The 57,073-nt window shown below is 29.0% G+C and carries 63 protein-coding genes and 2 pseudogenes; 20 read left to right on the top strand and 45 right to left on the bottom strand.

The features are described from left to right. Positions 1 to 1,257 (top strand): autotransporter outer membrane beta-barrel domain-containing protein (locus L8W64_RS06370; protein ID WP_263673215.1); only part of this gene is annotated, 1,257 nt, incomplete at its 5' end. A 24-nt stretch (positions 1,258 to 1,281) separates the two neighbouring features. Next, on the top strand, positions 1,282 to 2,175 hold the full coding sequence (sppA, locus tag L8W64_RS06365; RefSeq protein ID WP_263673213.1) for a signal peptide peptidase SppA: 894 nt from the start codon (positions 1,282 to 1,284) through the stop codon (positions 2,173 to 2,175). On the opposite strand, the gene ribD is transcribed toward sppA, so the two are convergent. Beyond that, complete coding sequence (ribD, locus tag L8W64_RS06360; RefSeq protein ID WP_263673211.1) at positions 2,172 to 3,164, bottom strand: bifunctional diaminohydroxyphosphoribosylaminopyrimidine deaminase/5-amino-6-(5-phosphoribosylamino)uracil reductase RibD; 993 nt, start codon at positions 3,162 to 3,164, stop codon at positions 2,172 to 2,174. The genes sppA and ribD overlap by 4 nt on opposite strands. Positions 3,165 to 3,267: 103 nt before the next feature. On the opposite strand from ribD, the gene L8W64_RS06355 reads away from it, so the two are divergent. Then, the gene (locus L8W64_RS06355) at positions 3,268 to 3,933 is read left to right on the top strand and encodes a BspA family leucine-rich repeat surface protein (protein ID WP_181800989.1); all 666 of its coding nucleotides are present in this window, start codon (positions 3,268 to 3,270) and stop codon (positions 3,931 to 3,933) included. Positions 3,934 to 4,027: 94 nt separating this feature from the next. On the opposite strand, the pseudogene L8W64_RS06350 reads toward L8W64_RS06355, so the two are convergent. The 12 genes and pseudogenes from L8W64_RS06350 to L8W64_RS06295 form a co-directional block, all read right to left on the bottom strand. Further along, positions 4,028 to 5,258: pseudogene (locus L8W64_RS06350) on the bottom strand (McrC family protein); the annotation flags it as partial. Further along, entirely contained in the window at positions 5,258 to 7,258 is a 2,001-nt protein-coding gene (locus tag L8W64_RS06345; protein WP_263662865.1) for an McrB family protein, read from the bottom strand. The pseudogene L8W64_RS06350 and the gene L8W64_RS06345, both read right to left, overlap by 1 nt. 11 nt (positions 7,259 to 7,269) lie before the next feature. Then, positions 7,270 to 7,557 (bottom strand): hypothetical protein, encoded by a 288-nt coding sequence (locus L8W64_RS06340; RefSeq protein WP_263660738.1) that lies wholly within the window; start codon positions 7,555 to 7,557, stop codon positions 7,270 to 7,272. A 72-nt stretch (positions 7,558 to 7,629) separates the two neighbouring features. Beyond that, positions 7,630 to 8,052, bottom strand: a complete 423-nt coding sequence (rimP, locus tag L8W64_RS06335) for a ribosome maturation factor RimP (protein WP_263673204.1) — start codon at positions 8,050 to 8,052, stop codon at positions 7,630 to 7,632. Next, positions 8,042 to 8,404 carry a 30S ribosome-binding factor RbfA gene (gene rbfA / locus L8W64_RS06330; protein WP_039617407.1) on the bottom strand — a complete coding sequence of 121 codons (363 nt, stop codon included), beginning with the start codon at positions 8,402 to 8,404 and terminating at the stop codon, positions 8,042 to 8,044. The genes rimP and rbfA overlap by 11 nt, the downstream gene beginning before the upstream one ends. Then, complete coding sequence (infB, locus tag L8W64_RS06325; RefSeq protein ID WP_263673203.1) at positions 8,401 to 11,034, bottom strand: translation initiation factor IF-2; 2,634 nt, start codon at positions 11,032 to 11,034, stop codon at positions 8,401 to 8,403. The genes rbfA and infB overlap by 4 nt, the downstream gene beginning before the upstream one ends. Further along, entirely contained in the window at positions 11,015 to 11,281 is a 267-nt protein-coding gene (locus L8W64_RS06320; RefSeq protein ID WP_133319640.1) for a DUF448 domain-containing protein, read from the bottom strand. The genes infB and L8W64_RS06320 overlap by 20 nt, the downstream gene beginning before the upstream one ends. Before the next feature lie 24 nt (positions 11,282 to 11,305). Beyond that, a complete protein-coding gene (gene thrB, locus L8W64_RS06315) occupies positions 11,306 to 12,184 on the bottom strand; it encodes a homoserine kinase (protein ID WP_263659729.1) in 879 nt (292 codons plus the stop codon). Positions 12,185 to 12,192: 8 nt separating this feature from the next. Continuing rightward, positions 12,193 to 12,600, bottom strand: coding sequence for a tRNA threonylcarbamoyladenosine biosynthesis protein TsaB (locus L8W64_RS06310; RefSeq protein WP_263661653.1), 408 nt, complete (start codon positions 12,598 to 12,600; stop codon positions 12,193 to 12,195). Positions 12,601 to 12,641: 41 nt separating this feature from the next. Beyond that, positions 12,642 to 13,526, bottom strand: a complete 885-nt coding sequence (lpxC, locus tag L8W64_RS06305; RefSeq protein ID WP_263660735.1) for a UDP-3-O-acyl-N-acetylglucosamine deacetylase — start codon at positions 13,524 to 13,526, stop codon at positions 12,642 to 12,644. Positions 13,527 to 13,528: 2 nt separating this feature from the next. After that, a complete protein-coding gene (locus L8W64_RS06300; RefSeq protein ID WP_263728886.1) occupies positions 13,529 to 14,908 on the bottom strand; it encodes a M23 family metallopeptidase in 1,380 nt (459 codons plus the stop codon). A gap of 76 nt (positions 14,909 to 14,984) precedes the next feature. Further along, positions 14,985 to 15,812 carry a prephenate dehydrogenase gene (locus tag L8W64_RS06295; protein ID WP_263659726.1) on the bottom strand — a complete coding sequence of 276 codons (828 nt, stop codon included), beginning with the start codon at positions 15,810 to 15,812 and terminating at the stop codon, positions 14,985 to 14,987. Positions 15,813 to 15,889: 77 nt separating this feature from the next. Between L8W64_RS06295 and bamA the strand changes: the two genes are divergently transcribed. The 7 genes from bamA to L8W64_RS06260 all read left to right on the top strand — a co-directional run bounded on the left by bamA (position 15,890) and on the right by L8W64_RS06260 (position 22,107). Further along, positions 15,890 to 18,106, top strand: a complete 2,217-nt coding sequence (gene bamA, locus L8W64_RS06290) for an outer membrane protein assembly factor BamA (protein WP_263673201.1) — start codon at positions 15,890 to 15,892, stop codon at positions 18,104 to 18,106. Between the two features lie 50 nt (positions 18,107 to 18,156). After that, complete coding sequence (accD, locus tag L8W64_RS06285) at positions 18,157 to 18,999, top strand: acetyl-CoA carboxylase, carboxyltransferase subunit beta (protein ID WP_263673200.1); 843 nt, start codon at positions 18,157 to 18,159, stop codon at positions 18,997 to 18,999. Between the two features lie 2 nt (positions 19,000 to 19,001). Further along, positions 19,002 to 19,457 (top strand): 23S rRNA (pseudouridine(1915)-N(3))-methyltransferase RlmH, encoded by a 456-nt coding sequence (locus tag L8W64_RS06280; RefSeq protein WP_220566494.1) that lies wholly within the window; start codon positions 19,002 to 19,004, stop codon positions 19,455 to 19,457. Positions 19,458 to 19,465: 8 nt separating this feature from the next. Continuing rightward, a complete protein-coding gene (gene dksA / locus L8W64_RS06275) occupies positions 19,466 to 19,822 on the top strand; it encodes an RNA polymerase-binding protein DksA (RefSeq protein WP_133319649.1) in 357 nt (118 codons plus the stop codon). Continuing rightward, positions 19,819 to 20,802 carry a hypothetical protein gene (locus L8W64_RS06270; RefSeq protein ID WP_220566495.1) on the top strand — a complete coding sequence of 328 codons (984 nt, stop codon included), beginning with the start codon at positions 19,819 to 19,821 and terminating at the stop codon, positions 20,800 to 20,802. Before dksA ends, L8W64_RS06270 begins: the two co-directional genes overlap by 4 nt. After that, positions 20,799 to 21,725: a tRNA dihydrouridine synthase gene (locus tag L8W64_RS06265; protein ID WP_263673199.1), complete on the top strand. Its 927-nt coding sequence runs from the start codon at positions 20,799 to 20,801 to the stop codon at positions 21,723 to 21,725. Before L8W64_RS06270 ends, L8W64_RS06265 begins: the two co-directional genes overlap by 4 nt. A gap of 61 nt (positions 21,726 to 21,786) precedes the next feature. Further along, positions 21,787 to 22,107: a hypothetical protein gene (locus L8W64_RS06260; RefSeq protein ID WP_039617382.1), complete on the top strand. Its 321-nt coding sequence runs from the start codon at positions 21,787 to 21,789 to the stop codon at positions 22,105 to 22,107. Here the strand turns inward: L8W64_RS06260 and recO are convergent. The 28 genes from recO to L8W64_RS06120 form a co-directional block, all read right to left on the bottom strand. After that, positions 22,091 to 22,705 carry a recombination protein RecO gene (gene recO, locus L8W64_RS06255; RefSeq protein ID WP_133319653.1) on the bottom strand — a complete coding sequence of 205 codons (615 nt, stop codon included), beginning with the start codon at positions 22,703 to 22,705 and terminating at the stop codon, positions 22,091 to 22,093. The genes L8W64_RS06260 and recO overlap by 17 nt on opposite strands. Then, on the bottom strand, positions 22,706 to 23,218 hold the full coding sequence (locus tag L8W64_RS06250) for a cysteine hydrolase family protein (protein ID WP_220566498.1): 513 nt from the start codon (positions 23,216 to 23,218) through the stop codon (positions 22,706 to 22,708). Continuing rightward, positions 23,211 to 23,972 (bottom strand): ATP-binding protein, encoded by a 762-nt coding sequence (locus L8W64_RS06245; protein WP_263669750.1) that lies wholly within the window; start codon positions 23,970 to 23,972, stop codon positions 23,211 to 23,213. Before L8W64_RS06245 ends, L8W64_RS06250 begins: the two co-directional genes overlap by 8 nt. Further along, on the bottom strand, positions 23,969 to 24,655 hold the full coding sequence (locus L8W64_RS06240) for a 5'-methylthioadenosine/adenosylhomocysteine nucleosidase (RefSeq protein ID WP_133319656.1): 687 nt from the start codon (positions 24,653 to 24,655) through the stop codon (positions 23,969 to 23,971). The genes L8W64_RS06245 and L8W64_RS06240 overlap by 4 nt, the downstream gene beginning before the upstream one ends. Next, positions 24,652 to 25,572 carry an ACP S-malonyltransferase gene (gene fabD / locus L8W64_RS06235; protein WP_263661642.1) on the bottom strand — a complete coding sequence of 307 codons (921 nt, stop codon included), beginning with the start codon at positions 25,570 to 25,572 and terminating at the stop codon, positions 24,652 to 24,654. Before fabD ends, L8W64_RS06240 begins: the two co-directional genes overlap by 4 nt. Further along, the gene (locus L8W64_RS06230) at positions 25,572 to 26,156 is read right to left on the bottom strand and encodes an FKBP-type peptidyl-prolyl cis-trans isomerase (protein WP_263660726.1); all 585 of its coding nucleotides are present in this window, start codon (positions 26,154 to 26,156) and stop codon (positions 25,572 to 25,574) included. The genes fabD and L8W64_RS06230 overlap by 1 nt, the downstream gene beginning before the upstream one ends. Before the next feature lie 14 nt (positions 26,157 to 26,170). Beyond that, a complete protein-coding gene (locus L8W64_RS06225; RefSeq protein WP_263661934.1) occupies positions 26,171 to 27,163 on the bottom strand; it encodes a tetratricopeptide repeat protein in 993 nt (330 codons plus the stop codon). Positions 27,164 to 27,174: 11 nt separating this feature from the next. Beyond that, complete coding sequence (gene pal / locus L8W64_RS06220; protein WP_133319660.1) at positions 27,175 to 27,660, bottom strand: peptidoglycan-associated lipoprotein Pal; 486 nt, start codon at positions 27,658 to 27,660, stop codon at positions 27,175 to 27,177. 66 nt (positions 27,661 to 27,726) lie between these two features. Then, positions 27,727 to 28,926, bottom strand: a complete 1,200-nt coding sequence (gene tolB / locus L8W64_RS06215; RefSeq protein WP_133319661.1) for a Tol-Pal system protein TolB — start codon at positions 28,924 to 28,926, stop codon at positions 27,727 to 27,729. Next, positions 28,926 to 29,702: a TonB C-terminal domain-containing protein gene (locus L8W64_RS06210; RefSeq protein WP_133319662.1), complete on the bottom strand. Its 777-nt coding sequence runs from the start codon at positions 29,700 to 29,702 to the stop codon at positions 28,926 to 28,928. Before L8W64_RS06210 ends, tolB begins: the two co-directional genes overlap by 1 nt. Before the next feature lie 3 nt (positions 29,703 to 29,705). Continuing rightward, positions 29,706 to 30,095: an ExbD/TolR family protein gene (locus L8W64_RS06205; protein WP_133319663.1), complete on the bottom strand. Its 390-nt coding sequence runs from the start codon at positions 30,093 to 30,095 to the stop codon at positions 29,706 to 29,708. After that, positions 30,096 to 30,656, bottom strand: coding sequence for a MotA/TolQ/ExbB proton channel family protein (locus L8W64_RS06200; RefSeq protein WP_133319664.1), 561 nt, complete (start codon positions 30,654 to 30,656; stop codon positions 30,096 to 30,098). Continuing rightward, a complete protein-coding gene (atpC, locus tag L8W64_RS06195; protein ID WP_133319665.1) occupies positions 30,656 to 31,048 on the bottom strand; it encodes an ATP synthase F1 subunit epsilon in 393 nt (130 codons plus the stop codon). The genes L8W64_RS06200 and atpC overlap by 1 nt, the downstream gene beginning before the upstream one ends. 2 nt (positions 31,049 to 31,050) lie before the next feature. Continuing rightward, positions 31,051 to 32,448 carry a F0F1 ATP synthase subunit beta gene (gene atpD / locus L8W64_RS06190; RefSeq protein ID WP_133319666.1) on the bottom strand — a complete coding sequence of 466 codons (1,398 nt, stop codon included), beginning with the start codon at positions 32,446 to 32,448 and terminating at the stop codon, positions 31,051 to 31,053. A 14-nt stretch (positions 32,449 to 32,462) separates the two neighbouring features. Then, positions 32,463 to 33,347, bottom strand: coding sequence for an ATP synthase F1 subunit gamma (atpG, locus tag L8W64_RS06185; RefSeq protein ID WP_133319667.1), 885 nt, complete (start codon positions 33,345 to 33,347; stop codon positions 32,463 to 32,465). 9 nt (positions 33,348 to 33,356) lie between these two features. After that, on the bottom strand, positions 33,357 to 34,862 hold the full coding sequence (gene atpA / locus L8W64_RS06180; RefSeq protein ID WP_133319668.1) for a F0F1 ATP synthase subunit alpha: 1,506 nt from the start codon (positions 34,860 to 34,862) through the stop codon (positions 33,357 to 33,359). Between the two features lie 9 nt (positions 34,863 to 34,871). Beyond that, positions 34,872 to 35,393: a F0F1 ATP synthase subunit delta gene (locus L8W64_RS06175; protein WP_133319669.1), complete on the bottom strand. Its 522-nt coding sequence runs from the start codon at positions 35,391 to 35,393 to the stop codon at positions 34,872 to 34,874. Next, positions 35,393 to 35,905 (bottom strand): F0F1 ATP synthase subunit B, encoded by a 513-nt coding sequence (locus L8W64_RS06170; protein WP_133319670.1) that lies wholly within the window; start codon positions 35,903 to 35,905, stop codon positions 35,393 to 35,395. The genes L8W64_RS06175 and L8W64_RS06170 overlap by 1 nt, the downstream gene beginning before the upstream one ends. Positions 35,906 to 35,914: 9 nt before the next feature. Beyond that, positions 35,915 to 36,340 carry a FoF1 ATP synthase subunit B' gene (locus tag L8W64_RS06165; protein WP_133319671.1) on the bottom strand — a complete coding sequence of 142 codons (426 nt, stop codon included), beginning with the start codon at positions 36,338 to 36,340 and terminating at the stop codon, positions 35,915 to 35,917. A gap of 63 nt (positions 36,341 to 36,403) precedes the next feature. Further along, positions 36,404 to 37,255 (bottom strand): ParB/RepB/Spo0J family partition protein, encoded by an 852-nt coding sequence (locus L8W64_RS06160; RefSeq protein WP_263659714.1) that lies wholly within the window; start codon positions 37,253 to 37,255, stop codon positions 36,404 to 36,406. A 3-nt stretch (positions 37,256 to 37,258) separates the two neighbouring features. Next, the gene (locus L8W64_RS06155) at positions 37,259 to 38,041 is read right to left on the bottom strand and encodes a ParA family protein (RefSeq protein WP_012660935.1); all 783 of its coding nucleotides are present in this window, start codon (positions 38,039 to 38,041) and stop codon (positions 37,259 to 37,261) included. Continuing rightward, the gene (locus L8W64_RS06150; RefSeq protein WP_263673198.1) at positions 38,038 to 38,673 is read right to left on the bottom strand and encodes a biotin--[acetyl-CoA-carboxylase] ligase; all 636 of its coding nucleotides are present in this window, start codon (positions 38,671 to 38,673) and stop codon (positions 38,038 to 38,040) included. The genes L8W64_RS06155 and L8W64_RS06150 overlap by 4 nt, the downstream gene beginning before the upstream one ends. Next, a complete protein-coding gene (gene fmt, locus L8W64_RS06145; protein WP_263673197.1) occupies positions 38,654 to 39,565 on the bottom strand; it encodes a methionyl-tRNA formyltransferase in 912 nt (303 codons plus the stop codon). Before fmt ends, L8W64_RS06150 begins: the two co-directional genes overlap by 20 nt. A gap of 7 nt (positions 39,566 to 39,572) precedes the next feature. After that, positions 39,573 to 40,028 (bottom strand): DUF6194 family protein, encoded by a 456-nt coding sequence (locus L8W64_RS06140; protein ID WP_263673196.1) that lies wholly within the window; start codon positions 40,026 to 40,028, stop codon positions 39,573 to 39,575. Next, on the bottom strand, positions 40,028 to 41,071 hold the full coding sequence (obgE, locus tag L8W64_RS06135) for a GTPase ObgE (protein ID WP_263673194.1): 1,044 nt from the start codon (positions 41,069 to 41,071) through the stop codon (positions 40,028 to 40,030). Before obgE ends, L8W64_RS06140 begins: the two co-directional genes overlap by 1 nt. Positions 41,072 to 41,166: 95 nt before the next feature. Next, complete coding sequence (gene rpmA / locus L8W64_RS06130; RefSeq protein WP_039649045.1) at positions 41,167 to 41,421, bottom strand: 50S ribosomal protein L27; 255 nt, start codon at positions 41,419 to 41,421, stop codon at positions 41,167 to 41,169. A gap of 10 nt (positions 41,422 to 41,431) precedes the next feature. Next, positions 41,432 to 41,740 (bottom strand): 50S ribosomal protein L21, encoded by a 309-nt coding sequence (rplU, locus tag L8W64_RS06125; protein WP_263659711.1) that lies wholly within the window; start codon positions 41,738 to 41,740, stop codon positions 41,432 to 41,434. A gap of 151 nt (positions 41,741 to 41,891) precedes the next feature. Then, the gene (locus tag L8W64_RS06120) at positions 41,892 to 42,926 is read right to left on the bottom strand and encodes a cytochrome-c peroxidase (RefSeq protein WP_133319678.1); all 1,035 of its coding nucleotides are present in this window, start codon (positions 42,924 to 42,926) and stop codon (positions 41,892 to 41,894) included. A gap of 198 nt (positions 42,927 to 43,124) precedes the next feature. Here L8W64_RS06120 and plsY point away from each other — a divergent pair, with 198 nt between their 5' ends. The 5 genes from plsY to L8W64_RS06095 all read left to right on the top strand — a co-directional run bounded on the left by plsY (position 43,125) and on the right by L8W64_RS06095 (position 46,651). After that, complete coding sequence (plsY, locus tag L8W64_RS06115; RefSeq protein ID WP_263673192.1) at positions 43,125 to 43,736, top strand: glycerol-3-phosphate 1-O-acyltransferase PlsY; 612 nt, start codon at positions 43,125 to 43,127, stop codon at positions 43,734 to 43,736. After that, a complete protein-coding gene (locus L8W64_RS06110; protein ID WP_133319680.1) occupies positions 43,721 to 44,038 on the top strand; it encodes a dihydroneopterin aldolase in 318 nt (105 codons plus the stop codon). Before plsY ends, L8W64_RS06110 begins: the two co-directional genes overlap by 16 nt. A 77-nt stretch (positions 44,039 to 44,115) precedes the next feature. Next, positions 44,116 to 44,790, top strand: coding sequence for a homeostatic response regulator transcription factor HsrA (gene hsrA, locus L8W64_RS06105; RefSeq protein WP_133319681.1), 675 nt, complete (start codon positions 44,116 to 44,118; stop codon positions 44,788 to 44,790). Between the two features lie 119 nt (positions 44,791 to 44,909). Beyond that, positions 44,910 to 45,155: a YfhL family 4Fe-4S dicluster ferredoxin gene (locus tag L8W64_RS06100; protein WP_012660922.1), complete on the top strand. Its 246-nt coding sequence runs from the start codon at positions 44,910 to 44,912 to the stop codon at positions 45,153 to 45,155. Beyond that, positions 45,155 to 46,651 (top strand): Ppx/GppA phosphatase family protein, encoded by a 1,497-nt coding sequence (locus tag L8W64_RS06095; RefSeq protein ID WP_263671103.1) that lies wholly within the window; start codon positions 45,155 to 45,157, stop codon positions 46,649 to 46,651. The genes L8W64_RS06100 and L8W64_RS06095 overlap by 1 nt, the downstream gene beginning before the upstream one ends. On the opposite strand, the gene L8W64_RS06090 is transcribed toward L8W64_RS06095, so the two are convergent. From L8W64_RS06090 to L8W64_RS06080, 3 genes are read right to left on the bottom strand one after another with little or no spacing between them, the layout of a single operon-like run. After that, the gene (locus L8W64_RS06090; RefSeq protein WP_263659706.1) at positions 46,648 to 47,406 is read right to left on the bottom strand and encodes a hypothetical protein; all 759 of its coding nucleotides are present in this window, start codon (positions 47,404 to 47,406) and stop codon (positions 46,648 to 46,650) included. The genes L8W64_RS06095 and L8W64_RS06090 overlap by 4 nt on opposite strands. Next, the gene (fliN, locus tag L8W64_RS06085; protein WP_133319684.1) at positions 47,403 to 47,699 is read right to left on the bottom strand and encodes a flagellar motor switch protein FliN; all 297 of its coding nucleotides are present in this window, start codon (positions 47,697 to 47,699) and stop codon (positions 47,403 to 47,405) included. Before fliN ends, L8W64_RS06090 begins: the two co-directional genes overlap by 4 nt. Beyond that, positions 47,696 to 48,118 carry a chemotaxis protein CheX gene (locus tag L8W64_RS06080; protein WP_133319685.1) on the bottom strand — a complete coding sequence of 141 codons (423 nt, stop codon included), beginning with the start codon at positions 48,116 to 48,118 and terminating at the stop codon, positions 47,696 to 47,698. Before L8W64_RS06080 ends, fliN begins: the two co-directional genes overlap by 4 nt. 119 nt (positions 48,119 to 48,237) lie before the next feature. Between L8W64_RS06080 and pseI the strand changes: the two genes are divergently transcribed. From pseI to L8W64_RS06055, 5 genes and pseudogenes are all read left to right on the top strand, one after another. Continuing rightward, the gene (gene pseI / locus L8W64_RS06075) at positions 48,238 to 49,272 is read left to right on the top strand and encodes a pseudaminic acid synthase (RefSeq protein ID WP_263673191.1); all 1,035 of its coding nucleotides are present in this window, start codon (positions 48,238 to 48,240) and stop codon (positions 49,270 to 49,272) included. Between the two features lie 2 nt (positions 49,273 to 49,274). After that, a pseudogene (locus tag L8W64_RS06070) lies at positions 49,275 to 51,177 on the top strand (motility associated factor glycosyltransferase family protein). Positions 51,178 to 51,233: 56 nt separating this feature from the next. Beyond that, positions 51,234 to 52,970 (top strand): motility associated factor glycosyltransferase family protein, encoded by a 1,737-nt coding sequence (locus L8W64_RS06065; protein WP_263665827.1) that lies wholly within the window; start codon positions 51,234 to 51,236, stop codon positions 52,968 to 52,970. Positions 52,971 to 52,972: 2 nt separating this feature from the next. Beyond that, positions 52,973 to 54,820: a motility associated factor glycosyltransferase family protein gene (locus L8W64_RS06060; protein WP_263673189.1), complete on the top strand. Its 1,848-nt coding sequence runs from the start codon at positions 52,973 to 52,975 to the stop codon at positions 54,818 to 54,820. 32 nt (positions 54,821 to 54,852) lie between these two features. Next, the gene (locus tag L8W64_RS06055; RefSeq protein WP_263673188.1) at positions 54,853 to 56,733 is read left to right on the top strand and encodes a motility associated factor glycosyltransferase family protein; all 1,881 of its coding nucleotides are present in this window, start codon (positions 54,853 to 54,855) and stop codon (positions 56,731 to 56,733) included. A gap of 27 nt (positions 56,734 to 56,760) precedes the next feature. On the opposite strand, the gene L8W64_RS06050 is transcribed toward L8W64_RS06055, so the two are convergent. After that, positions 56,761 to 57,073, bottom strand: a 313-nt coding sequence (locus L8W64_RS06050) for a flagellin (RefSeq protein ID WP_263673186.1), incomplete at its 5' end; no start/stop codon positions are given.

The raw sequence follows: 57,073 nt of genomic DNA, 5'->3' as shown, positions 1-57,073 counted from the left end.
GAACCAAAACCTGAACCAAAACCTGAACCAAAACCTGAACCAAAACCTGAACCAAAACCTGAGCCAAAACCTGAGCATGATAACTCTCAAATAATAGTCAAGCCTATTATAAAAAACAATGCATATAATACTCAAAATAGCACCATAGGACAAGTATTAAGAAGCATTAGAATGATGGATAACTTAAATGAAAACTATAAAAATTATTTTATTTTACTAGATAATGCAGATAAAAAAATCGTTCAAAGTAGTCTAAAAAGCTTGGAATCAAATGATTATTTATCCAATTCAATCCAATTATTAAACACCTACAGTAATTTCGGACAAAATAACATGCTCTCGACTCTTAATCCAACTTTCATAAATACACCTATGGAGGATATTAGATTAGCTAGTAATACTTATCCGACAAATTTATTATATCAAAGTGATGTAGCTAATTTTAATTTTTATGATAATCAAACATATATCTTCCAAATGGGACCTAGTTTTAAAAAAATATATGGTAATGATTTTCATGGAAGCTCCTATGGACTCAATCTTAGCGTAGGAAAAGAAATTAATTCTTCAATGTTCGCAACGCATTTAAGTACTTCATATTCTAATGTTGATTTTTCAACATCTAATATCAAAACAAAAAACGCAAATTTATCAAGCAATTATATTTTGAATTTAGAAAATTTTAAAATTTTAAGCGGTATTGGCATAGGATTATACTCAAGCAACATGCAAAGATATATACTAAATTCAGATACTTTAAAAGGAACATATAATGGATTGATAACTTCTACCCAATTAGGTGTAGCAAAAGAATTTAGTTATAATAAAAATTTAAATTTAACTCCTTTGGTATATTTTAATTACAATTATTTTCAACAAAATGCATTTAGTGAAAGCGGTGGAATTTTTTCAAAATCTTACGATAGCATAAAACACAACAGCACATCTTTAGTTTTAGGGATTACTTCTTCTTATGTATTACCAAATTTAGATGAAAATAAAAATACTATAACAGGTTCTATATTGTATGAAAAAAGATTAACAGGAAAAAAGATAAGCAATAATGCAAATTTTATTGATTTTAAAAATCAAAAATTTAAACAATACTATGATTTAGATACTAACTTACTCAACATTAACCTTGGACTAAATTTCAAACCAAATAAAACATTCTTTTTTGATATAAAATTATTAAATGAAATTTATAAAAATCAGTATAATGTTAATTTGGTGTCAAATTTTGGATTTAATTTTTGATTAAACAACTTAAAAAGGAAAAGAATGCAGATTATAAAATCATTTTTTAAAGGAATTGGAAAAACCATTTCTTATATCAACACTTATTTTAAAACCTTTGTGTTTTTGTTTATCGTGTTTTTGATCCTTACTCCAAGCGGGGATAATGCCAAACTTTCTAATGCAAACCTAGCTCAAATTAATCTTAAAGGTGAAATTAGCGATGCGAGCAATCTTTTAGAACAAATTTACAAAGTCAAAGATGATAAAGCTATAAAAGGGGTTTTGCTTTTTATAGATAGTCCTGGTGGAGCTTTTGCACCAAGCATGGAAATAGCTTTAGCTATACAAGATCTTAAAGCTAAAAAACCTGTGGTAGTCTATGCAGGTGGAACTATAGCAAGTGGAAGCTACCTAAGCGCAGTAGGAGCTGATATGATCATCGCTAATCCTGCTAGCTTTGTAGGATCTATTGGGGTAATTATGCAAGGCTTTGAAGTAAGTGAGCTTGCACAAAAACTTGGTATAAATGAGCAAACCATCAAAGCAGGAAGCTATAAAGAAACAGGAACTTTCATGCGTAAATGGAGCAAAGATGAAAAAGACTTTTTGCAAAATTTAGCTAATCAAAGCTATGAGCTTTTCACACAATTTGTCGCTAAAAATCGCAAGCTAGATTTAAATCAAACAAGCTCATGGGCTGATGCGAAAGTATTTTTAGCAAATGAGGCTTTAAAATTAAAACTCATTGATAAAATAGGCAATTACGAGCAAGCCAAAAAAGAGTTAGAAAAACTAGCCAAAGTGCAAAACCCTATCTGGCAAAAAGAAGATGCTATAGATAAGTTTTTAAAACGATTAGAAGAGCAAAGTGCTAGCTTTTTTGCTAACACTTTAGCGCAATTTTTCACACAAGTAAGCTCACAAAAAATCTACTAAGATTTAATAATCTCATAAAATCCATAAGTATCATTTTCTAAAAAGCCTTTGTATAAAGGCTTTAGCTTTAAATCTAACTTAACATTTTCAAAGGTATTTAAATTCGAGCTTGAAAAAATCAAAAGCATATCTAACTCATCTTTAAAGGCTTTTAAAAAATTCTCCCCGCCCTCATACATGATGAGCTTTGCTTCACTAGGAATGCTTGTAAAAATTTCTCTTTCAGCTACGCTAAATAAAGGAATGTTTAAATCAAAACTTTCTAAATTTTGACGGCTTAGTATGCATAAATTTGGTGCTTTAGCTTGAGCTAGCCTTGCATCTAAAATAGGCCTATCATGCCTTATAGTTTCTCCACCTACTACTAGCAAATCAAGCTTTGAGCGTAATGCGTGAGCATAGGTTCTACTTGCTTTAGAACTTACGATTTTGCCATAAGCAGAGCCATTTAAAGAAAGAGCTAGTTTAAAAAATTTAAAACTTGATTTTTGCCATTTTAAAAAAGGTTTTAAAAGCTCTTTGGCTCTTTGCTCGCAAATTCCCATATGAACTTTTATACCCTGATCTTTTAAAAACTCTGCCCCACCGCTTGCAAGCTTATGCTCATCTTTAGTAGCGATAAAAACTTCACTAAAACCAAGCGTGCTAAAAAGTTTCGCACAAGGTGGGGTTTTACCCTGATGATTGCAAGGTTCTAAACTCACATAAGCACTAGCGCCTTTTAACAACCCCTGATGATTTTGACAAATAAACTCATGCAAATCGTTTGCATTTTGTGGTAAATCTAAATTTGGATTAAGTGCTTTTAAGGCTTTACTCACTGCTTCAAGTTCTGCATGAGCCTTGCCTGCTTCTTTGTGTGCTTCTATGCTTAAAATTTTGCCATTTTTGTCTAAGATCACACAACCTACGGCTGGATTGGGGTAGGTTAAAAGCTGATATTTCCAAGCTTCATCTATGACTAAATTCATATAAAATTCGTGATTCATATTGCCTTCTATAATTTTATTTTTAAAAATATAGCAAAATATATTAATCACTTATCAATAAATAATCAATATAATAAAATTAATATAATTAATTAGGAATAATATGATTTGGACTATCGTAGGAATAATGATATTTATACTTTTACTCTTAGCTTTTTGGAAATTATGGCTAGGTTTAGCTTTATTTATATTAATCCCAACACTCATAATTGGAGCAATCGTAGGAATAGGGCTTTTAATATACTATAATATCGATGTTGTTATGCTTGTCTTCTCTTTCATAATTGGTGCTATATTAATAATCGGAGCAATTCTTATAGGTATAGTATTTTTATATTATATTTACACGAAAATTTTATCTTTAAAAAATTATCACCCAAAAACAAAAGATGAGTTAAAAGAGTTGATTGAAGATGAAATTAATTTAAAAGATATAGACACCCGCTTTATCACAGATATGAGCGAATTATTTAAAAATTCTACAAGAAGTGATTTTAAAGGATTAAAATATTGGGATGTTTCAAATGTAAAAAACATGGCTTCAATGTTTGAAGGTTGTGAAAATTTTAATCAGGATTTATCGAGTTGGGATATTTCTAAAGTAAAAAATATGGATTTTATGTTTGAAAATTGCGTTAATTTTAATCAAGACTTATCTAATTGGGATACAAGTAAAGTTGATTATATGCATAAAATGTTTAGAAACTGCCATAAACTTGACAAAAGCATTGCGCAAAAATGGAAACTAGATCAAGATTACTTGTTTTAAAAAGGTAAAGGTGCAAAAAATACCTTAAGCTTTACATGTTCATCGCAAGCTTTTAAAAAACCTTGTGCTAAAAACTTAATATCTTTAGTTTTTAATTTCTCTCTTAAGTCAAAAGTTCTCTCGCATAGAGGATAAATAAGATAAATTTCCTTTATCTCGTATTTATTTGCATAAGCAAACATTTGGTATAAATCACTTTGCGATATGCCATGCTTTTTCTCATCTTCGTTATCATCTGGAATTTTCCATTTGGTATCTAATATCATTTTATTTTCTATATATAAATCAGGCTTTAACATAAAACATTTTTCATCATTTTTTGAAATTAGATACTTTCCATGACTTTGGGCTTTTATATTTTTACTAGGATTAGCAAGTTTAAACATATAAGCCACGTAGTTTTCAAAAAGTTTTTCCATAGGAAAAAGTAAAGCAAAGGCTTCGTTTTTACCTTTATATGGAGCAAAGCTTTGATTTTGTAAAAATATCTTACACCAAGAAAGTATATTTTCATAATAATCAAAATGTCTTGAAATTTTAAAACTAAAATCTTTTTCATAATTTGTAGAAAATTCTACCTCATCAAGCATTTGCATAGCTTTGATGATTTTAAATTTATTCAAGCTTGTTTTGGATTTTAAAAAATTTAATGTTGATTTTATCAAACGATTTGGTGCTATGTCTAAAACAAATTCATCGCTACTTGTGAAAAATCTTTCTTTGTGTATTAAATTTGATTTTATATGCTCATTGAATAGTAATTTTCCTTTTAAGAAAGCTCTGTTTTCTTCGCTACTTACATAAGATCTCATCAAACCTTTTTTATGCACACTATCAAATTCATCTAAAAACATCGTGATAAATACTTCAAACAAAGGCATTTTAGCAATTTGCAAAGATGAAATTTGAGACTTTTTAAAGGGAGAATTTTTTAAGGTTTTTAGCATGTTGATTAAAAGAATACTAGGATTAATCTCACAATCTTTTTTATAAAAATCATCATTTTTAGAGATATTTTCTAATTCGTAGTATTTTTTTAATTTTTCTTTATCATAATTTGAGGATTTATCTTCTTTTTTATAGCTATCCAAATTTGTACATTTTGGTAAGATCTCTAAAACACCGCTTTTAGTCTGTATAATGCCGATATAATTTTTAGCTTTTAAGGTATTTTTGTTTTTAAAGCCTAGAAGACTTTCATTATTTTTTGCAAAGTCTTCTAGCTCTTTATAAAATATTTCAGCTTTTTCTTTGAAAATTTCTTTTAAATCTTCTTTAGAAAAATCTTGGTATTCGATGATAGAAAAGGTGTTAATTGTTTTCATTATTCATATATTTTTTTAAAAGTAGCTTCATCCCATTTTTGACTATCACTAAACTTATAAATAACCTTATCACTTTCTATAAATTCTGTCATATTTTTTAAATAATCTTTATTTTCAACAATAACATTTTCCAACATACCATTTTTATTTAAAACTGCGTCAATCAAAGCATAATCATTATAAAAATACTCTTGCAATAATGGGATGATTTTATTTTGAAAAACATTTTTTAATTTCTCTAAATTCTCAATGCCTATAAAAAATGCATGTCCTATAGTCTTTTCTCTATCTAGCAAGTATTCTATGCGAGTATTAATAGCTTTTAATAATTCTTGCAAATTAACACCTTCGCAATTATCTGACAAAACATTAGGTTTAGGTATCATCTCGATAAATTCAAAGCGTCTTCGCAAAGCTGTATCAAGTGAAGTTATACTTCTATCAGCTGTATTCATAGTGCCTATGATATAAACATTTTTAGGCACTCCAAATTCATCTTTACTATAAGGCAAAGTTACCTTTAACTCTTCTTCTTTACCTATTCTTTTGCTAGGTTCTATTAAAGTGATAAGCTCACCAAAAATCTTACTTACATTACCACGATTAATCTCATCTATGATTATTATATAAGGTTTTAAAGAATTATCGTTGTTTTTCTTATTTTCATTCTTTGCAGTTGATTGTTTTTCATATGCTTTAAATTTTTTCACTAAATTAAAATAATAAGTATGAGTTCTATCGGCATAATCTCTATCAAATACTTTTTTAAACATTTCAGCGGCATTATTAAATTCATCTTTGTGTTTTAATAATTCCATAAATATAGATATACTTAAATTAAAATTTCCATCAAATCTCTCTACTCCTTCACTATAAATCATAACCGTTTTATCATTGATATCAACAACAAAGAAATTTCCACCCTTTGTTTTACCAATAGGCTCATTTGTTTCCAAAAGCCAATTTAAAAAATTTTCAACTTTTTCCTTTAATTCTATTTTTTTATTTAACTCATCTATATTTAAGATACTATTCTCATAATTATCCAAAGCTTTTTTACAAAGTTCTTTAAAAATTCCGTCTTTTATTTCGTATTCTACTTCCTTAGAATTTTCTTTGCTATCTATATGAGGCTTTATACCTTCTACAAATTCTTCATATCCATAGCTTTGATGAAAAGTAGTAAAAACTATTTGCCTATTTTTTACATATTCATCAAATTTTGCTTTTTTCTCATCTCTATCTTTATTTGCTAAATTTTCACCCAATATCTCCAAAGCTTTATCTATAGTATGATAAGTTTTTCCTGTCCCTGGAGGTCCATAAAGAATTTGATTTAAAGGTGGATTTTGATTTTCATTTGGTGTTTTTTTCATTTTCAAAAAATGCTCTTTGTAAAATTTTTCATTTTCACTTTGCTTAACTACACTAAGATTTGAGCTACTTAATATATCTCCAAATAATGGTTTAGCATATAAATCATCTTCATTTTTACTTAAAACACTATATTCTAAAAACCTATTTAAAGAATATAGCCCAACAGCATCAGCACTCGTTATAACTTTTATCTTTTGATTTTTTATTTCTACTTTAAATTCTTTCTCGCCGCCTCTTGTTTTCAAATACTTAACCATATCTTTTGAAACATAATTTTTATAAGCATTGACATATTTTACAAATTCCAAATAGTGAGAATTAATGCAAGCATGCGGACAACCTTTTCCGCTCTTAAAATTATATTCTTGTAATAATCCATCTTTCAGTTCAAATGACAAATTTATTAAAACTTCCATAGAGTTTATTTGAAATGTATCAAAATCATCTCTATTAACAATATTTAATCTTTTGCATTCTTTAATTGCATATTTTGCTGTATTGATATATTGATTAACAGTCTTTAATCTTTTTTCCAAAAATATTCTAAAAATTTTTTCGTTTGAGTTTTCTATTTGTGCTTGTATTTTATTTCCATTTGAAAAGTGAAATTCAACAACATTCATACTATTTTCCTTTAATCCACAATTGCAAAAAATTTACAATTTTTATAATATCTATAAAAATATTCACTATCTTTATGCATAGTTTTTAAATAATTAAAAACAGGCGAAGTCCATTTATAACCTTGACTTTTTGTATGAAATTCATCTATTAATTTATCATCTTGATAAACATATACACTCATGCCGCCATTTTTTACAACTGCTTCTTTAAATTCATCTTCATCTTTTGGAAAATGATAATACACATTGCCATTTTTATCTTTTTTGCTTATATTATAATCATATTTATTTTCAAGCATTATACGCCTTTTTGTTTTTGTATTTAAATTTAATTATACAAAAGATAAGTAAAAATTTAGATTTCTAAATTTTTACCATTGTATGAAAGTTTTAGCTTTTCTTATATCGCTAAAATTTATAGTAGTTTTTTCTTGAGTTTCTAAATTTTCTAAAGTGATATTTTCATCATCTACGGCGATGATTTTTGCTTCGATTTTTTCTTTTTCACTAGTTGTGATTTTTACAAGTTCGTTAATGCTTTTTGCAAAATGCTCTATTTTACTAAGTTTTCTCTCAAGCCCACAGCTTGATACTTCTAAAAAATACTCCCCACTCACAGGTGGCTCTACATCAAAAATAGGCGATAAAATCTCACTAAGCTTAGCACAATCATCAAGATTTACTCCACCTTCTTTTTGCACATAAATTCTATAAATCTTTCTACCATTTTCACTTACTAGCTCATCATCATAAAAGCTAAGCCCTGCTTCTTTACAAAGTGCTTCAAGATTCATTTTGTTCCTTTTTGATTTTTTCAAATAAAGCATCCATATGATTTTGATACTCTAATCTATCATCAAATTTAAAGTGAAAATTCGGACATCTATACCACCCTTGCTCGCTCATGCAGTAATTTTGCAAAGCACGGGCGGCTTTTTTGAGTTGGTTGAGTATGATTTCTTGCTCTTGGGTATTAAAAAACATTTTATCTAAATACACAAAAGCATCGTATCTGCCTTTTTTACACTCTACATCCACTACGCACAAATTTTTTAAAGCTTCGTTGTCTAAATTTGCTAAAGCTTCTGGTATAAGTTCTTTTAAAATGCTTTCTGTGCGTAGCTTTTTGATTTCGGCTGGGTTCATAGGCTTACTTGTTCCTCAACTTCTTTGTAACTTTCTATATAATCCCCCACTCTCATATCATTACAACCTTCTATGCCTACACCGCATTCATAGCCTTTTGCAACTTCTCTTACATCATCTTTAAAGCGTTTGAGCGAGCTTACATTACCTTCAAATACCACAACCCCATCTCTAATGAGCCTGATTTTCGCGCCACGATTGATCGTGCCTTCTGTCACCATACAACCTGCGATTTGGCCTAATTTTGGCACATTGATCACTTGGCGAATTTCAGCTTGACCAAGTTGCTCTTCGGAGATAATAGGACTCATCATACCGCCTAGTAAGGCTTTTACATCATCAAGCAAATTGTAAATAACATTATAAGTTTTTATCTCTACGCCTTTATCTTTGGCACGCTCTTTAATCTCACCAGTTGGGCGTATATTAAAGCCTAAAACGATAGAGTTTTCACTCGCACTTGCAAGCTCTATATCACTTTGAGTAATCCCACCTACTCCACTATGGATGATATTAACCTTAATCTCATCGTTTTTAAGTTTTTCTAAACTAGCCTTAATCGCTTCAAGTGAACCTTGCACATCTGCTTTTAAGATCACAGGAAGGGCTTTTAAATTACCTTCTTTGATTTTTGCACCAAGCTCATCTATACTTACTTTAGTGGATTTGCTTAGTTCTTTTTGACGATTGTATTCATGGCGTTTATTAGCATATTCTCTTGCTTGCTTATCGCTATCTACAGCTATTAAAGTTTCTCCTGCATCGGCTACTTCACTAAGACCTATGATCACCCCGCACTCACCTGGACCTATTTCTTTTAAAGCTTTGCCTTGATCATCACTCATAGCACGCACTTTACCATAAGCTTCCCCTGCTACGACTGTATTTCCTACCCTTAAAGTACCATTTTGCACGATGATAGTAGCCACAGGACCTCTACCTTTTTGCACTGAAGATTCTATAATACTTGCTTTAGCATGGGCTTTTGGATTTGCTTTAAGCTCTAAAATATCAGCTTGTAATAATACAATTTCAAGTAAATCCTCTATACCATCACCTTTTTTAGCTGAAACTGGCACAAATTCATGGCTTCCACCCCATTCTACTGGCATGATGTCCATTTCTGCTAGTTGGGTTTTTACCATGTCAGGATTTGCGTTTTCTTTATCCATTTTATTAATAGCAATGATGATAGGCACATTAGCTGCTTTTGCATGATTGATCGCCTCTTTAGTTTGTGGTTTTACCCCATCATCTGCAGCTACTACGATAATAACAATATCCGTTATACTAGCTCCCCTTGCACGCATAGCAGTAAATGCCTCATGGCCTGGAGTATCGATAAAAGTGATTTTTCTACCATTTTTTTCCACCATATAAGCGCCCACATGCTGAGTAATCCCACCTGCTTCGCCACTTGCAATGCGTGATTTTCTTATATAATCAAGCAAAGAAGTCTTACCATGATCAACATGCCCCATAATAGTAATAACCGGAGCTCTTTGGCTTAAATTTTCTTCTGTTTGATTTTCATCATAATCTTTTACATAATCAAACTCATCAGCCTCATCAATGATATTAATCTCCACTCCAAATTCAGCAGCAAGAATTTCTATAGCATCCTCATCTAAAAAGTCATTTTTAGTTGTCATCATACCAAGCATGAAAAGTTTAGAGATAACTTCTCCGGTGTTTTTACCAAGTTTTTCAGCAAATTCATACACACGAATTTCTTTAGGTATGCTTACACTTGTTATAGCTTCACTTTCTTTTTTCTCTACCTTTTTAGGTGGTTTTTTACGACTTCTTCTTTGTATACCACCCTCGCCAAATGGGTTGATAGAGTTATTTAAAGATTGCTTTAAAATATTTGGTTGTTTTTTGTTTGATGGTTGTGCTGGTTTGTTTTCTTTTACACTAAAATCAGGTAAAACTACCATATCGTCATCTTCTAAAGAAATATCAGCAAAGTCTTTATCTCCTAAAAGATCCATTTTAGTAGTGTTTTCTTTTTTACTTGTCGCAGGATGATTTTTCTTTTCTTTTTTCTTTCTTTTTAAATTCTCATCTGAATTTGAAAAAATCATACTAAGGCTCAAGCCTTGAGTATTTTGTATATTAGATTTTTCTCCATTGTTTGTTTGGTTTTCTTTGCTTTCTTCTTTTTTCTTTTTAACGATAACTAAACCTCTTCTTTTAGCTAAATTTAAATTAGAGCCTAGTTTTTCATCGAATTTAATTTCTTCTTTTTTTTCCTCTAATGCTTCATTTTTAATAGGATTTTCAGGTTGCTTTTCTTCTTTTTTACTTTCTTCTTTCTTTTCATTTGTTGTTTTAACAGGAGTTTTTGTTTCTTTTTTAGTAGTTTTTTTCTCTTCTTTTTTGTTTTCTTCTTTTTTAGTAGTAGTTTTGTTAGTCGCACTTTCTTTTTTAGGCTTTGCCACTTTTTTTACCACATCTAGTATTTCACCTGATTGTACATATTGATAAATCGCTTCTGCGATTTCAGAAGATACTTTTTTGTTAGGGGATTTTATATCCTCTAAGCCTATTTCATTGGCTTTTTCTATAATTTCTTTACTAGTATATCCTAACTCTTGAGCGATTTCGCTAATCTTTACATCTGTCATTAAAAAATATCTCCTTTAAATCCTGCTGATTTATACTGCCATAAAAATTGCCTTTGCAAGCTCTCATAAAAGCCTTTTGCAATGTTTTTTCATCTTTTTCAAAACATGGATTACAAATATATAAACTCCTACCAAATTCCACTTTAGTGATAATTTGAGAATTTTTTATTTGAAATTGATGCAAACTTTGCTTTTCATAACGACCTTTGCAAACAATGCACATTCTAATGGGTATATGGTTTTTCAAAATTATATCTTTTTTTTGGAATTTTTAGCAAATTTTAAAGCCCTCATCATCAAATTCTAAAAGCTCAACTCTAAATTTAGCAAATTTATTTTTGATTTTTTCTTTGATTTGTTTAGCATCATCTTTATAAGCTAGAGTGAAAAAACTCGAACCTGAGCCTGAAAGCGTGCTCATGAGAGCATTATTATCTAAAGCTAATTTTTGTACTTCAAAAAGCTCAGGTAAAAGTTTCATTCTTTGATTTTGATGAAGTTTGTCTAAACTTGCATATTTCAACATGTCATATTTTTTTTCTAAAAAACAAGCTGTTAAAAATGAAGCATGACAAAGATTAAAAACAGCATCTTCTAGATTAATTTTTTTAGCTAAAACTGTTCTTGATTTTTGAGTATTCATCGCTACATTTGGTATAGTTATAACAGCTTGTAAGTCTTTATCTACTTCTTTTTTTATAGCTAAGACTTTTTGATTGTGATTTAATGCACACACAAAACCTCCAAGAGCTGCTGGAGCTATGTTATCTGGATGATTTTCATATTTTAAAGCTTCATTTAAAATGATATTTTTATCTGCTTTAAATCCGCTTAATTCATAAGCACAAGCAATAGCTCCAATTATTACAGCAGAAGAACTTCCCATACCTCTTGCTAAAGGGATATTATTTTGAAAAACAAAACGAAAATTATCTTTTTTACCGCTAAGTCTTTGATAAATTTCATAAAAAATATTAACAAAAGTATTATTTTTTTTAAGATAGATATTATTTTCACCTTCTCCATGTATGTTAATACTAAAAAATTTAGATTTTTCAACTATAGTTTGATTAAAATGTTTTAAACTCAAGCCCAAACAATCAAAACCAGGACCTAAATTTGCACTTGTCGCAGGAACTAAAATTTTCATTTTTTACCTTAATTAATTGCATCTAAAACATAAAAAGGTGTATTTTCTTTGCTTAAATTTAAACCTTTTAAACTTTGAGGCATAAAAAAACTTCCTGCTTGTGTCTTCTCTAAAATAATTTCACCATTGTCTTTTTTTACAAAACATAAATGTTTGTTTGCAGGTATAGGAGTGTTGTTATTTAACTCAAAAGCACCGATTGCTTTTAAAGGAATGTTTTTGACTATGGCTAATGTCTCAAAAGAAACATAAGAAATCTTTATACCCATGTAAGAACCTGGCCCATGTACATAAATAAGCTTTTCAAACTCATATTGTGAAAGTAATTCTTGCAATATTTTTGGTAAAACCTCGCTAACTTTTAAATCACTTTCAATGGTATTTAACAATAAATCATTTTCATAAATACCAAGCATTAAAGGTTTTGCTATGGCATTTAAAAGCAAAGTAACCTTTTTTATGCAAAAACCTTTTCGTAAACCTTATGTGTGCTTTTTTCTAAGCTTACCACTTCATAGGTACTAGGATCTTTTAAAAGTTCTTTAGTTAAAAGATGATTAAGCTTGTGTGAACCTGCATAAGAAGTATAATCTCCAAAAACTCTACATCCAAGCAAGGTTAAATCCCCAATAGCGTCTAAAATTTTATGACGCACAAATTCATCCTTAAAGCGCAAACCTTCAGGATTTAAAATACGATTATCATCAATCACAACAGCATTTTCTAGGCTTCCACCAAGACCTAAATTCATAGCTCTTAAAGCTTGAACATCTTTTAAAAATCCAAAAGTTCTTGCTCTTGCTATTTGCTCTATGTAGTTTTGTTTGCTAAATTCAAAACAATAATTTTGTTTGCCTATAATAGGATTATCAAATTCGATTGTATAGTTTATAATAGGCATATCCGTAGGACTTAAACGCACAAATTTATTGCCTTCTTTTACTTCTACACTTTTTTTAATCACTAAAATTTTTTTTGCCGCATCAAGCTCTTTTATACCTGCTTCTTCAAGCATCATACAAAAACCTATACTGCTACCATCCATTACAGGAGCTTCGTTTGCGTCTAAAACTATACGCACATTATCAATACCATAAGCATTAATTGCGCTCATTAAATGTTCTATAGTAGAAACATAACCCCTATGATCGCCTATTACAGTAGCCATTTGTGTATCGATGACATTTTCAGGCTTTGCTTCATAAGAAATTCCCAAATCACTTCTATAAAACACTATACCACTACCAGCTTCTAATGGCTCTAATTTTATACTAATAGGCTCACCCTTGTGCAAACCTATACCAACACCTTTAACTTCTTTTGCTATTGTTGTTTGATTCATTTTTATTCACTCAAAATTCTTTTTTTGCTTGATTCTAATACATTATAGATATTTTCTTTTATCCATTTTGCATCTTGCCATTGCTCAGGACGCACTTCAACACCTTGCACCAAAACACCAAAATGCACATGATCTCCAAGCGCTAAGCCTGTAGTACCTGTAGTGCCTATAACATCACCTGCTCTAACTCTATCGCCCACATTTACATCCACATTAGTGCAATGTCCATAAAGAGTATAAATCCCAAAACCATGATAAATAATAATATTTAGTCCATAAATTCCATTTTCTTGTACAAATACCACTTCACCATCATTATTGCTAATGATAGGCGCTTCTTTTACACTTGCTAAATCAAGCCCCATGTGATAAGAGCTACTAAATGCTTGATTATTATAAGAATAAAACCTATGATCAGCATAATCAGCTACTTTTTGGCCATTTTTTAAAGGCTTGAAAAGATTGACTTTAAAATTATTAATCATAGTATCAGGAACTTTACTCGTAATATCATGAATGATAACTTCATTAGAAGCTCTTAAGTCCTCATTAACAAATTTAAATTTTTCTAGCCTGCTTAACTCTCTGTCTTTTGGAGCATATTTTTGTGCTAAAAATTCAATCTTTCCATCTAAAAATCTATCACTTACTTTTATATTTGATACACGGTATTTTTTATTGGTAAAATAATATCTAATTCTTTGTTTGTTTACATTACCTGCTTTATCTACTGCTACTACATAAGCTCTAAAATGCTCATCGGTTGCCTCCCAAGGAATCAAAGCAGCATAATATCCTTCTTTCACATAAGGAGTTGCTTTAAAAATTTTGTCTTTATCAGTTGTGACATAAACTTCTTGTAAATTCTCATCACTTGCTTTAAATACCACACTACCTACTCCACCTTGTTCGATTTGATAAGAATTGTCTAAAATTTCTACAAATGGTTTTTTGGTATCAATGATAACTTTCACTTCTTTAAGCGCTTGATTTCCTAAAAAGAAATTCCAAAAACTACTATCACTTGCTTCTATTACAAGCTTATAAGAATCAACATTTTCTTTATAAGCTGGTTTTGGTAGTTTTAAATCAAAATGGACACTTTTTTTATTACCTTTAACATGTTCATTAACAAGCATTTCACCATTTAATTCATTTGCTTTAAATAGTGTGACTTTAACATCTTTTAAAACGCTTTCATCGCTTATTTCTATAGATATAGGATCTGTTAAATTGCTATAAATAATATCTGATTTTGTTTGGATTAATGGAGGATTTTTTTCAAACAGCTTTGTATTTAACACAAAAACCCCAAAGGCTAAAAGTATTAAAAAAACTAGAAAAATCCATTTTTTATTTGATCTTTTACGCGTAAAAACCATATTCTCCACTTTCATTGTATAATTTTTGTAAAAATATATTATGCTTTAGCAAATTAAGAGTAAATTATAAAAAATTTTATAGAATTTCTCTTAACTTATTTGCACTTTTAATCCAAGCTTCAAGTTCATTTATATCACATTTTTCTATCATTTTTTTACACTCTTGTAATTCTTTTTGAAATAAATCAATAGAATTTAATAAATTTTGTTTGTTTTGTTCAAAAATACCGCTCCACATTTGAGGGTTTGATTTTGCAATTCTACACATATCTTTAAAAGAAGGACCTCCTAGGTGGGCTATATTTTTTTTATTTTCTTCTTTCATCACAAAATTTGCCAAGGAAAAACTAATCACATGCGGTAAGTGTGAAATGATAGAAGCATGATGATCATGCGCGATACTATCCATAAATACAAGCTTCATTCCTAAATCTGAAAAAATTTCTATAGCCCTTTTTTGATGAATATGATCAGCATTTTGCACATCACATAAAACACAAACTGCATTTTTATATAAGTCTTTTATAGCTGCATTTGGACCGCTATTTTCTGTTCCTGCCATAGGATGAGCTGCGATAAATTGACTTTGTAAATCAGATGGTAAATTTTTAATAATTTCTTCTTTTGTACTTCCAAGCTCAATGATAGTGCAATCTTTAGAAATATCTTGAAATTCTTTTAAAATTTTTACAATAGCTCTTACAGGGATAGCTAAAAAAATTACATCACATTTTTTTAACTCTTCAAATGAAACAATTTTATCTATTAATTTTCGCTCTAGCGCGATTTGTTCAAATTCTTTGTTTATATCATATCCGCAAACTAAATCTATTAATTTATTCTCTCTCAAGCTAAGGCCCAAAGATCCACCTATTAAGCCAAGTCCGATTATACCTACTTTCATAAATTTTCCTTAAAAAGCATTAGTTAAAAATATTTTGGTATTATAACGATTTTGTATATAAAAATTTAGGTAAAATGATGAAAAAATGGTTTGTTTTCTTTGCACTCTCAAGTTCTTTATGTGCAGCTACGATTAAAGATATAAAATTTGAAGGCTTATCGCAACTTTCTAAAGAAAGTGCTATTGCGATTTCTAAATTAAAAATAGGACAAAAAATCGATCCTGCTAGTATAGATACAGCAATTAAAAACCTTTTTGATAGAAATTATTTTAAAGATATAGTAGTAGAAGAAAAAAATGGGGTGCTAATTTTTAAAGTAATAGAAAAACCTTCCATTGGAAAAATAGACATTCAAGGTATAGCAAGTAATGATAGAAAACAAATAGAAAGTCTTGTTGGTTTAAAACCTGGAATTTTATATGATGAAAATTCAGCTAAAGACGCAGCTGAAAAAATCAAACTTTTTTATCAAGCCAAAGGTTTTTATGATACTGTTGTAGAAATCAAAGATGAAAAATTAAGTAATTCAAGCTCATTAAAACTTACTTTTGTTGTAAATCGTGGGGAAAATATCATCATAGAAAAAGTACATTTAAGTGGTGCAAAAAATTTAAGTTATTCAGATATTGAACCTGCGGTAGCAAATAAACAAAGAGAAGCCCTAGGCTGGATGTGGGGCTTTAATGATGGTAAGCTTAAAATCTTTGATCTTGCAAATGATAGCTCAAGAATTTCAGATGTATATTTAAAAGAAGGTTATCTTGATGTGAGCGTATCTCCTGCTTTTTTAAATACTTATACAGATACTTATCAAGCTGATTTAACTTATTTTATCAACGAGGGTGAGGTTTATAAAGTTAAAGGGATTAAAATTTTTAATCCTATTTTTAGTGATGAAGAAAATGAAGCTTTAGCAAATGATTTAAAATTAAGTGTTGGAAAAATAGTTAATATAGAAAAACTAAGAGAAGATATAAAAACTATAGAAACAAAGACAGCTGATTTGGGTTATGCTTTTGTACAGGTTATACCTGATATACAAAAAGATAAAGAAAACCATGAAGCTATGATTATTTTTAAAGTCATACCTAATGAAAAAGTATATGTTAGAAATGTTGAAATTTCAGGTAATACTAAAACAGTTGATAGGGTTATTCGTAGAGAGCTTTATCTAACCGAAGGCAATCTTTATAATAGAACTGATTTAATAGACTCAAGAAATGCTCTAAGAAGAACTGCATATTTTGAAAATGTAGATATTAAAGAACAAAGAGTAGATGATACACATATTGATTTGATAGTAGAAGTCAAAGAAGCTTCAACTGGAGCTATTTCAGGTGGTATTGGTTATGGAACTAGTGATGGAATTTTACTTAGTGCTTCATTATCTGATGCAAATATCTTAGGCTCTGGCATGAAGGGAAGTGTAAGTATAGACAAAGGCGATGATACACTTTCAGGTAGAATATCTTTAAGAAATCCTAGAGTAAATGATAGTGATTATTCTCTTGGAGGATCATTATATTCAGATCGTTTAGAATGGGATAGTTATGATGAGAGAAACTATGGTTTTGATATAAGTGTTGGTAAAACTTTGGGAAGATATACAAGTATAGATTTAACTTACAATCTTGAGCAAAGTGATATTTATCATTTGAGTGATCGCTTAATCGCTCAAGGATATAAACTTGGTAAAACTTACAAAAGCTCTATCACTCCTTCAATAGTATTTAACAATACAGATGATTATTATCTACCAAGATCAGGTTTTATCGCTTCAACCTCACTTGAATATGCAGGCTTAGGTGGAGATCAAGAATTTATAAGCTCTACTACTAAATTTAATTATTATCAAGGCTTAGAAGAATTTATAGGTTGGGATTTGATTTATCGCTATAAAGCAAGTTTTTATAAGGTATGGGATCAAGGTTATTTACCTATCAATGAAAAATTATACCTTGGAGGCATAGGAACTATTAGAGGTTTTGATAGAAGAAGCGTGAGTCCTAAAAACAAATGGGGTGATGAAACAGGTGGTACAGTGGCTTTTGCAAATTCTGTAGAGCTTAGTTTTCCAATCTTTGATAGAATCAAACTAAGAGGAAGTGTGTTTTTTGACTATGGTGCCATAGGTGAGAGTTCTTTAAGTCAAATTCAAAGATGGAGCACAGGTGTTGGCTTTGAGTGGCTAACCCCACTAGGTGCTTTAAATTTAGTTTTTGCTAAACCATTTAACACCAATTCAAAAGACGACTTAAGCAAATTCGAGTTTATGTTGGGTGCAAGATTTTAAAAATACTAAAATCTTGCTATAATTTTGAAATTTTATTTTAGGTAGAGATAATGAATTTTTTAGATATTTTTTCTAGCATAAGACGCAAACAAGCCGCTCCAAGCGAAGCTCCAAATCACTGGGTAAAATGTAATTCTTGTCATGCGTTAATGTATTATAAAGAAATAGAAACTTGTTATAATGTTTGTCCTAAATGTAATTTTCATATGAGATTAAATCCTTTAAAACGCATCGAGCTACTTAGTGATGAAGATACTTTTGTAGAAATGGATAAAGATTTACATGCGATTGATCCGCTTAAATTTGTTGATAGTAAATCATATAAAAAAAGATTGGCAGAAAATGAAGAAAAAACAGGAAGAAAAAGCGCTATAATAAGTGGCGAGTGCAATATAGATGGCATTAAAACTCAATTAGTTGTTTTTGATTTTTCTTTCATGGGTGGAAGTTTGGGCTCAGTAGAAGGTGAAAAAATTCTTAGAGCTATTGAAAGGGCAATTGAGAAAAAAACTCCTGTTGTTATAGTGAGCGCAAGTGGTGGAGCTAGAATGCAAGAAAGCACTTATTCTTTAATGCAAATGAGCAAAACAAGTGCAGCATTAAAGCTATTATCAGAAGAAAAGCTTCCCTATATTTCTGTCTTAACTGATCCAACTATGGGTGGGGTGAGTGCATCGTTTGCTTGGCTTGGAGATATCATTATGGCTGAACCTGGTGCCCTAGTAGGCTTTGCAGGAGCTAGAGTTATCAAACAAACTATAGGTGCTGATTTACCAGAAGGCTTTCAAAAGGCCGAATTTTTACTTGAACATGGATTGATTGATGCTATTGTAGAAAGAAATGAACATAAAAAATTTATAGCAGATTTTTTAAGATTTTTTTCTAAAAATTAAAAATGCATATTAATCTTTTAAGCATTCAAAAAAACAATAATAATGAATTTAGTAAAATAGATGAGCACTACACCAAGCTCATCAAAAAATTTTGCAATTTTAATGATATTTGTATTTTTAACAATAAAATTAATTTAGCACAAAATACCAATACCATAGAAGCAAAAAAATCTTATACAAACGCGCTAAATCCTTATAAAAAAGGTTTTTGCATAGCTTTAGATGAAAAGGGTAGAGAGCTTACAAGTGTAGAATTTGCTAAATTATTACAAGATAAAAATGAAATTTCTTTTTTTATAGGTGGCGCTTATGGCCTTGAAAAAGAATTCATCGCACAAATGCATACAAGCATAGCTCTTAGCAAAATGACTTTAGTGCATAAATTTGCTAAAACTATGCTTTTAGAACAAATTTATCGTGCATTTTGCATTAATACAAATCATCCATACCACAAATAGGAGCATTTATGCAAGAGTTAAATCTTGAAGAATTTAAAAATATATTACTTCAAAGACAAAAAGAAATTTTACAAGAACTTCAAGGTAATATAGACAATATCCATGATCTGCAAGATAGTGAACCAAGAGATGAAGTTGATTTACAGCAAATTGACAACAGCTCACATATTGACTTAAAAATCAATGAAAATTTAAAAACAGAATTAGAAGAAATTAAACATTCATTAAGCAAAATAGATAACAATACTTATGGAATTTGTGAGTATTGTGATGAAGATATACATCCTGAAAGACTCAAAGTAAAACCTCACGCAAAATATTGTATAAATTGTCGTGAAAACTTAGAAAAAAGGAAAGAATTATGAAAGTAAAATTATTTTTCTTTGCAAGTTTAGTTTATCTTTTAATCGTAGCAGCCTTAGTTTATAATCTAAATTTGGGAAATTACACTTTCACAATTTCTACTTTTGAGCTAAATTTACCTATCAGCTTGTGGGTAATTTTACCTGCATTTATTTTGATGGTTTTAGCTTTATTGCATATGAGTTTTTATGGCTTTTTAAAACATTTACAATACAAAAATCTTATTAAAGATAGCAAAAATTATGAAAATTTTTTAATTGATGTATTTTTGAAAAAAATAAGTAAAATTAAATTTAAAACTCAAGAATTTCAAGATATAGCCAAAAACACTCAAGCTCTTTATTTTAAAGAAAAAAATCAAAATACAAAAATAGATGATATTATAAATATTTTAGAGCAGTTAGACAAAAAGGAATTTGTGGAATTAAAAAAATACAAACTCGATCCACATAATGAAATTTTCATTTTAAATGAAAAAAATCATTTCCAAAAAGATAGCGACTATGCTTTTTCTTTTATTAAAAACAAAGAAACTCTGACAAATGAATTAGAAAATTTTGCTTATAAAATGGTATTAGATAATGCACCTTATAGCCAAATTAAAACACTAAAAATACAAAAAAATCAAGATGATATTTTATTACTTTTGGATAGATTTGAAAAAGAAAATTTGGAATTAAATCATGCTGAAATCGAAGTTTTGCTTAGCATGAATACCTTAGATGATAAATCATATTTACAATGCACAAAAATACTTTGTAAAAAAATAGAGCCTCAAATATTAATTGCTTTATTTAAAAAGTTAAAAGATAGTCATTCTCAAGCTTTAAGAGCTTATCTTTATACTTTAGCAGAATTTGGTATGTATGATGAATTGCTTAATGAATTAGGAAATGATCAAAACGAACATAAGGATTTTAGACTCTTGCTCTTTTTAAGAGAACATAATAAAAAAATAGAACTTGAAAAATTTATACAATGATAGATTTTAGTAAAAAACCTTTGTTTTTAGCTCCTATGGCAGGTTTTTCAGACTTGCCTTTGAGAAATTTAGTTAAGCAATTTGGGGCTGATGTAACAATTAGTGAGATGATAAGTTCTAATGCTTTAGTGTATGAAAGCTCAAAAACTCTTAAAATGTTGGAAAAAGCTGAACTTGAGAATCCTTATATAGTTCAAATTGCAGGCTCGGATGAAAGTGTGATTCAAAGAGCGGTAGAAATATTAAATCGTTTTGATTTTATAGATGGGATTGATTTTAATTGCGGCTGTCCTGTAAGTAAAGTTATAAAACAATGTGCAGGTAGTGCTCTTTTGCAAGATCTTGATAAATTGCAAAGAATTTTAGAACTTATCAAAAAAACAAGCAATAAAAAGCTAACTAGTGTCAAAGTAAGATTAGGGTTTGAAAAAAAAGATCCTATTACCATTGCTAAAGCATGTGAAAATGCTGGGGTAGATTTTATCAGTATGCATGGTCGCACTAGAAAACAAATGTATAGTGGAAATTCTGATTATGAAGCTATAGCTTTAGCTAAAGAAAATATCAAAATTCCTTTAGTTGCAAATGGCGATATTAGCACAGAAAATGCTAAAGAAGTTTTTAAAATAACAAATTGTGATGCATTGATGATAGGGCGTGCAAGCATAGGAAAACCTTGGATATTTCACGAGGTAAAAACTGGCAAAAAAATCGATAAAACTTTAAAAAACAAAATCATCTTTACGCATTTTGAAGAAATGCTAAAACATTACAAAGAACAAGGTATAAGCATATTTAGAAAGCACTTACATGAATATTCTAAAGGCTATGAAGATGCTTCAAATTTTAGAGATTGTGTTAATCGCATTAATGATGCAGAAATTATGCGAAAATATATGCAAGAATTTTTCAATAAGGAATGATTTTTGCTTGTAAATTTCTAAGCAATATGAATGAAGAGATACCATAAAACAAGGAAGGTTCATGGCAGCTCATATCAATTCAAAAGGGATTTACAAAGCATTAGGTGGCATTAGAACAAGTGCAAATAATCTAGCAGCACATGCTTCAAAGCTTAACAATCAAAGTTTAAATTTCGAGCAAGTTTTACAACAAACACAACCAAAATGTATAAGCACTTGCTTACAAAGCTCCCAAAAACAACTTGGAAATTTGCTTGAAGATATTAAAAATAGCAAGGAAGCTATTATAAAAAATACACATATTGATAGTGCAAATATCATCGCAAAATTAAGACAAGAGGCTATTATGATGTATGATATTACTCTTAAAAACCCTCTTTAATGATTTTATATAAATTATCAATATATTCATCGCTAAAATGCGATGAATTAAAATTTTCATAAAACCTCACAAGATCTTTAGCTTTAAACTCATAGCCAAAAGCACATTTTTTATGCGCAGGCAAAAAAGCCCTTATCAATACAACATCTTCTTTTATACACTCATCACATAAAAAGCAAATAAAATCCTTATGCAAGCGTCCTTCAAAGCTTAGAATCTTTAAATAAGCATCCACAATCACACGCTTGCAATCTTGTTTTTCAAAACGCTTAGCACAATCTTCTAAAAGCTCAAAATAAAAACTATCAATCTCCTCAACATCTTTTAAATGCCAATAAAAAAGCCTGATAAATTCTTGCCAAAAAAACATTTTTTCTCTATCTAAAACCCAAGAAAATCCAATATGTAAAACATCTTTTAAGCGCGGTAAAAATCTAGAACTTTCTTCAAGTTCAAAATCAATCTTATATCCATTTAGAATATTAGAATGTCTCATTCCGTAAAATCTATAACTTTTAATAACTTTTTTGGCACTTAAAAGATAAACAATCAAATCCTCATCTTTTACGCTCTGAGTGTGCAAAATAAAGCCTTGCATCTATAAAAGCTCTATGCCATAAGCTTGTAAAATTTCATAAGCACTATTTTCTAAAGATTCATTAAAACTTGCAGTAGCATTTTTATGTAAAATAATTTTAGAATTAGGCGTGGCGCTTTGAGCTAAAATAATATTACTAAATACACAAATATGCGAAACTAAGCCACAAAATTCTATACTTTCATAATGATTTTGTTTTAAAAAATTAGCCAATTCTAAACTACCAAAAGCATTCTTATAAAAGATTTTTTTTGCATTTTTTAAATACACATCAAAATCGCTTGGCATTTGCCAACCAAAAGTATCTTTAATACAATGATAAATAGGCAGTTTTTTTCCTTCTTGGGTTTTTAAATAATTCTCATCATGCGTATCAAAAGTAAAAACAACATCACCTTGATGATTTTTTAAAAGAGTAAGAATATTATCTTTTATCTTGGTAGCTTTTTCAAAACCTAAGCTACCATCGATAAAATCATTTTGATAATCAACTATAATTAAAAGTTTAGTCATTATCCTTAACCATGAAAAAACTATCCGTGTGGATATTTTCAAATGCAGTTTTTAAGCTCGTAAATAATTTTGGATTTTCTTTTTCTAAATTTGCTAAAAGCTGTTTAGCTTCTTCTCTAGCATGAGGAAATTTTACATTTTTTTCACTTAATTTCATACCAGGACAAAATTCATTACCAATTACTTCTAATTCATTATTAATAGCATTTTCCCTTAATTGTCTTTCTCTTACAAAAATCAAAGGACGGATGACTTCTATATCTCTTTTACTTTTATATTTTGGCGCTAAACTTCTAAGAGCACCATTATAAATGAAATTCATAAAAAAACTCTCTACTGCATCATCTAAATGATGAGCTATGGCTAATTTATTAAAACCATTTTCTAAGGCGTAAGTATATAAAGCACCACGTCTCATTCTTGAAAAATAGCTACAAAAGCTTGAATTTTTTCTAATGGTATCACCTGAAATTTCATAAATATTAGAATCAATAACCTCATGGTCAATACCATGTTCTTTACAGTGATTATGAAGTTTGGTGTAATCTTCACCCATGCCATAACTTAAAGTTACTGCTTTAAGTTCAAATTTAAAAGGTGCATGTGCTTGCATACGCTTTAAAAGATGAGCTAGAGCTAGAGAGTCTTTCCCGCCACTAAGTCCTAATAAAACTTTATCATTATCTCCTATTAAGGAAAACTTAGCATTTGCTTTTGCAACTTCTCTGATTAGTCTTTTGCTAAGATTTATCATAATTTCTCACAAATTTTTAAAACAAAATTAGCTGAAATTTTAGCGGATTTTTCTACAAACTCATCAAAGTCAAATTCAGCTTTTTCACCTGCCTTATCACTCATTGATCTTAAAACCAAACATGGAATTTTTAAAGCATCACATACCAAAGCCACACTAGCTCCTTCCATTTCACAAGCATCTGCATTAAAAATTTCTCTAATTTTTGCTTTTTTATTCTCATCACAAATAAATTCATCACCCGTAGCGATAATACCTGATTGTAATTTAACACCAAGTTCTTTAGCAACCTCTATGGCAAGATTATTAAGCTTATCGTCTGTTTTTATAAAAATTTCATTACCAGGAACATAACCAAGCGGATGTCCAAAAGCTGTAATATCTAAATCATATTGAGCTAATTTTGTAGCATAGATTAAATCCCCTATTTCCAAACTAGGATTAAAAGCACCAGCCACTCCTGTAAAAAGCATAAGTTCAGCTTTAAATTTTTCTATCATAATAGTCGCGCTAAGAGTGGAATTTACTTTCCCTATCTTAGAATAAGCGATGATTAATTCATGATTTTTGTATTTTGCAATATAATAAGTATTATTTGCATATTCAATTGTTTGATATTCTTTTAATGTTTCGAGTAAAGGAGTAACCTCTTCGGGCATAGCTCCTAAAATAGCTATTTTCATTTAATCACCTTTAGAATTTCATCAATATCTTCTATTTTACTTAAAGCATAAGTTTCTTTTTGAGTGATTTTTTTATTTAAGCCCTTTAACACGCTCGCACCAAATTCTATATAAAAATCCACTTCATTGTCTATTGTTTTAATGCTTTGTTTATAAAGAACAGGCTTTATAAGTTGCTCACTTAAAAGTGTTAAAGCTTGAGTTTTATCACTATATATTTTTGCATTTACATTTGAAACTACACTTTTAAAATCATCTTTTAACACAAGCTCTAGTTCTTTTGTAAGTTTTAAAGACGCATTTTTTAATAATGGACAATGGCTTGCAACACTCATATTCAAAAGCATAGCTCTTTTGGCTCCTGCATTCTTAAACTCACTCTCATAAGAAGCTAAATCAGGCTTTAAGCCCGCTACTACAATCTGTCCTTCACAATTATAATTAGCTGCAAAAATACTTTTTTGCTCACTTAATGCCTTTTGACAAAGTTCTTCTACTGCTTTATCTTCAAGTCCTAAAACCACCATCATACCAGCTTCGATTTTAGAGCAATCCTCCTGCATAAATTGGCCACGCTTGTTAACAAGTGCTATAACACCTAAAAAGTCAAATGCACCTTGAGTCGCTAAAGCACTAAATTCTCCTAGTGAATGGCCTAAACTATACTTAGCTTCTATACTAGCTTGCTCTTTTAAAGCTTCATAAGCCATTAGTGAGTTTAACACTATGGCCATTTGTGTAAATTCACTTTTATTTAAATTTTCATTTTCCTTAAAAAGCAAATTTTTAAAATCAATTTTACAATAATCACTTGCACAATCTAATAATTCTCTTGCTTTAAGTGAATTCTCATAAAAACTAAGCCCCATACCAACACTTTGAGAGCCTTGGCCTGGGAAAATAAATGCACTATTCATTAGTGTCCACCGCAGCAACCGCCACCACCATGTCCGTGGCCACCACAACATCCACCACCACCATGTCCGTGATGATGATCATGATGATGTCCTCCACCACCACATCCACAACTTCTGCTACCTGCAATAATTCCTGTTAAAATTTCATCTTCACTTGCAGCTCTAACATCTACAATATTAATTGAAAATAACAAGTCTTTTCCTGCGTAAGCATGATTATAATCAATAGTAACTTCATTCTCAGTAATTTCTCTAACAATTACTCTTACTGTATTACCATCTTCGCCTTCGCCAAAAAGCTCCATACCAACTTGCAAATCAATCCCTGCAAATTGTTCTTTTGGTAAAGTTTGCAATGCATTTGCATCATATTCACCCAAAGCATTTTCTTTTTTTATCACAATATCAGCATTACATGGGGCATCAAGTTTTTGAATTTCCTCTTCTAGTCCTTCTAAAATTTGACCCTTACCTAAAATAAAAGAAATAGGTTCAGCATAAATATTTGATTCTAAAACTTCATTTGTGTTTGCATCTTTTAACTCATAAAACATTGAAACTACACTATTTTTTTCTATAGCCATTTTATCTCCTTTTTTTATTTTCTATCTGGCGAAACTTTTGCTTCAGGACTATCAGGATAAGCTGTCTTTAAAGCTTTGTAAAATTTATTAGCACTTTTTGGATCCCCAACTTTATCTAAGCTAATAGCCGTATGATAAAGTAATTTTGGCACATAATCACCCTTGGTGCTTATAGCAGAACTTTTTTTGTAAAATCCCAAAGCGCCTGCATAATCTTTTTGTTTATATCTTATCTCTCCAAGCCAAAAAGTAGATCTAGCAGGTTTATAATGGATACTAATTAAATGCTCAAATTTTTCTTTTGCATCATCAAATTGATTTTTATTGGTTTCATCAATAGCTTTTTTTAAAATTTCGCTAGATTGCAGTTTTTTCCAACTATCATCTTTCGCTTGAACAATTTCTTTTTCCAAAGTCGTATTTGTTTCTTTAATGACTTCTTGTGTTTTATTGCTTTCGCTAGCAATAGGAACAACTTGGATATTATTTGTTTGATTTTGCACTCTAGCTATTTCCGATTGAAAAAAAGTTATGGTTTGGTTCATATCTTCTTTAGAAACATAATCATCATTAATTTTATTGATCAAAGTTGTTATTTCGCTCAATACTTTTTGAATTTCTTGGTGATTTTTTTCTTGAATTTGCCTATTTTCTTCTACATAAGCTCTTAAATTTTGAATTTCTTTTGTGATATTTGCATCAAAATTTTGATAGTTTTCTTCTAGTGAAAGTAATTTTGTATTTGCTTTAGAATATTGAGCATTTAAACCCTCGGTTACACTTTGTAAACCTTCTATATTTTCTACAGCAGTATTTATCTTACTAGTCAAATTAGTATAATATTCATTTAAAGCTTTTAAGCGTTCTTGATTTTCGTATTGTAATTTTTCATTTTGAGTTAAGCCATAAGGTGTTTTTGTATCTACTTTTCCTGCATCAAATGCTGAAATTTCAGCGTATAAAAAAGTAGCTCCTAAAAGAGCTACTGATAATAATTTGATTTTCATTTATTTAAAACTTATTTTGATAATTTAAATTCTGCACGACGATTTTGCGCATCACAAGCTTTTGTTCTTTCAGTACATACAGGATTAGTTTCTCCATAACTTTTTACGCTTATTCTATCTGCGCTAACACCTTGAGCTACTAAAGATTCTTTAACAGCTTTAGCTCTTTTTAAACCTAGAGCTTGATTATATTCATCAGTTCCCCATTCATCGCAGTTTCCCTCAACTACAATTGCAGCATTCGCGGCTTCTTTGTTGAAAATTTCAGCATTATCTGCAACAACTTTTTGCATATCTTTTCTAACATTAAATTTATCAAAATCAAAATACACATTTGCAATAGAATTTAAAGATTCAAGATTTTCAAATCTATCAGAACCACCACTACCTTTTGATCCATCTACACTACTTGAACTGCTTACACTAGTATTTTTTGTAGCACAACCACTTACAATAACAGCAAACGCAGTAATTGAAGCAAAAATGATTTTTTTCATTGCTTTTCCCCTTTTTTATTTAAAAATCATGTTTAATTATAACAAAAAAAATACAATTTTGATATTTTACCAATCAATTGATTGAATTTTACCCACCTTTAAACCATAATGAAAAGCCCTATTTGCATTAATTCTAATGACTCCTAAGGCACTTTGTGAACCTAAATATTTAATAAATACTACACTTTCTCCATCACTTGAAAATCTTGGAAAAAGATTTTTACCATTTGCAGTGAGTTGTCTTATATAATCACTCTGGGTTGACATTAAATAAAGATTAAAAACCCCACTTTGATTTACCTCCCTGCTAGAATAAACCATATAATGTTTATAGGTAGAAACTGAAGAATTATTTTTACCATGAAAAACTACCTGTTCTGTTAAATTAGAATCTAAATTTTGCATAAAAATATTTGGATAACCTAAACGATCTGATACAAATACGATTTTTTTATCATCATCTACAAAGTTGCCATTAACATCAATACCCGTATAATTTGTAATCTGTTTTAAATCTTTTGTATCTGTATCATACAAATACACATCTGGCTGATCTTTTGGCGCCATAGTAAGTAAAATTTTTTTACCATCATCGCTAACATCAGAAGCAACCATCATACCCTTACTAGCAATGATTTTTGTGATGTTTTTATTTTTCATATTATATTTATAAAGTGTTGGAATTTCATCTTCATAAGCAGTGAAATAAAATGCATCTTGTTCTTTATTTGCCCATTTGGGAAATAAATTTAAACCTTTTGATATTAATATCTTTTGATAAGTTAAAGTATAATCTGCCAACAAAATATCACTTTGCTTATTACCTTGAGTCCTAGCTATTAAAATTTTATGATCCATCCAATCAACCGGTGCAAAACCTAATTTTCTATTCATTTGAGCGACACTTCTATGTGCTAAAAATGGATATTCTTCAATGGAAAGAATTTGCTCATAAAATCTCGTTTTTGTTTCATTTGCAGCTAAAATTTCAACATCAATATCCAAAAGCTTACCATTTTTATTTAAAACATAAGAAAAAATATAATCACCTTGTTTTTCATCTTGAGTTAATTCAAAATTTGAACTCACTTTTATATCATTAACAAGCATATTATAAAAGCTTTTTTTAAGATCTAAATCATTCAATCTTGATTGATCTTTAATATAAATTTTAGGTAATTGCATACCTTTATTTACAACAGATATTGTCGCATCTTGCCCAAATAATACTGAACAAAAAAATAAAAACGCTAATATTTTTCTCATCACTTCTCCGTTTTAAACTCAATTATATCACTAAGTTTCATTTTAATTTTTCTTATTTTACCATTTGGAGGTAAAGTTATGTATTTTCCTTCTAAATTTTGTAAAAATTCTTTTGCCTTTTTATCAAAATTATCACTATGTGCACTAGTGGTACTTAACAAATAAAAATATCCGTTATTATCAATTACAAATTCTACTTCTATACTTAAATTACCACTAGGATTGTATATTCTCCATCTATCTTCAAGATGTTTTCTAACAGCACCTAAAAATTGATCATAAACTCCTATTTTTTGTTCTATAACAGATTGTCCTAATTCTTGATTAATTTGTAGATTTTCATTTAATTGCTTAGAAAAATCATTGATTTTTTCTCTTTGAGTAAAAGTAGGTTTTTTCGATGGCATTGAAGATTGTACTTTTGTAGTTTTTTCTTCTTGATAGTCTTCTATTTTGCCAAATAACTCATTGAAAACACTAGCTTGTTGTTCTACATTTTGAGTATTAACATTTTTATTTGTAGTGTATTTTTGCAAAAGATTCTCTTCAAATAAACTTTGCAAATTTTCCTTTTGTAGCTCTTGTATCATATTTACTTGATTTTGATTTATACTATCTCCAAGTTCTATATTAATAAAACTATTGGGATCATTAGTATATTCAATAGCTTTTGGCTTATATTCGACTAACTTAAAAAATACTAAAAAAACAACAAAAAAATAAACTAAAATCGCATAAGTAAAAGCTTTAAAATTATATGTAGAATTTTCTTCCATTTTTTACTCAGTTTGCAAAGCAACTTTTTGAAAACCCAAATGCTTCATTGTTCTTAAAACACTCATTACATCATCATATTTTAAATTCTTATCCGCTCTAATGAAAACTGTTTCTTGAGTATTATATTGCACTTTTAATGCATTCATATTATCCGCAAAACTTAAAAAATTAAATTTATCTTTTCCTATAAAAATTTCTTTTTTTGCATTAATTGTTATAATTAAACTTTTGATATTTGGAGCACTTGAAGTTTTTTGTGAACCTTGAGGAAGTTGAACTTTTTCTTCATATGTAATACTTGGTGCTGTTACCATTAAAATAGCAAGCAATACAAGCATAATATCCACTAAAGGTGTAATATTTAGTTCGGGTTTTTCTTCTAAAAACATCAATTAAACCTTTGCTGAACTTACTAATACTTTTATCTCACTATCTAAAATATTAATTAGTTCATAAGCTTTGCGTTTGATAATCAAATGAAAACTATATGCAGGAATTGCCACTAAAATTCCACAACCTGTAGCTACCAAAGCTTCACTAATTTTTGGCGCAATAATACTCAAAGAATTTTGCATTTCTAAACCACCAAAAGTTTCAAGTATAGAAATAACTGTACCAAAAAGACCTATAAAAGGAGAGGTTGAAGCAATAATACTAAGCCAAGTTAATCCAATTGTGGCTTTTTTCTCAACAGAATTTTTATAAATATTCATCTTAGTTTCATCAATCTCAATACATTTTTTTAAAATTGATGCACTTTGGCTTAAATCCCTCTCTCCTCTCATCAAAGCTTCTAAAGCCTGACTTTCATCTTGCATCCATTTATTAATAAGCATTAATCTTGAAAATAAAATACTAAAACTAAGTATAAAATACACCGAAAGCCAAACCAATACAATATAAGTAATTAAGCTTGTATTTTCAAAAAAATGAAAAATTGATTGAAAATCCACTATTTTTGCCTTACATTATTATCCATCTTAGCAAAAGTAGAAGCTAAAGCAACACTATCACTACTCATAGATTTGATTAAATCTTTTGCATCTGCTAATCTTTTTGCTATTTCACTATCACTATTTCCTCCAACCCACACAGCACCTTTTGCTAAAACGCTTACTTTCGTTTCAGAAACTTTTGCATGACCTGAATCAATAGCAACTAACTCATGGGTAGAATCTGATTTTTCAATATCTATAATCCCTGCCCTTAAAGAAGAAATTAAAGATGCATGTCCTTTTAAAACACCAAATTCACCTTCACTTCCAGGAAGAACAATAGATTTTACATTATCATTGTAAATCATACCAAGAGGCGTTACCACCTCTATATGTATTAAATTATCCATTATTAAGCCTTAAGTTTTTCTGCTTTTTCAATAACTTCATCAATTCCACCTACCATATAGAAAGCATTTTCAGGTAAATGGTCATATTTTCCTTCTAAAATACCTTTAAAACCTGCTATTGTATCTTCTAAACTAATATATTTACCAGGACTTCCTGTAAATACTTCAGCAACGAAGAATGGTTGAGATAGGAATTTTTCAATTTTTCTTGCTCTTTCAACGATCAATTTATCTTCTTCACTCAATTCATCCATACCTAAAATAGCAATAATATCTTGCAAATCTTTGTATTTTTGAAGTACTGATTGTACTCCACGAGCTACTTTATAATGCTCTTCACCAATAATTTGTGGATCAAGCATTCTTGAAGTAGAATCAAGCGGATCAACAGCTGGATAAATACCTTTTTCAGCAATTGATCTATTTAAAACCGTAGTTGCATCTAAATGCGCAAAAACAGTTGCAGGAGCAGGGTCTGTTAAATCATCTGCTGGCACATAAACTGCTTGAACTGAAGTAATAGAACCTTTTTTAGTTGAAGTAATTCTTTCTTGGAATTTACCCATTTCGCTAGCTAAAGTTGGTTGATAGCCAACAGCTGAAGGAATTCTTCCTAAAAGTGCTGACATTTCAGAACCTGATTGTGAAAATCTAAAGATATTATCAATAAACATCAACACATCAAGTCCCATTTCATCTCTAAAATACTCAGCCATAGTAAGACCTGTTAAAGCAATACGATTTCTTGCTCCTGGTGGTTCATTCATTTGACCATAACATAATGCAACTTTATCTAAAACATTACTTTCTTTCATTTCATTGTAAAGATCATTACCCTCGCGAGTTCTTTCACCAACACCTGCAAAAACAGAATAACCGCTATGTTTAAATGCAACATTGTGGATTAACTCCATAATAATAACGGTTTTACCAACACCTGCACCACCAAAAAGTCCTACTTTGCCACCTTTTGCATAAGGAGCTAACAAATCAACTACCTTAATGCCTGTTTCAAAAATTTCACTTTTTGTACTTTGCTCTTCAAATGGAGGTGGATCTCTATGGATTGACCAATGTTTATCAAAATTGATCTCTTCGCCCTCATCAATCAAATCACCTGTTACATTGAAAATTCTTCCAAGTACTTTTTCACCCACTGGAACGCTAATTGGGTTTCCAGTCGCAACAGCCGTTAAACCCCTAACAAGACCATCAGTCATATCCATAGCGATAGTTCTTACTTTATTATCACCCAAATGCGCAGCTACTTCAAGCACTAGCTTGCATTCTTTTCCTTCTAATTCATAATTTACAATTATAGCTTCGTTAATTTGCGGAAGATATTCTTTAAATTCAACATCAACCACTGGTCCTAAAACTTGAGAAATAAAACCTTGCATCATCACTCCTAAATTTATTTCATTGACTCAACACCACTGATAATTTCTATCAATTCGGTGGTAATAGATTCTTGTCTTGCTTTATTATAAGCTAAATTGAGTTGTTTAACTCTAGCTTTTGCATTATTGGTTGCATTATCCATAGCTTGCATTCTTGCACTATGCTCAGCCGCCAAAGAATCAACTAAAGAAAAATACATATTATATTCAAAATAAGTTTTTAATAAATCATTTAAAATTTCTTCATCTTCAGGTTCTAAATCCATTAAAGATTGAGACTCTTGTTCTTCTTTGCTCGCAATAGCTTGCACTGGTAATAATTCATTAATACGAATTTCTTGCGAAATCATATTTTTATAGCCATTGTGTACAATTACAACCTTATCTGTAACTTCATTTATAAAATCATCAACTGCATTTTCAATAATAGCACAAGCTTTTTCATAATCAGGGCTAGAGCTTGTGTCTAAATATTTTTCTAAAATTTCAATATTTTGAAAATTAAAATACTCAATACCTGTTTTACCAATAGCTCTTAATCTTACCTTGATTTTTTTTGCTTTACAATCTTCGAGCATTTCATTTACTGTTTTAATAGTTTTAATGTTAAAACCGCCACACAAGCCTTTATCAGCAGTAATGAAAATAATATCCATTTTTTCAATATTGTCTTTTTTTCTAAAAAATGGAAGTTTATCATCAAGACCTTCGTATTGATTAATCTTGAAAGCAATTTCAGATAAAACTTCATCAATTTTTTGAGCAAAAATCTTTGACTTTTTAGCTGCCTCTTCTGCCTTTCTTAATTTGGCAGTAGAAACAAGCTTCATTGCATTAGTTGTTTTTTGTGTATTATGGACACTTTTTATTTTTCTTTTTATTTCTTTTAAATTAGACATTTAAAAACCTTATATATGGTTTGCTTTAAACTCACTCAACGCTTTAGCTAATTTTTCTTCCAAATCTTTATCTAAAGCTTTTTTAGTTCTAATTTGCTCAAAAATTTCTGGATATTTAGCTTCAATAAATGGATATAAGGCTGCTTCAAATTCTCCTATTTTTGAAACTGCAATATCATCTAAATATCCTTTAGTTCCTGCATAAATCATCACAACTTGATTCTCTGCTGAAAGCGGAGAATATGGAGGCTGCTTTAGAACTTCAACCATTCTTTGTCCACGCTCAAGTTGTTTTCTACTTGCTTCATCTAAATCACTTGCAAATTGTGCAAAAGCTTGCAATTCTCTATATTGAGCTAAGTCAAGTCTTAAGGTACCTGAAACTTGTTTTGTTGCTTTAATTTGTGCAGCACCACCAACACGAGACACAGATAAACCAACATTAATCGCAGGACGAATACCTGAGTTAAACAAATCTGTCTCTAAGAAAATTTGACCATCGGTAATTGAAATAACATTGGTTGGAATGTAAGCTGAAACATCTCCTGCTTGAGTTTCAATAATAGGTAATGCTGTTAAGCTTCCTGCGCCAAGCTCATCACTTAATTTACTTGCTCTTTCAAGCAATCTTGAATGTAAATAAAATACATCCCCTGGATAAGCTTCACGACCCGGAGGACGACGCAAAATCAAAGACATTTCACGATAGGCAACAGCATGCTTACTCAAATCATCATAAACAATCAACGCATGTCTTGAGTTATCTCTAAAATACTCACCCATAGTTACACCTGTATATGGAGCAAGATATTGCAATGCAGCAGGATCTGAAGCACCTGCATTTACCACTATACTATAATCCATTGCACCGTATTCTTCAAGCTTTTTAACTACTTGAGCCACTGTGCTTTGTTTTTGACCAATTGCCACATAAATACAAATAACATCTTTACCTTTTTGACTAATAATTGTATCTATTGCAACAGTAGTTTTACCCGTTTGTCTATCACCAATAATTAACTCTCTTTGTCCTCTACCAATTGGAACTAAAGCATCAATAGCTTTAATACCCGTATGTAATGGTTCATGAACACTTTTTCTAGCCATAATACCTTTTGCTTTTTCTTCCACAAAGCGATATTCACTTGTTTCAATCGCTCCCTTAGCATCAATTGGCTCACCTAAAGCATTTACAACACGGCCTATCAACGCATCACCAACTGGAACCTTTAGAAGTTTTTTTAATCTTTTTACAGAACTTCCTTCTTTTAAGCCAAGTCCCTTTCCTAAAATAACAATACCAACACTTGATTCTTCAAGGTTAAGCACCATTCCCTTTTCGCCATTTTCAAATTCAACCATCTCACCGGCCATAGCATTTTTAAGACCATAAACCTTAGCAACACCATCAGCAACTGAAATAATCTTACCGGTTTCTTCTATTTCAAGATTAAAATCAAATTTTTCAATTCTTTCTTTTATAATAGAACTAATTTCATCTGCTTTAAATTTCATCAAGTCTCCTTAAATTGCTTTTAATATATATTCATTCATTTTAGCTTTTAAGCTTTGCATTGAAAATGAAATTTCATAACCAAGTCCATCTAAGCTAATTTTTACACTGTCATTATCACTTATTTTACTATCTAATCTAATCTTTGCGTTGAATTTAAGACTAAGTTTTTCTTCTAAATTTTTAATTTCTTCTTCACTTAATTTTTCTTTTGAATAAACTTGCCCTAAAAATTCATTTTCTTTTAATGCTTTTTGTTCACTCAATTCTTTAGTAATGCTTGGAATTAACATCTCTCTATTGTTGCCAACAACTAAGCTCATAAAATTTTTAAAAGCATCACTTGGATTATCTAATAAAGAAAGTATAAAATCTAATTTTTTTTCTTGTTTAAGCTCATAAGCATTTAAAATACTTACAAATTTATCAGAAGCAAAAGCTGAACTAAGTTGTAATAAATTTGAATAAAAATTTTCAAAATCTTTTCTTTCTAATATAGCTTTTGCATAGGTTTTTGCAATTACACTTTCCATCAAGACACCTTTTTCATCATGATATTTAAAATTTCTTTTTGCTGAAGCTGTAAACTTTGATCTTCAAAAATTTCTTCTAAAACCGCTTGCACAACTTCTTTTTCCATTCTTCTTATTTCATATTCTTTATGCTCTTCATAAGTTTTTTCTAAAGCCTTAATCTCCATTTTTGTTTCAGCTTCTATTTTATCTGTAATGATTTCTGCTTCTTTTTTTGCAAGAGCAACTGCATTAATTGCTTCTTGTTTAGCTAAATCTAGTTTTTTCATCATTTCTAATTTATGATTTTTGCTTGCAATAAGTTTTTCTTGTATTTCATTCATCCTAGAGGCAATTTTTGCAATTCTTCCGTGGTAAAAATTTTTTAAAGGTGTTGCTATAAAATAATATAAAATAGCAGCAAACAAAACAAAATTAACTGCTCTTGGGATAATATCATACTCGCCACTTCCATTACCTGCTGCAAAAGCATAAAAAGGAAGCACCGATAATAATGTAATTTTTTTCAACATTTATCTTCCTTAAATTTTACTCAAGCTATCTTTAAAACTTTGCTTAAATTCTGGCATTTTTAAACGCATCTCTTCTTTTAATTCTTTTTCTTTTTCTCTTAGACTTTTTAGAAAAACATGCATTTGTTCTTCTAATTCTTTTTTCTTTATTGATAATTCTTTTTCTTGTTTTATTTTAGCTTCTTCTACTGCTTTTGCTTTGATTTGATTAATCTCATCTCTTGTTTGTATATGAATTTTTTCCAACTCATTTTCTACATTTGAAACATCATCAGAATTTTTTTTCATTTTTTCTTCGTCATTTTTAATAGTCAAATCTCTAGAATCCATAAATTTAATCAAAGGTTTATAGAGTATAGAATTTAAAATTGCTATCATAAGCAAAAAAATGACACCAGTAGCTATCATGATGGAAAAATGTACATCATTAAACATTAATACTCCTAAATAAATCTAAATAAAACGCGCAATTATACCAAAATATACCTAAAAGCATATTTAATCTAGTATTTTTAAAAATTTTAAAATCTCATTTTCGTCAGAAAAATTAACAATAATTTTTAAATCTTTCACCACTGTCTTAAATCCAAAAGATTCTATTTTTTCTTTTAAATTTAATATAGATTGATTTTGCTTATTTAAATTTGTATTTTTTTCTAAATTATTTGAATTTTTAAAATTTTTAATCAGTTTTTCTGTATCTCTTACATTAAGTTTTTGACCTATGATAGTATCAACTATCATTTTTTCTTCTTCTTTTTCAAGTCCTACTAAAACTTTTGCATGACCTTGTGAAATTTTACCTTCTATAATGAAATTTTGTGTTTGCTCATTTAAATTTAAAAGTCTTAAGGTATTAGCAATTTGTGGTCTTGACTTGTGAATAAGATCTGCTAATTTTTCTTGAGTTATGTCATGAATTTCCAATAATTCTTTATAAGAATGTGCCAATTCTATAGGATTTAAATTTTCCCTTTGGATATTTTCAATCAAAGCAAGCTCGCGTAATTTTATATCATCCACATTTAAAACTACGGCTTTAATCTGTTCTTTTTCTAAAAGCTTACATGCTCTAAATCTTCTCTCGCCAGCTATTATAATATAATCAAATTCATCTTTTTTAAAAACTACGATAGGCTGAATTAAACCATATTCTTTAATAGACCCCGCAAGCTCTTCTAAAGCTTGTGTATCAAAATTTTTCCTTGGCTGATAAGGATTTGGACTAATTAAATCTATATCAATTTCTTCTATTTTGCCTTCTTTTGATCCTAATTCTTTTTCATAAACCTCATCAATATCAGCCAAAATACTACTTAAACCTCTTCCTAATGCACTTTTTTTTGCCATTTTTTATCCTAATATAGAATGTGCTAAATTTTGATATGCTACTGAACCTGGAGATTTTATATCATAAAGTATAATAGGTTTTCCATAGCTTGGACTTTCAGCAAGTTTTACATTTCTTGGTATGATGATAAAATCATCTTCATTATCACCTGTTCTAAATAACTTTTGTTTGAAATTTTGCTTTAAATCCTCCACAGTATCTTTTGAAAGATTATTTTGTGAGCTATACATAGTTGGTAAAAAACCTTTTATTTTTAACTTTGGATTGATAGTTTTTTTCACAAATTTTATGGTGTTTAAAACCATCGCAACACCCTCAAGCGCATAAAATTCACATTGTATAGGGATAATAACACTATCGCTTGCTGCAAAAGCATTTACCGTAATGCTTCCAAGTGCAGGAGGTGAGTCAATGATAATAAAATCATAATCTTTAGCAATTTCTTTGATTTTTTCTCTTAAAATCGTTCTATATTCTCCACTTTCTTTTACTACTTCTTGTTCAATTCCAACCAAAGAAATATTTGATGGAGCTAAGTATAATTGTGGAAGTTCAGTTTTCAAAATGATTTCAGAAAGTTTTTTCCTGCCTATAAAAACATGGTAAATATTATACTCATAATTACTTCTATTAAAACCAAGTCCTGTTGTAGCATTAGCTTGTGGATCAATATCTATCAAAAGAACCTTTTTTTCAGCTACTGCTAAAGAAGCCGCTAGATTAATAGCGGTAGTAGTTTTACCTACCCCACCTTTTTGATTTGCAATAGTTATTATCTCACTCATCTTAAACTATATATCCTTTTATTATCTAACAATATAGAACCATCTTTATACAACAAAGCATCTTTTAAAGATAAAACCTTACCTTCATTATGTATAAAAAAATTTCTTGATTTTTCAAATTCTAGCATATACTTGCTAAAAATATTCTTCCATAAAATTTTCTCATCTACATAAGAAAAATACTCATTTAAAAGTTTTGCTATATCTACTTCTATATCTAAAATTTCAGCATTAAATGGAGCATATTTAAGATTAATCCCTATTCCTACAACCAAAAAATCATTGATTTTAGAACTCATCAATCCGCCTATTTTTTTATCTTCTATATAAAAATCATTGGGCCATTTAATCCATACTTTCGAATTTTTTCTTTGCAATACTTCTTTCATTAAAAATGCAAAATATATACTAGCAGAAGCCAAAGGAAGATCTTGTGCTAATTCTTGAGTTTTTATGCAAAAAGATACATGTAAATTTCCTTGCTTACTTTGCCAAGTATTATCCCTACTACCTATACCAGCACTTTGGATAAAAGCACAAATGGCTGTATTGTTAGTAATTTCTCCACTACGAATTTTATCACTTAAATAAATTTGAGTTGATTCAAGCTCATCAAAATAAACTATCTCCAAGTTTTAACCTTTTTCCATTTAAATAAGTCTTAGCGTCTAAAGCCTTTTTTCCACTTTCTTGTAAATTTTTAATCCTTAAAACACCTTTTGTACATGAAAGCAAAAAGCCTTCCTTTTCTATTTGTAAAATCACACCTGATTTTTGAGTTTTTTCACTATCGACTAATTCTATGTCTAAAAATTTCACACCATTTTCTAAAAAAATTCCGGGCCAAGGTGTAAAAGCTAAAAATTTTTGAAAAATTTCATTTGCATTATTTAAAGCAATCAAGCCATCTTCTTTTTTGATTTTTTTACAATGTGTAACTAAATTTTCATCTTGTTTTTTTGGGATAATTTTTTCAAAATTTAAAAGTGTAGAAACCGTAAGCTTAGCAGCTAAATTTGAAAGCATAATAAACACTTCAGCTGAATTTTTACCTTCTATATCACATTCTATACTTTCTAAGATTGCACCACTATCAAGCCCTTCTTCCATAAGCATAGTGCAAACCCCACTTATTTTATCCCCATTTAAAATAGCACTTTGTATAGGCGAGGCCCCGCGATATTTAGGAAGTAAGGAAGCATGTAAATTGATACAAGGAGCAATATCTAAAATTTCTTTTGGTAAAATCTTCCCATAAGCAGCAACAACTATAAAATCAGGTTTTAGGCTTTTTATTCTATTAGTTATGTTTTCATCTTTTAAGCTTTTTGGAGTGAAAATTTCTATATTTAAATTATCTTCTAAAACAAATTTTTTAGTATCACTTGGGGTTAAAATTTGTTTTCTACCCACAGGTTTATCAGGTTGGGTAAATAAAGCTTGGATATTAAACCCTTTATCAACAAGCTCTTTTAAAATACAAGTTGCATAAGATGGAGTTCCCATAAAAATGATATTTTTCATAATGCCACTATCCTTTTTTATAAGTTTTTATAGCTTTTTGATATGAAAGCTCAAGATAATCTTTAAAAATTTCAAAATTTTTTCTAGAAGGGTTGTTGATGCAAATATATCCCATATAAGCATAAATTGGATAAGGCATGATAAAATCAAGCATAGAAAAATCATAATTTAAACTAACAACCTTACCCTTTAAAGCTTTTTTAGGTTTTTTACCAAAAAGATTTTGGTAATCTTGATCACAAAGAGAGCAACTTAGACGAAATACACCTTCTCTATTTAAATTCGAAGCTTTATCATTTATGCCATCATTTTCTTTAATAGTGCAAAAATAAACTCCGTTTTTTAAAACCTTATCGGGATTATAAAAAAAGCTATGTTCTTTATAAGTAAATTTATATACCAAGCCTTTAAAATTAGACTTGATATATTCTTGAATAAAATCTATAGTTAAATTTTCACTCATCAAAGATTATTTTGACTTCTAATTTTTTTAACTTCTTCTAAAAGCATAAATTTAAGCTCTTTAAGTCCAGTTTTTTCAAGGCTTGAAACCTTGATGAAAAAACTTTGCGGATTATTTTGACTTTGCAAATAAGCTTTTAGCTCATTATAATCTTCTTCCATTTTTTGTGCAAATTCTTCGCCTAAATTTACACTATCACTTTTTGAAAGCATTAAGCCAAAATTTCTTGCATAAAGCTTGCTTGAAAATTTTTCCAATTCTTTTCTTAAAATACAAAATTGCTCTTTTAAGCTCATATCTCTTAATGGATCAAGCACAAAAAGCAAAAAAGAAGTTCTTTCTATGTGTCTTAAAAACTCAAGTCCCAAACCCCTACCATCGCTTGCACCTTCTATAATACCTGGGATATCTGCCATCACAAAAGAATTATAATCATCTACTTCAACCATACCAAGTTTTGGAGTTAACGTAGTAAATTCATAATTAGCTATTTCAGGTCTTGCATTAGATACTACGCTTATAAGAGTGGATTTTCCTACATTTGGAAAGCCCACAAGCCCAATATCTGCTATGAGTTTTAATTCTAAGCGCACACTTAAAGTTTTTCCTGCCACGCCTGGTTGGGCATAATCTGGGCGTTGATTAGTAGAGTTTTTAAAATGAGTATTACCAAGACCACCTTTACCGCCTTTTAAAAATAATTCTTTTTGGCCCTCTACTAACATATCAAGTAAAACTTCCCCACTTTGTGCGTCAATTACTTGAGTGCCTTGAGGAACGATTAATTCTAAACTCTCCCCTCTTTTGCCGTTTTTATTACGACCTAAGCCTGGCTGGCCATTTTGTGCTTTAAGTTCTTTTTTACCTTTAAAGTGTGCTAGCGTATGGGTATTATTATCACATATAAAATATACATCGCCGCCATTTCCACCATCGCCACCATCAGGCCCACCGAGTGGAACATGTTTTTCACGGCGAAAACTCACAGCACCTTTGCCACCATTACCTGAACTTAAAACTAATTTCACATTATCTATAAACATACAATCACCAAAGTATAAATTTTTAAAATGATATTATATTTTTTTTAATATATTAAGATTAAAAAGAAGAAAAAGGCTACAAAGTAGCCTTAAAATTATGCAGGATAAACAGAAACTTTTTTTCTATTTTTATCTTTTCTTTCGAATTTTACGAAACCATCAATTAAAGCAAAAATTGTATGATCTTTTCCTATGCCTACATTATTACCCGCATGAGTTGCTGTTCCTCTTTGGCGGATGATGATGTTGCCAGCGCGAACAAATTCTCCACCAAATTTTTTAACACCTAGACGACGACCTATAGAATCACGATTATTCTGAGTTGAACCTTGACCTTTCTTGTGTGCCATTCTTTACTCCTTAAGCTTTAATATCTACTACTCTAACGCGAGTAAATTGTCTTCTAAAACCGCGTTTTAATTTTGAGTCTTTTCTGCGTCTTTTTTTATAAATCACAACTTTTTTGTCTTTTCCATGAGCAATCACTTCTAAAACAACTTTTGCACCCGCAACAAACGGCGCACCTACCTTTAATTCTTTATCGCATATAGCAAGAACTTCACTTACTTCTATGCTTGATTTTGCTTCAGCTTCAAAACGATCTAGTTTAAGCTCATCACCTTGGCTTACTCTGTATTGTTTTCCACTGTGTTTTATAATAGCATACATACAGCTATCCTTTCTTAAAATATTTTGGTAGCACCATAAAGCATTATGCATAAACATAAATTTAGAAAGCTTTAATGGCTAAAAGCAGTAATTATATCTTGATTTTATATAAAGTAAGCTTAAGACGCAAAAAAGCGTCTTAAGATTTAAATTAAAGCTCTGGTTTTGGAGTTTTTTCAGTTGCTTTTGGAAGTTGAGGGTAAGTAATGCTTGGTTTTTTACCTGTTAAGGCATGTAAGAAAGTTTCTATAGAAGCTGCTTCTTTATCAGAAATTTCTATGCCAAGTTGCACACTGCCCATTTCTTTAATTGCTTCTTGTAAAGACCAAATAGCACCATTGTGAAAATACGGAGCAGTTTCAGCAATATTTCTTAAGGTTGGAGTTTTAACTAAGCCATTTGCATCACCTTTAAAATCTCCTACATTTGCAAATTTATATTTAGCTGCTACTTGGAAAGCCTGCATACTACCACCTAAATTTACCCCTGTATGACAAGCTGTACAGCCTTTATCGATGAAAGTTTTCAAACCTTCTTTTTCTTTTTTATTTAATGCTTTTGTATCACCTTCTAAGAATTTATCAAATTTAGATGGAGTTAAAAGTGTTCTTTCAAATGTAGCAATAGCATCTGCAATATTATCAAAAGTTACTCCACTGCTACCATAAACTTTTTTAAATTCTTTTACATATTCTGGCATAGAAGCTATTTTTTCTACTGCTAATTTAGCAGGAGTTGCCATTTCAGGTTCTGCTTCGATTGGCCCTTTTGCTTGGTCTGCTAAAGTTCCTGCTCTACCATCCCAAAATTGAGTTGAATTTAAAACTGAGTTATAAACTGTTGGTGAATTTAAATGATGAGGATTAGCTGTCCATTTATGTCCTACAGCAGCCGCTATACCATCAGTACCACCCATACCTAAATTATGACAGGTATTACAAGAAATCAAACCACTTTTAGAAAGTCTTGGCTCAAAATACAGCTTTTTACCAAGGTTAGCTTTCTCTTTAGAGAATTTACTAGCTTTAATACCCATTTCTTTTAATAGTTTTTCAACACCTGTCTGATCTTTTGGTAAAGGCGCCAAACCTGCAGCTTTTGCTTCATCAAGCAAAGCTTTATCGTTAGCAAAAGCAGTTGATGCAACTAATAATGATGATGCAACTAATAATGAAATTTTTTTCATTATCTACTCCTAAATAAGATAAAATAAAGCCTATTTAAAATAAACTTATTGAAAATATATCTATAATTTTCTTTAAATAATATAAAAAATTTATATTTAACAATAAAAATTATTATAGGATAAAATATCTCTTAAATATTTATTTCAGGGTTTTTTGCTATTATTACAGAGTTTTACAAAAATCTTAGGGAAAAGTAAATGGAAAATTTAATAATCTATCTTTTAGCTTATCTCATAGGCGCTATACCATTTGGGCTTTTACTAGCTCAAATCTTTGCTAAAACAAACATTAAAAATATGGGTAGTAAAAGTATAGGCGCTACAAATGTTTTAAGGGTAGTAAAAGAAAGCGATCCTAAACTAGCTAAAATACTTGCTATTGCAACCGCTATTTTAGACGCATTAAAAGGAATCATACCTATATTAGTGGCAAAATTTATGGGCTATGATGAAAATATCTTATGGACTATGGCTGTTTTAGCAGTATTTGGGCACTGCTTTTCTCCTTATTTAAAATTTGAAGGTGGCAAAGGAGTGGCTACAGGGGCTGGGGTCTTAACAGTATTTTTACCTTTTGAAATAATATCTGCGGTTTTAGCTTGGTTTATCATAGGAAAGGTATTTAAAATTTCAAGCTTAGCTTCATTAGGAGCTTTAATTGTTTTAATAGCTACTTCATTTATTTTTCATTATAACATGCCTGTGATCAACACCCATGCACCAATTTTTATTATTGCATTTATAGTAATTTATAAACATATACCAAATATTTTAAGGCTTATTGGAAAACAAGAATGCAAAGTCATATAAAAGTCAGTTTAGAATTTAAATGTATTATAGGGCTTTTGGATTTTGAAAGAATTCAAGAACAAAAAGTTATTATAGAACTAGAAGCTAAAAGTAAAAAATTTTTAGATTATGCAAAACTTTGTATTAGAATAGAAAAAATTTATAAAAAGAAAAAATTTAAAACTATAGAAAAATCTTTAAAATACATATGCAAGGATATTAAAAAACATAATAAAAAGCTTAAATTTATAAATATCACTTGTTACAAACCTGATATTATCAAAAATGCATGCGTTGGAGCTAGTCTGAGTAAAAAATATTAAAATTTTTTTAAAGAATTTTGAACATTTGCTTAATTTGTGTTATACTTTTGCACTAAAACTATCTTCAAAGGAATAAAATGCGTATTTTAGTTGTAGAAGATGAAGCATCACTTAATAAAACTCTATCAAATACCTTAAATGAGTTTGGCTATCAAAGTGATACTTCAGAAAATTTTAAAGACGCTGAGTATTTTATAGGTATTAGACACTATGATTTAGTATTATCAAATTGGACTATTGGCAATAATGATGCAAGTGATTTAATTAATGCCATTAAGCAAAAATCTCCAAGAACCGCTATAGTTACAATATGCGCAAAAGCAGATAAAGAAAATGAAATCAAAGCTTTGAAAGCTGGAGCAGATGATTATATAAAAAAACCTTTAGATTTTGAAATTTTAATGGCGAGAATTGAAGCTAGACTTAGATTTGGCGGAACAAATGTGATCAAAATCGATGATTTAGTGATTGATCCTGATGAAGAAAAAATCACTTATCAAGGAAAAGATATAGAATTAAAAGGAAAACCTTTTGAAGTTTTAACTCATTTAGCTAGACATTCAGATCAGATTGTGTCAAAAGAACAACTTTTAGATGCTATTTGGGAAGAACCTGAACTTGTAACTCCAAATGTTATAGAGGTTGCAATCAATCAAATAAGACAAAAAATGGATAAACCGCTTAACATCTCTACCATAGAAACCGTGCGTCGTAGAGGGTATCGTTTTTGTTTTCCTAAAAAAACTAACTAAAATTTTAGAATGATTTAATCATTCTAAAAAGTAGATTTTGTTTTTTCTTTCATTTTAAATTACCTATAAGTTTTTATATAGTATAAGTTTGCTTTATTACTTATAAAAAGGAAAAAAATATGTCACTTTTAATCACTAGAGAATGCATATCCTGTGATGCATGTAGGGAAGAATGTCCCGATGAAGCAATCTATGATAATGATCCAATTTATGTCATAGATCCTGATCTTTGTACTGAATGTGTGAATGAATTTTCAGAACCAGCTTGTATAGTAGCTTGTCCAGTAGATTGTATCATACCTGATCCTGATAATGTAGAAAGCATTGATGAGCTTCGTTTAAAACATAAAAATAAAGATATTTAATGGCTAAAAAAACAGCAGTAATTGACCTTGGCTCTAATTCCGTTCGTATGGTAGTTTTTGAAAAAACCTCAAGATATGGTTTTTTCATTTGCAGTGAGCACAAAAAGAAAGTAAGACTTGGAGAAAATGCTTACAATAATAATAAAATTCTTCAAGAAGAAGCCATGCTTAAAGCCGAAAAAGCTTTAACTTATTTTAAGGAAAAAGCTTTAAAAGAAAAATGTAGAAAAATTATTGCTGTTGGAACTTCTGCATTAAGAGATGCGCCCAATGCTAAAGATTTCATAGCTAGAATAGCAAAAAATGTAGGTTTAAATATAAAATGTATTAATGGAAAAACAGAGTCATTTTTAGGTGGGCTTGCTGCGCTAAATTTACTATCAGATATTCAAAATGCCACCACTATAGATATAGGTGGAGGATCGACTGAGCTTTGTTTAATCAAAGAAGGTAAGATTGTAGATTGTATTTCACTTGATCTTGGCACAGTAAGATTAAAAGAAATTTTTTACGATACAAAAAAATTTAATGCACTAGACCAATTTATACAAGAAGCACTAAAACAAGTTCCAAAGCATTTTCAAAATGAAAATATCATTGCCATAGGTGGAAGTTTAAGGGCATTGTCAAATTCTATAATGAAAAAAAACTCTTACCCGTTAAAAATGATTCATAATTTTAGTTATAGTTTTGAAAAAGAAAAAAATCACATAGAAAAAATTCAAAATGCTAAAAATTTAAATGATTTTAACATAAAAAAAGATCGTTTTGATACTATAAAAGAAGGATGTGTGATATTTTTAGCACTAGCAAAAAATTTAAAAGCTAAAAATATCATCACCTCTGCAGTGGGTGTTAGAGAAGGTGTATTTTTATCTAATCTTTTTCAAAAATATACTAAAATAAAAAACGAAACAACGGATTTTTCAAAATTTAATGCCAAATTTCCTCCGAATTTCAATCCAAGCTTAAAATCTATACAAGATCGTTTTAGTATAGATTATAATGATAAAAGTGCTTATTTTGCAAATAAACTATTTGATACTCTTTTGCCTATCCATAAAATTAATCTTACTTTTAAAAAAGATCTTATAAATGCTGCAAAATTATCGCATATAGGCGAGAGAATTAATTTTTATTTTGCCAATGAACATAGTGCTTATATAGCTCTAAATAGCCTGCATTTTGGTTTTTCACATAAAGAAATTTTATTAATTTCTACTATTTTAAAAGCCAATGGAAAAAAAATCAATCCATTTGCGATAGAAAATATAAAAGATTTACTACCAAATAATCACATATTAGCTTGGCTTAATTTTATTTTAGCTTTATCAAAAAAACTTGCAAAAGACACTGATGAGAATCTTGATTTCACGCTAAAAAATCATACTTTGTATATATACTCGACTAAAAAACAAATTTATTTTTCAAAAGAAGAAATCAAAAAAATTTCAAAGCCAAAACTTATCATTTTGGCTTTTAATCAGCAAAATTAATTATTTTGTTTTAAAAGTAAATTTTGCAATCTTTGTTTATTTTCTTCAAAATAAGAATCAAAATCTTTTTCTTTTGGCTTTTGAGGTGCTTTGTTTTGTTCTTCATTTTTTATCAAAGCTTCATTTGTTTCTAATACCACATTAGAATTTCCTATAATCATAGTATAACGCTTTAAACCATATTCAAAAACTACAAGTTGATTGTGTCTATCAAGTGGTCTTTGAAAGATTAAATTAAAATTCCTATCTAAAGGGTGTTTTTGTCTTAGATATATTTTTAAAAACCAAAGTCCAACAAGCAAAAGTATCAAAACGCTTACAACTAAAATATAATTTGTAAAATCATATTCTTGCATTTTTATTTCCTCGTTTTTTTCCTCTAAGCTTTTTTTAGTACTTAAATTTACACCTTCTTTTTGAGCACGCAATCTTAAACCATATTCACCAATCGCATCAGCGGTGATTTGTATTTTATCACCTACACTTAAAGCTATAAAAGTTTTTTTATCTTCTGAAAAAATTTTAATTTTTTTTATAATATCAGAATTTAACGCTCTATCTTCCTCTTTTGCACTTTTAGCATTTAAAGTAAAAATAATAATACCATCTTTTTTCTTTTGACTAATACCTTCTTTATAAGGAACATCAAATGAAAAAGTAATATCCACCCTATCTTCTCTTGGATAAATATTGTAATCAAGAATTTTTGCCCCAAAAAGAGGTAAAGCAAGTAGTAAAATCCAAATAAATTTCATTGCAATTCTTTTTTGAAATACTGCAATACTGATTTAGAATCTAAAATTTCATTAATCCTTATAGCAAGGTTTTTCTCATACACCATTACCTCACCTTTTCCAAAAATTCTTCTATTTAAATAAAGTTCCACGCTTTCACCCGCTGGCTTTTCAAGGTCTATCACAGAACCAACTTCTAGCTTTAAAAGCTCTCTTACGCTCATATTAGTAGTACCAAGCTCACTAACAAAATCAACGCTAATATCTAAAATATCTTCATAAGATTGCAACAATCCTAAATGATCTTCTATCATAATTTTTTATAACCTATTCTAAAACGAGCATTTTTCATTTCATAAGTAAATTTTTCTTTGAGTTTGATTTTTGAAAATCCATCAATACGTCCTAAATATTCAGGAACACCCAAACGATACTCATCTTTGCCATTAGTGTCATTAAGTAATTTTTTGGCATAACCTATAATTTGATTAGCTACTTCTTTTACTAAATCTGCTAGATCATCTTCTTTTAACTCTTCATGCAATAAAAATTGCGCAATCTCATTAAGAGCCTTTTTTTGAAAAAACAGATAAAAACTATATTCTTCATCTTTAAAATACAAAGGTATAGAAGCCCCATAAAGCTCGCCTCTAATCACGCTTGTTGGTGTAATTTTAAGTTTTAAAATGTGTTCACAAAAGTGATAAATTGAATATTCTAGTGTTTTAGTCATAGTTTTTTCCTTAGATAACTTTATAATAAATTTATTTTACTAAATAAACCTTTAATCACAATTAATAATTAAAATATAAAATATAGTAAATTTTTATTTAAATTAAAAAAGGTTTTTTGATGTTTATAGAAAATTTTAACATAAATGAAAAAGTTTTCATCATCGCTGAACTTTCAGCCAATCATGCAAATAATCTTGAAATAGCTTTAAAAACTATACAAGCAGCCAAACAAGCAGGAGCTGATGCTATAAAAATTCAAACCTATACCCCAGATAGCTTAACACTAAATTCTAACAAAAAAGATTTTATTATTGAAGGTGGTTTATGGCATGGACGCAAACTATATGAGCTCTACGAAGAAGCTAAAACTCCTTATGAGTGGCATGAAAAACTTTTTGAATGTGCTAAAAATGAAGGTTTAATTTGCTTTTCTAGTCCTTTTTCTAAAGAAGATGTAAATTTTTTAAGGCAATTTAATCCCCCAGCTTATAAAATCGCCTCCTTTGAAGCAAATGATTATGATTTTGTGCGTTATGTAGCAAAAGAAAACAAACCTACTTTAGTTTCTACAGGCATAGCCTATGAAGAAGAACTTGAAATGATTGTTAAAATTTTTAAAGAAGAAAATAATCCGAATTTGATTTTGCTTAAATGCACCTCGGCTTATCCTTCACAAATTTGTGATTTAAATTTAAATGTCATAAAAACTTTACAAGAAAAATTTAACACTATTGTTGGTTTAAGTGATCATAGCGAGGGATTTTTAGCACCAACTTTAGCCGTAGCTCTTGGTGCAAGAGTTATAGAAAAACATTTTATATTAGACAAAACTTTAAATAGCGCTGATGCTAAATTTAGTCTTGATTTTGAGGAATTTAAGCAAATGTGTTCTATGGTGCGTTTAAGCGAGCAAGCTTTAGGAAACAAAGAATTTAGCATGGATGAAAAAACTTTAAAAAACCGCCATTTTGCAAGAAGTTTATACGCAAGCAAAGACATCAAAAAAGGTGATATTTTCACACGAGAAAATATAAAAAGCGTAAGACCGAGCCTAGGTTTGCATCCTAAATTTTTACCTATCATGCTTGGTAAAAAAGCAAGTTGTGATATAGAATTTGCTAAAGCTTTAGAAGAAAAACATTTCAAGGGATAATCATGGAAAAACATATTTTTAATAAAAATTTAGAAGCTTTAAAAAATAAAAAATTAAAAGAAAAATTAGAAAATTTTAAACCCCAAAATTTCCAAATTCTACAAGGAAAAGACTCCCTAGATATTAATTTTATACATCATGGGGGGGGGGTATACACTATATAGCAATACTCTTAGTGAGTTAAATGAAAAACTAAACTTATATAATGATAAATATCTTTTATACCCTGTGCTTTATTTTTATGGTTTTGGTAATGGAATTTTATATAAAGCCCTTTTACAAAACAAAAATAGACAAAAAATAGTTATTTTTGAAAAAGAAATAGAATTTATTTATCTAAGTTTTCAATGTATAGATTTTAGTGAGGAATTAGAAAATAATTCTTTGATTATTTTAGATAATAATGATTTAAAAGTGATTGATTTTCAAATACTTTTCTACAATAACCCTTTCTTTAATTTTTTAAGAACATATTTTTTAGATTTACACTGCGATTATTATGAAAAATATCAAGAAGATATTTTAAAACTCAACATAAAAATACAAGAATACATAAAGCAAGTTGTGTTAAGCAATGGAAATTCATCTCAAGATGCCTTACAAGGTATAGAAAATTTTGTTTATAATCTTCCTGATATTATCTCAAATTATTCTTTCAAAGAATTACTTTTAAAAAGAAAAAAACAAGCAAAAAACGCAATCATAGTTTCTACAGGACCATCGCTAATAAAACAACTTCCTTTATTAAAGCAATATGCTAATTATGCTAGTATATTTTGTGCTGATAGTGCTTATCCTATACTAGCAAAACACAATATAAAACCTGATTATGTATTATCTTTAGAAAGAACAGAAAAAACATCAGAATTCTTTAATAATAATTTTGGTGATTTTGATAAGGATATAGTGTTTGTTTTGAAACATTTGGTGCACAAAAATACTTTTATATATCTAATCAAAAAGCAATTAAAAATTATTAATATTATGGATTTTTCACCGATAGCACATTCTTTAAAACTAACTCATTTTGGACATATGGGCATGGGAAGTAGTGTAGCAACCATGGCATATTTTTTAGCTTTAAATTTAGATTTTAAAAATATTATATTTATAGGTCAAGACTTAGCTTATGCTGATGATGGAGCTTCGCATCCAGAAGAATATTATTATAGCGCTAACTACGAAAGTAATATATTTAAGCAAGAAAAAATCATAGCTTATGGTGGAAATAGCTTGGTTAAAACACATGAAACCTGGATACTTTTTAAAACCCAAATAGAAGAAGCTGTTTTTAATGCAAAGAAATTTCTTAATATTACAACCTTTAATTGCACCGAAGGTGGAGCCAGAATTAATCATACCATAGAAAAACCATTTAAACAAGTATGCAAAGAACTACTAACAAAAGAACTCAAAAAACCTTTTGCTAAACTTGAAAAATTAAATGAGAACAAGCAAAAAGAATTAATGTTAAAAGCATTTTACAAAATTCATCAAGTTTTAAAGCTATGCCATACTTTAATCAAAGAATGCATTCACTTATCAAACAAATTAAATTTTATGGGAAATGATGAAAAGAATTTTTCATTATTGATTAAAGAATTAGATTGTTTTAAAACTAAATTTGAAAAAATAAATGTTTTAAAAGAATTAGTTAATCCTTTAAATACTCAATTTGAGCTTAATCTTGCTAGAATTTATGTACTTAACCCAAAAACAAAAGAAGATGTTTTTAACAAAAATTATCTTTGGATTAAAGAACACTTAGAATGGTTAGAACTTATAATAGGCCATATAAAAAAATTACAAGAAAGTCTAGAAAAAAATATTACAAATTTAGAAAAAGAATTGATAAATAAAAATCTCCAAAAACAAATTTCAAGGATAAAAAATACCTTGTTTTAATGTTTTTTATAAAATATAGTAATTTTGATATAATAAAATAAAAATTTGGACTTTAAATGAATAAAGAATTATTTTTAAAAAACACCCAAGCTCTTTTTGAAGTAGATCAAATACTAGCTTATGAGTTGAGAAAAATCACTCAAAATCATAAATTTAAAATCATAGAAAATAAAATTTTTGATTTGCAAAATCAAGTTTTTTTAGATGAAAATCATTCTTTTGATTATGATAAATTTCAATTATATCCAGTATTATTTTTTTATGGTTTTGGCGATGGAAAATTTTTTATAGAACTTTTAAAAAATCAGAATTTAAAACATATTGTTATTTTTGAAGAAGAATTAGAAATTTTATATCTAGCTTTTCATATGATTGATTTTACCACACTTCTTAGAAAAGAAAAACTTATTTTGTTTTTTACACCAAATATCAACACCGCTCAACTTAAAGTTTTATTTAATTATCCGCAAATCAAACATACGCTGAAAATTTTCAATTTTCATTTTTATAATGATTTTTATATTAATTTTTATACACCCAATGCTCAAAATGTGATGCAAATTTTATTAAATCTCATAAAAACACTAATGCTTGCTCGTGGAAATGACCCAAAAGATGCTTTGCTAGGAATAAAACATAATATTATAAATTTAGAAAAAATCATCACTCATACGCCTTTTAAAAATCTAATAAAAGATAGAAAAGCAAAAGCAAAAAATGCCATTATAGTTTCAACAGGTCCTTCTTTGATGAAACAACTTCCGCTTTTAAAAAAATACCAAGAAAATGTTGTGATTTTTAGTGCTGATAGCTCTTATGCTATCTTAGCCAAAGAGGGAATTAAGCCTGATTATGTCTTTTCACTAGAAAGAGTAGATTTTACTAGCGAATTTTTTAATAATGATTTTGGAGAATTTGATAAAAATATATTATTTATCATAGCTTCTTTAACTCATCCTAAAACCATAGAATATTTAGAAAAAAATAATAGAAATTATATGCTTGTTTTAAGACCTTTGTTTTTTGAAAGCAAACTTGGCTTAAATGAATATGGTTTTTTGGGAAATGGCATGAGTGTTGCTAATATGGCTTATGAGTTAGCTGGAGCTTTAAGATTTGAAAATATTATTTTAATAGGGCAAGATCTAGCTTATAGTGATGATGGAAAGTCTCACCCAAAAGAACATTTATATGGTGATCAAGGAGACGAAGAAGTTGTTTATAAAACAATCTGTGCATATGGAGGCAATAAAGAAGTAAAAACACAACTCACATGGTATTTGTTTTTAAAAAGTTTTGAAAAAGATATAGCTCTAGCTAGAGATATATTAAAAATCAAAACTTATAATGCCACAGAAGGTGGGGCAAGGATAGAAGGAACCATAGAAAAACCTTTTAAAGAAATTTGTGAAGAGTTTTTAAAAGAAAAAATTGAAAAAAATATTATTTTAACAAAAGCAAAAAATCCACAAAAAAAACTAAAACAATGCAAAGAAAAACTCAACAAACAAATAAAACAAAGTGAAATTTTTATCAATGAATGTAAAAAAGCTATTAAAGATAAAAGCTTAGAAAGATTAGAAAAACTAAGACTTAAGCTCCCAAAAAGTGAATTTTTTTCAGATATTTTACAAGCTAGATGCTTTCAAAATGAATGTGAGGTTTTAAAATACAAAGTTGAAAAAGAAAAAAATACAAAATCTTTCTTAGAACAACAAATCGATTTTTTTGATGAGATTATTTTATATCTTGAAAATTATAATAAAACTATAAAAGAAAATTTAAAGGCATAATTATGAATCATGAGCTTTTTAAGAAAAATATCCAATCCCTTAACCCATCTTTTCAAAAACTTTTTAAAAACATCAAAAAAACACCATATATAATAATACAAGGAAACGATTCTTTAGATATTAATATTAAAGATAAGCGGGGGGGGGTAATTTATGAAAATCCTATTTTAGAATTAAATACTATGCTGGCAAAATATGATCAAATGTATAAATTATATCCTGTGCTTTATTTTTTTGGATTTGGAAATGGAATTTTATATAAAGCTCTTTTGCAAAATCCAAATTTAAAGCATATCATAGTTTTTGAAGACAACTTGGAATTAATATATAGCTTGTTTTTTCATATAGATTTTTCAAAAGAATTAAAAACAAATAAACTAATTTTAGCACAATGCAATATGCCAAATTCTGCATTACTTTCTTTAATGTCAAGAAATCCTTTTAGAGAATTTATAAGAACATATTTTTTAGAAATACATTCTAGATACTATGAAAGATTTGCAAATGATATCTTAAATTTAAATCAAAAAATACTCTCTTGTATAAGATCTATTGCAACTATAAAAGGAACAGACATTAAAGATACTTTACAAGGGATAGAACAATTCATGGAAAATATTCCAAAAATGCTTTCAAAACCTTGCTTAAAAGAATTGCTAAATAAAAGAAATACATTGAGTAAAAATGCAATCATAGTATCTACTGGACCATCTTTAAGCAAGCAGCTACCTTTACTCAAACAGTATCAAGATAATGTGGTAATTTTTTGCGCTGATAGTGCTTATCCTATTTTATATCAAGAAAATATCAAGCCTGATTATGTTTTTTCTGTTGAAAGAATAGATTTTGCAAGTGAATTTTTTAATAATAATTTTGATGATTTTGATAAAGATATTTTATTTATTATTGCTTCACTAACTCACTCAAATACCATAAAGTACCTAGACAAAAATAAGCGAAAATATGTTTTTTTCTCAAAAGAAACTTTTGAAACTTATTTTGGTTTAAATGCTTTTGGTTATGTTGATTTAGCGATTTCTGTTGCACATTTAGCTTTTATATTTGCCAATCTATTAAATTTTAAAAATATATTCTTTATAGGACAAGATTTAGCTTATAATGACATTGGAGAATCTCATCCTAAAAACTATCTATATACCGCTACTAGTGATAGTAATTTAGAAAAGATAAATATTATGGCTTATGGTGGCAATAAACACATTACTTCAAATACAACTTGGGATATGTTTAAAACTAATCTTGAATATTTAATCACAAATTCAAAAGCAAAAATTTACAATGCCACAGAAGGTGGAGCAAGGATAGAAGGAGCTATAGAAAAACCTTTTAAAGAAATTTGTAAAGAGTTTTTAAAAGAAAAAATTGAAAAAGATTTTCCTATTTTAGAAAACTTTACCCCGGATAAAAAACAAGAATATTTGCTAAAGACCTATCATAAATTAATTAAATTATTAGAAGATATAGAAAAATACTTAAAAAAGTATCAAAATATAATCAATTTTATCAACAATTCATCTGATGCAAATATTACATTGCAATATCTAGACGAGTTTGATCTTGATGATTTTAAAGATAATGCTTTAATAAGACTTTTGCTCGCTTGTTATTTAGATCAACTACGCTTTCATCTTGCAAAAATTTTTGTAATAATCCCAAAAAGCCAACAAATGCAAAAAGAAAAAAGTAAATTTTGGATCAACTCTCATTTAGAATACTTTCAACTCATTATTATCACCCTAAAAAAATTAGAAATAATTCTTTTAAACAAAAAATGTTTTATAAAAGACATTCTGACTAAAAATAATTTAGAAAAATATATTAAAAAATGACGATATTATTTTTTTAATCAAAAAGGATAAAAATGAAAACAGAGATTTTTAAAAAAAATTTAAAAGCCTTAAAAGGAAGTGAATATCAAACACTAAAAAGAAAATTAGGTAGAATAAAAGAAGCTAAAGATTATATTTATGTTTTTGATAAAGATCCTTTAAATTGTAATATATGTTATAAAAATATAAAAAATTTATATATAAATCCTTTAAAAGAACTACAAGAAAAAATTGAGCTATTTAATAAAGAATACTTAAGATACCCTATACTTTTTTTCTATGGATTAGGCAATGGTATATTTTACAAAAGTTTACTTGCAAATAAAGAACATAAAAAAGTTATTGTATATGAAAAAGACATTGAGTTAATATTTTTAGTTTTTAATATGATAGATTTTTCCAAAGAACTTTTAGAAGATAGATTTATTTTAATCCATACAAAGGAATTTAACTATACAAAAGCTGATACATTGTGCTCTTTTTTAAATTTATTTTTAAAAACTTACACTCTACATATTCATTGCGAATTTTATGAAGAAAAACAAAAAGAAGAAATTAAAAACATAAATGATTTAAATTCCAAAGTTATTAAAAATATTGCCTTAAGAAGAGGAAATGACCCAATTGATGCTATGCAAGGTATAGAGCAATTTGTTCTAAACTTACCTAAAATGCTTACACACCCAAGTTTTAGTGAATTTAAGAAAAAAAGATCAAATAAAAGCAAAAATGCTATATTGGTAGCTACTGGACCTTCTTTAAAAAAACAACTTCCTTTACTTAAAAAATATGCTAACAAAGCTACTATATTTTGTGCTGATAGCACTTATCCTATCTTAGCAAAGGCGGGTATAAAACCTGATTATGTTTGCATGCTAGAAAGAGATGATGTGGTATCAAAATGCTTTGACAATGATTTTAAAGAATTTGATAAAGACATTACTTTTATTTTAGTTTCACTAGTATATAAAGATAGTATAAAATTTTTAGAAAAAAATAAAAGAAAATATATTTTAGTTTCAAGATCAATGCCTTTTGCTTATTCTTTAGGATTACATGATTTTGGCTATGTAAGCGGTGGAATGAGTGTAGCGCATTTAAACTATGAACTAGCACTTTTACTAGGGCATGAAAATATCATCTTAATAGGACAAGATTTAGCTTATAGTGATGATGGAAAATCTCATAGTGAAGGATTTTTACATGAAAGTTATCACGAAGGAGATTTTGAACGCGATCATGGAAAATTTGAAACCTTAGCTTATGGCGGAAAAACTTATGTGCAAAGTTCAGAGGTTTGGATGTTATTTAAGCAAATTTTTGAAAGTTTATTTCATAAACAAACAAAGGCAAAAATTTACAATGCCACAGAAGGTGGGGCAAGGATAGAAGGAACCATAGAAAAACCTTTTAAAGAAATTTGTAAAGAGTTTTTAAAAGATGAAGTAAAAAAACCTTTTCCAAAGCTAAATCCGCCAAAACGCAAAGATAGCCAAGAGCTTATGCTAAAAGCTTACAAACAAATCAAACAAAATATAAAAGCTAATGAAAAATTCTTAAAAATTTGTAAAAAATTACATAAAGAATTAAACTATCAAAGCAAAACACACTATACCTTACATGAGTTAAATGCAAAAATAGATCAACTAAAAGAGACTATAGAAAGCAATAAATACATTTTCTTAAGAGAAGTTTTAAGTCCTTCTTTATTTCATCTTGAAAGTTCTTTTTCAAAAATTTATGTTAATCCTATGCGCAATGATAGCGATAAACAAAATAAACTTGTTGCTTGGATTACAGCACATAAATCTTGGCTAGAAGAAATCAGCGAGTTAGCTTTAGTCCAAGAAAAAGCTTTAAAAATAGCCATCATACCTTTACAAGATATTTTAGAAAAAAGAAATTTAATATAAGGCAAAACTGCCTTATATTCTTTGGATTTATTGTAAGAGTTTTAAAACATTTTGTTGCACAGCATTAGCCTGACTCATAGCATAAGATCCACTTTGAGCTAAGATGTTGTATTTAGAGAAATTTGCACTTTCTGCTGCAAAGTCTACATCCCTGATGTTTGATTCAGCTGATTTGATATTTACTTGGGTTACACTGATGTTATTTAGTGTAGCTGTAATTTGATTTTGCACCGCACCAATATCAGCTCTAATGGCATCTAAATTTGCTGTAGCAGTTTCTACTATATCCATCACAGCCATAGCACCTTTAAGAGTAGTAACGCCTGGAGTTTGATCATTG

The organism is Campylobacter sp. IFREMER_LSEM_CL1097 (assembly GCF_025772225.1).
Lineage (GTDB): Bacteria > Campylobacterota > Campylobacteria > Campylobacterales > Campylobacteraceae > Campylobacter_D > Campylobacter_D lari_D.
This window is presented reverse-complemented; position numbering and strand designations above follow the sequence as displayed.

Coding starts and splice junctions, on each gene's coding strand:
- L8W64_RS06065 (WP_263665827.1), top strand. CDS start 51,234: ATGAATAAAGAATTATTTTTAAAAAACACCCAAGCTCTTTTTGAAGTA.
- recO (WP_133319653.1), bottom strand. CDS start 22,705: ATGCAAGGCTTTATTTTGCACACTCAGAGCGTAAAAGATGAGGATTTG.
- L8W64_RS06155 (WP_012660935.1), bottom strand. CDS start 38,041: ATGAGTGAGATAATAACTATTGCAAATCAAAAAGGTGGGGTAGGTAAA.
- L8W64_RS06100 (WP_012660922.1), top strand. CDS start 44,910: ATGTCACTTTTAATCACTAGAGAATGCATATCCTGTGATGCATGTAGG.
- L8W64_RS06210 (WP_133319662.1), bottom strand. CDS start 29,702: ATGGAAGAAAATTCTACATATAATTTTAAAGCTTTTACTTATGCGATT.
- L8W64_RS06310 (WP_263661653.1), bottom strand. CDS start 12,600: ATGCTTGGTATTTATGAAAATGATTTATTGTTAAATACCATTGAAAGT.
- L8W64_RS06345 (WP_263662865.1), bottom strand. CDS start 7,258: ATGAATGTTGTTGAATTTCACTTTTCAAATGGAAATAAAATACAAGCA.
- L8W64_RS06170 (WP_133319670.1), bottom strand. CDS start 35,905: ATGTTGAAAAAAATTACATTATTATCGGTGCTTCCTTTTTATGCTTTT.
- L8W64_RS06245 (WP_263669750.1), bottom strand. CDS start 23,972: ATGATAAATCTTAGCAAAAGACTAATCAGAGAAGTTGCAAAAGCAAAT.
- L8W64_RS06265 (WP_263673199.1), top strand. CDS start 20,799: ATGATAGATTTTAGTAAAAAACCTTTGTTTTTAGCTCCTATGGCAGGT.
- sppA (WP_263673213.1), top strand. CDS start 1,282: ATGCAGATTATAAAATCATTTTTTAAAGGAATTGGAAAAACCATTTCT.
- rimP (WP_263673204.1), bottom strand. CDS start 8,052: ATGAATCTTGAAGCACTTTGTAAAGAAGCAGGGCTTAGCTTTTATGAT.
- pal (WP_133319660.1), bottom strand. CDS start 27,660: ATGAAAAAAATCATTTTTGCTTCAATTACTGCGTTTGCTGTTATTGTA.
- L8W64_RS06240 (WP_133319656.1), bottom strand. CDS start 24,655: ATGAAAATAGCTATTTTAGGAGCTATGCCCGAAGAGGTTACTCCTTTA.
- L8W64_RS06060 (WP_263673189.1), top strand. CDS start 52,973: ATGAATCATGAGCTTTTTAAGAAAAATATCCAATCCCTTAACCCATCT.
- fmt (WP_263673197.1), bottom strand. CDS start 39,565: ATGAAAAATATCATTTTTATGGGAACTCCATCTTATGCAACTTGTATT.
- L8W64_RS06300 (WP_263728886.1), bottom strand. CDS start 14,908: ATGGTTTTTACGCGTAAAAGATCAAATAAAAAATGGATTTTTCTAGTT.
- L8W64_RS06120 (WP_133319678.1), bottom strand. CDS start 42,926: ATGAAAAAAATTTCATTATTAGTTGCATCATCATTATTAGTTGCATCA.
- L8W64_RS06280 (WP_220566494.1), top strand. CDS start 19,002: ATGCATATTAATCTTTTAAGCATTCAAAAAAACAATAATAATGAATTT.
- dksA (WP_133319649.1), top strand. CDS start 19,466: ATGCAAGAGTTAAATCTTGAAGAATTTAAAAATATATTACTTCAAAGA.
- L8W64_RS06295 (WP_263659726.1), bottom strand. CDS start 15,812: ATGAAAGTAGGTATAATCGGACTTGGCTTAATAGGTGGATCTTTGGGC.
- L8W64_RS06340 (WP_263660738.1), bottom strand. CDS start 7,557: ATGCTTGAAAATAAATATGATTATAATATAAGCAAAAAAGATAAAAAT.
- infB (WP_263673203.1), bottom strand. CDS start 11,034: ATGACAGATGTAAAGATTAGCGAAATCGCTCAAGAGTTAGGATATACT.
- L8W64_RS06355 (WP_181800989.1), top strand. CDS start 3,268: ATGATTTGGACTATCGTAGGAATAATGATATTTATACTTTTACTCTTA.
- rpmA (WP_039649045.1), bottom strand. CDS start 41,421: ATGGCACACAAGAAAGGTCAAGGTTCAACTCAGAATAATCGTGATTCT.
- L8W64_RS06080 (WP_133319685.1), bottom strand. CDS start 48,118: ATGACTAAAACACTAGAATATTCAATTTATCACTTTTGTGAACACATT.
- L8W64_RS06055 (WP_263673188.1), top strand. CDS start 54,853: ATGAAAACAGAGATTTTTAAAAAAAATTTAAAAGCCTTAAAAGGAAGT.
- L8W64_RS06140 (WP_263673196.1), bottom strand. CDS start 40,028: ATGAGTGAAAATTTAACTATAGATTTTATTCAAGAATATATCAAGTCT.
- pseI (WP_263673191.1), top strand. CDS start 48,238: ATGTTTATAGAAAATTTTAACATAAATGAAAAAGTTTTCATCATCGCT.
- L8W64_RS06160 (WP_263659714.1), bottom strand. CDS start 37,255: ATGGCAAAAAAAAGTGCATTAGGAAGAGGTTTAAGTAGTATTTTGGCT.
- L8W64_RS06260 (WP_039617382.1), top strand. CDS start 21,787: ATGGCAGCTCATATCAATTCAAAAGGGATTTACAAAGCATTAGGTGGC.
- accD (WP_263673200.1), top strand. CDS start 18,157: ATGAATTTTTTAGATATTTTTTCTAGCATAAGACGCAAACAAGCCGCT.
- fliN (WP_133319684.1), bottom strand. CDS start 47,699: ATGATAGAAGATCATTTAGGATTGTTGCAATCTTATGAAGATATTTTA.
- rplU (WP_263659711.1), bottom strand. CDS start 41,740: ATGTATGCTATTATAAAACACAGTGGAAAACAATACAGAGTAAGCCAA.
- fabD (WP_263661642.1), bottom strand. CDS start 25,572: ATGAATAGTGCATTTATTTTCCCAGGCCAAGGCTCTCAAAGTGTTGGT.
- atpA (WP_133319668.1), bottom strand. CDS start 34,862: ATGAAATTTAAAGCAGATGAAATTAGTTCTATTATAAAAGAAAGAATT.
- hsrA (WP_133319681.1), top strand. CDS start 44,116: ATGCGTATTTTAGTTGTAGAAGATGAAGCATCACTTAATAAAACTCTA.
- L8W64_RS06250 (WP_220566498.1), bottom strand. CDS start 23,218: ATGACTAAACTTTTAATTATAGTTGATTATCAAAATGATTTTATCGAT.
- L8W64_RS06225 (WP_263661934.1), bottom strand. CDS start 27,163: ATGAAAATCAAATTATTATCAGTAGCTCTTTTAGGAGCTACTTTTTTA.
- thrB (WP_263659729.1), bottom strand. CDS start 12,184: ATGAAAATTTTAGTTCCTGCGACAAGTGCAAATTTAGGTCCTGGTTTT.
- L8W64_RS06270 (WP_220566495.1), top strand. CDS start 19,819: ATGAAAGTAAAATTATTTTTCTTTGCAAGTTTAGTTTATCTTTTAATC.
- L8W64_RS06230 (WP_263660726.1), bottom strand. CDS start 26,156: ATGGCTATAGAAAAAAATAGTGTAGTTTCAATGTTTTATGAGTTAAAA.
- atpD (WP_133319666.1), bottom strand. CDS start 32,448: ATGCAAGGTTTTATTTCTCAAGTTTTAGGACCAGTGGTTGATGTTGAA.
- L8W64_RS06175 (WP_133319669.1), bottom strand. CDS start 35,393: ATGGAAAGTGTAATTGCAAAAACCTATGCAAAAGCTATATTAGAAAGA.
- rbfA (WP_039617407.1), bottom strand. CDS start 8,404: ATGAACCCAGCCGAAATCAAAAAGCTACGCACAGAAAGCATTTTAAAA.
- obgE (WP_263673194.1), bottom strand. CDS start 41,071: ATGTTTATAGATAATGTGAAATTAGTTTTAAGTTCAGGTAATGGTGGC.
- plsY (WP_263673192.1), top strand. CDS start 43,125: ATGGAAAATTTAATAATCTATCTTTTAGCTTATCTCATAGGCGCTATA.
- L8W64_RS06090 (WP_263659706.1), bottom strand. CDS start 47,406: ATGAAATTTATTTGGATTTTACTACTTGCTTTACCTCTTTTTGGGGCA.
- ribD (WP_263673211.1), bottom strand. CDS start 3,164: ATGAATCACGAATTTTATATGAATTTAGTCATAGATGAAGCTTGGAAA.
- tolB (WP_133319661.1), bottom strand. CDS start 28,926: ATGAGAAAAATATTAGCGTTTTTATTTTTTTGTTCAGTATTATTTGGG.
- L8W64_RS06110 (WP_133319680.1), top strand. CDS start 43,721: ATGCAAAGTCATATAAAAGTCAGTTTAGAATTTAAATGTATTATAGGG.
- L8W64_RS06095 (WP_263671103.1), top strand. CDS start 45,155: ATGGCTAAAAAAACAGCAGTAATTGACCTTGGCTCTAATTCCGTTCGT.
- L8W64_RS06165 (WP_133319671.1), bottom strand. CDS start 36,340: ATGTTTAATGATGTACATTTTTCCATCATGATAGCTACTGGTGTCATT.
- bamA (WP_263673201.1), top strand. CDS start 15,890: ATGAAAAAATGGTTTGTTTTCTTTGCACTCTCAAGTTCTTTATGTGCA.
- atpC (WP_133319665.1), bottom strand. CDS start 31,048: ATGGATAATTTAATACATATAGAGGTGGTAACGCCTCTTGGTATGATT.
- atpG (WP_133319667.1), bottom strand. CDS start 33,347: ATGTCTAATTTAAAAGAAATAAAAAGAAAAATAAAAAGTGTCCATAAT.
- lpxC (WP_263660735.1), bottom strand. CDS start 13,526: ATGAATCAAACAACAATAGCAAAAGAAGTTAAAGGTGTTGGTATAGGT.